General features: G+C 55.9%; 78 protein-coding genes (1 of these 78 running past the window's edge). 75 read left to right on the forward strand and 3 right to left on the reverse strand.

The genetic code is table 11. The features are described from left to right. The 16 genes from AC5JQH_RS22565 to AC5JQH_RS22640 form a co-directional block, all read left to right on the forward strand. Positions 1 to 187, forward strand: partial view of a phosphoadenosine phosphosulfate reductase domain-containing protein gene (locus AC5JQH_RS22565; RefSeq protein ID WP_493806101.1) — the 3' end only. 1,400 nt of this gene lie to the left of the window's left edge; only the last 187 of its 1,587 coding nucleotides appear in the window; its start codon lies off the left edge, out of view; it ends in the stop codon at positions 185 to 187. A 179-nt stretch (positions 188 to 366) separates the two neighbouring features. Then, positions 367 to 774 (forward strand): hypothetical protein, encoded by a 408-nt coding sequence (locus tag AC5JQH_RS22570; RefSeq protein WP_493806102.1) that lies wholly within the window; start codon positions 367 to 369, stop codon positions 772 to 774. A 49-nt stretch (positions 775 to 823) separates the two neighbouring features. Next, a complete protein-coding gene (locus AC5JQH_RS22575) occupies positions 824 to 1,306 on the forward strand; it encodes a hypothetical protein (RefSeq protein ID WP_493806103.1) in 483 nt (160 codons plus the stop codon). A 213-nt stretch (positions 1,307 to 1,519) separates the two neighbouring features. After that, a complete protein-coding gene (locus AC5JQH_RS22580; RefSeq protein WP_372997644.1) occupies positions 1,520 to 1,759 on the forward strand; it encodes a hypothetical protein in 240 nt (79 codons plus the stop codon). A 68-nt stretch (positions 1,760 to 1,827) separates the two neighbouring features. Continuing rightward, positions 1,828 to 2,661, forward strand: coding sequence for a hypothetical protein (locus tag AC5JQH_RS22585; RefSeq protein WP_493806104.1), 834 nt, complete (start codon positions 1,828 to 1,830; stop codon positions 2,659 to 2,661). Further along, on the forward strand, positions 2,661 to 2,960 hold the full coding sequence (locus tag AC5JQH_RS22590) for a hypothetical protein (protein WP_493806105.1): 300 nt from the start codon (positions 2,661 to 2,663) through the stop codon (positions 2,958 to 2,960). The genes AC5JQH_RS22585 and AC5JQH_RS22590 overlap by 1 nt, the downstream gene beginning before the upstream one ends. A 2-nt stretch (positions 2,961 to 2,962) precedes the next feature. After that, positions 2,963 to 3,388, forward strand: a complete 426-nt coding sequence (locus AC5JQH_RS22595) for a hypothetical protein (RefSeq protein ID WP_493806106.1) — start codon at positions 2,963 to 2,965, stop codon at positions 3,386 to 3,388. Positions 3,389 to 3,599: 211 nt separating this feature from the next. Then, positions 3,600 to 3,911, forward strand: coding sequence for a hypothetical protein (locus tag AC5JQH_RS22600; RefSeq protein WP_493806107.1), 312 nt, complete (start codon positions 3,600 to 3,602; stop codon positions 3,909 to 3,911). Positions 3,912 to 3,965: 54 nt separating this feature from the next. Then, on the forward strand, positions 3,966 to 4,556 hold the full coding sequence (locus tag AC5JQH_RS22605; protein ID WP_493806108.1) for a hypothetical protein: 591 nt from the start codon (positions 3,966 to 3,968) through the stop codon (positions 4,554 to 4,556). A 4-nt stretch (positions 4,557 to 4,560) separates the two neighbouring features. Then, positions 4,561 to 5,022, forward strand: a complete 462-nt coding sequence (locus AC5JQH_RS22610; RefSeq protein ID WP_493806109.1) for a hypothetical protein — start codon at positions 4,561 to 4,563, stop codon at positions 5,020 to 5,022. A 23-nt stretch (positions 5,023 to 5,045) separates the two neighbouring features. Next, on the forward strand, positions 5,046 to 5,651 hold the full coding sequence (locus tag AC5JQH_RS22615) for a hypothetical protein (protein ID WP_493806110.1): 606 nt from the start codon (positions 5,046 to 5,048) through the stop codon (positions 5,649 to 5,651). 37 nt (positions 5,652 to 5,688) lie between these two features. Next, complete coding sequence (locus AC5JQH_RS22620) at positions 5,689 to 5,895, forward strand: hypothetical protein (protein ID WP_493806111.1); 207 nt, start codon at positions 5,689 to 5,691, stop codon at positions 5,893 to 5,895. 216 nt (positions 5,896 to 6,111) lie between these two features. Then, positions 6,112 to 6,309 carry a hypothetical protein gene (locus tag AC5JQH_RS22625; RefSeq protein ID WP_493806112.1) on the forward strand — a complete coding sequence of 66 codons (198 nt, stop codon included), beginning with the start codon at positions 6,112 to 6,114 and terminating at the stop codon, positions 6,307 to 6,309. A gap of 29 nt (positions 6,310 to 6,338) precedes the next feature. Then, positions 6,339 to 6,728, forward strand: a complete 390-nt coding sequence (locus tag AC5JQH_RS22630) for a hypothetical protein (RefSeq protein WP_493806113.1) — start codon at positions 6,339 to 6,341, stop codon at positions 6,726 to 6,728. Next, positions 6,718 to 7,386 carry a hypothetical protein gene (locus AC5JQH_RS22635; protein WP_493806114.1) on the forward strand — a complete coding sequence of 223 codons (669 nt, stop codon included), beginning with the start codon at positions 6,718 to 6,720 and terminating at the stop codon, positions 7,384 to 7,386. Before AC5JQH_RS22630 ends, AC5JQH_RS22635 begins: the two co-directional genes overlap by 11 nt. After that, positions 7,383 to 7,796, forward strand: coding sequence for a hypothetical protein (locus tag AC5JQH_RS22640; protein WP_493806115.1), 414 nt, complete (start codon positions 7,383 to 7,385; stop codon positions 7,794 to 7,796). The genes AC5JQH_RS22635 and AC5JQH_RS22640 overlap by 4 nt, the downstream gene beginning before the upstream one ends. A 260-nt stretch (positions 7,797 to 8,056) precedes the next feature. Here the strand turns inward: AC5JQH_RS22640 and AC5JQH_RS22645 are convergent, their stop codons facing one another. Next, a complete protein-coding gene (locus AC5JQH_RS22645) occupies positions 8,057 to 9,094 on the reverse strand; it encodes an IS110 family RNA-guided transposase (RefSeq protein WP_200205258.1) in 1,038 nt (345 codons plus the stop codon). 312 nt (positions 9,095 to 9,406) lie between these two features. Between AC5JQH_RS22645 and AC5JQH_RS22650 the strand changes: the two genes are divergently transcribed. The 3 genes from AC5JQH_RS22650 to AC5JQH_RS22660 are packed head-to-tail and all read left to right on the forward strand — an operon-like array spanning position 9,407 to position 10,601. Continuing rightward, the gene (locus tag AC5JQH_RS22650; protein WP_493806116.1) at positions 9,407 to 9,685 is read left to right on the forward strand and encodes a hypothetical protein; all 279 of its coding nucleotides are present in this window, start codon (positions 9,407 to 9,409) and stop codon (positions 9,683 to 9,685) included. A gap of 1 nt (position 9,686) precedes the next feature. Next, entirely contained in the window at positions 9,687 to 10,169 is a 483-nt protein-coding gene (locus AC5JQH_RS22655; protein ID WP_493806117.1) for a hypothetical protein, read from the forward strand. A gap of 12 nt (positions 10,170 to 10,181) precedes the next feature. Then, positions 10,182 to 10,601, forward strand: coding sequence for a hypothetical protein (locus tag AC5JQH_RS22660; RefSeq protein WP_493806118.1), 420 nt, complete (start codon positions 10,182 to 10,184; stop codon positions 10,599 to 10,601). A gap of 39 nt (positions 10,602 to 10,640) precedes the next feature. On the opposite strand, the gene AC5JQH_RS22665 is transcribed toward AC5JQH_RS22660, so the two are convergent. Continuing rightward, the gene (locus AC5JQH_RS22665) at positions 10,641 to 11,882 is read right to left on the reverse strand and encodes an RNA-guided endonuclease InsQ/TnpB family protein (protein WP_136631102.1); all 1,242 of its coding nucleotides are present in this window, start codon (positions 11,880 to 11,882) and stop codon (positions 10,641 to 10,643) included. A gap of 160 nt (positions 11,883 to 12,042) precedes the next feature. Here AC5JQH_RS22665 and AC5JQH_RS22670 point away from each other — a divergent pair, with 160 nt between their 5' ends. The 39 genes from AC5JQH_RS22670 (at position 12,043) to AC5JQH_RS22860 (ending at position 39,913) form a co-directional block, all read left to right on the forward strand. Further along, entirely contained in the window at positions 12,043 to 12,273 is a 231-nt protein-coding gene (locus AC5JQH_RS22670) for a hypothetical protein (RefSeq protein ID WP_136631103.1), read from the forward strand. A gap of 212 nt (positions 12,274 to 12,485) precedes the next feature. Continuing rightward, positions 12,486 to 14,048, forward strand: coding sequence for a DNA cytosine methyltransferase (locus tag AC5JQH_RS22675; protein WP_136631104.1), 1,563 nt, complete (start codon positions 12,486 to 12,488; stop codon positions 14,046 to 14,048). Positions 14,049 to 14,301: 253 nt separating this feature from the next. Then, positions 14,302 to 14,625, forward strand: a complete 324-nt coding sequence (locus tag AC5JQH_RS22680; protein ID WP_136631105.1) for a hypothetical protein — start codon at positions 14,302 to 14,304, stop codon at positions 14,623 to 14,625. Continuing rightward, positions 14,622 to 14,813, forward strand: coding sequence for a hypothetical protein (locus tag AC5JQH_RS22685; protein ID WP_136631106.1), 192 nt, complete (start codon positions 14,622 to 14,624; stop codon positions 14,811 to 14,813). The genes AC5JQH_RS22680 and AC5JQH_RS22685 overlap by 4 nt, the downstream gene beginning before the upstream one ends. An 83-nt stretch (positions 14,814 to 14,896) precedes the next feature. Continuing rightward, entirely contained in the window at positions 14,897 to 15,298 is a 402-nt protein-coding gene (locus AC5JQH_RS22690; RefSeq protein ID WP_136631107.1) for an MbcA/ParS/Xre antitoxin family protein, read from the forward strand. After that, entirely contained in the window at positions 15,299 to 15,979 is a 681-nt protein-coding gene (locus AC5JQH_RS22695; RefSeq protein WP_493806119.1) for an RES family NAD+ phosphorylase, read from the forward strand. Between the two features lie 264 nt (positions 15,980 to 16,243). Next, complete coding sequence (locus AC5JQH_RS22700) at positions 16,244 to 16,534, forward strand: hypothetical protein (RefSeq protein ID WP_136631109.1); 291 nt, start codon at positions 16,244 to 16,246, stop codon at positions 16,532 to 16,534. Positions 16,535 to 16,548: 14 nt separating this feature from the next. After that, the gene (locus AC5JQH_RS22705; RefSeq protein WP_493806120.1) at positions 16,549 to 17,097 is read left to right on the forward strand and encodes a hypothetical protein; all 549 of its coding nucleotides are present in this window, start codon (positions 16,549 to 16,551) and stop codon (positions 17,095 to 17,097) included. 214 nt (positions 17,098 to 17,311) lie between these two features. Then, positions 17,312 to 17,797: a hypothetical protein gene (locus AC5JQH_RS22710; RefSeq protein WP_493806121.1), complete on the forward strand. Its 486-nt coding sequence runs from the start codon at positions 17,312 to 17,314 to the stop codon at positions 17,795 to 17,797. A 128-nt stretch (positions 17,798 to 17,925) separates the two neighbouring features. Then, positions 17,926 to 18,588, forward strand: coding sequence for a hypothetical protein (locus AC5JQH_RS22715; RefSeq protein ID WP_493806122.1), 663 nt, complete (start codon positions 17,926 to 17,928; stop codon positions 18,586 to 18,588). Between the two features lie 217 nt (positions 18,589 to 18,805). Further along, positions 18,806 to 19,744, forward strand: a complete 939-nt coding sequence (locus AC5JQH_RS22720) for a hypothetical protein (protein WP_493806123.1) — start codon at positions 18,806 to 18,808, stop codon at positions 19,742 to 19,744. Positions 19,745 to 19,812: 68 nt separating this feature from the next. Continuing rightward, on the forward strand, positions 19,813 to 20,214 hold the full coding sequence (locus AC5JQH_RS22725) for a hypothetical protein (protein WP_493806124.1): 402 nt from the start codon (positions 19,813 to 19,815) through the stop codon (positions 20,212 to 20,214). 858 nt (positions 20,215 to 21,072) lie between these two features. Then, positions 21,073 to 21,588: a hypothetical protein gene (locus AC5JQH_RS22730; RefSeq protein ID WP_493806125.1), complete on the forward strand. Its 516-nt coding sequence runs from the start codon at positions 21,073 to 21,075 to the stop codon at positions 21,586 to 21,588. A gap of 50 nt (positions 21,589 to 21,638) precedes the next feature. After that, a complete protein-coding gene (locus tag AC5JQH_RS22735; RefSeq protein ID WP_493806126.1) occupies positions 21,639 to 21,995 on the forward strand; it encodes a hypothetical protein in 357 nt (118 codons plus the stop codon). A gap of 93 nt (positions 21,996 to 22,088) precedes the next feature. Beyond that, entirely contained in the window at positions 22,089 to 22,292 is a 204-nt protein-coding gene (locus AC5JQH_RS22740) for a DUF1289 domain-containing protein (RefSeq protein ID WP_493806127.1), read from the forward strand. Next, the gene (locus tag AC5JQH_RS22745; protein WP_493806128.1) at positions 22,279 to 22,602 is read left to right on the forward strand and encodes a hypothetical protein; all 324 of its coding nucleotides are present in this window, start codon (positions 22,279 to 22,281) and stop codon (positions 22,600 to 22,602) included. The genes AC5JQH_RS22740 and AC5JQH_RS22745 overlap by 14 nt, the downstream gene beginning before the upstream one ends. Further along, the gene (locus AC5JQH_RS22750; protein ID WP_493806129.1) at positions 22,603 to 23,454 is read left to right on the forward strand and encodes a thymidylate synthase; all 852 of its coding nucleotides are present in this window, start codon (positions 22,603 to 22,605) and stop codon (positions 23,452 to 23,454) included. It begins immediately after the preceding gene. A 23-nt stretch (positions 23,455 to 23,477) separates the two neighbouring features. Further along, the gene (locus AC5JQH_RS22755; protein WP_493806130.1) at positions 23,478 to 24,062 is read left to right on the forward strand and encodes a hypothetical protein; all 585 of its coding nucleotides are present in this window, start codon (positions 23,478 to 23,480) and stop codon (positions 24,060 to 24,062) included. Between the two features lie 259 nt (positions 24,063 to 24,321). After that, entirely contained in the window at positions 24,322 to 24,945 is a 624-nt protein-coding gene (locus AC5JQH_RS22760; protein ID WP_136631118.1) for a hypothetical protein, read from the forward strand. Between the two features lie 9 nt (positions 24,946 to 24,954). Next, a complete protein-coding gene (locus AC5JQH_RS22765) occupies positions 24,955 to 25,350 on the forward strand; it encodes a hypothetical protein (protein ID WP_493806131.1) in 396 nt (131 codons plus the stop codon). Further along, entirely contained in the window at positions 25,351 to 25,890 is a 540-nt protein-coding gene (locus AC5JQH_RS22770; RefSeq protein ID WP_493806132.1) for a DUF4262 domain-containing protein, read from the forward strand. A gap of 35 nt (positions 25,891 to 25,925) precedes the next feature. Continuing rightward, positions 25,926 to 26,168, forward strand: coding sequence for a hypothetical protein (locus AC5JQH_RS22775; RefSeq protein ID WP_493806133.1), 243 nt, complete (start codon positions 25,926 to 25,928; stop codon positions 26,166 to 26,168). A 235-nt stretch (positions 26,169 to 26,403) separates the two neighbouring features. Further along, positions 26,404 to 26,628 (forward strand): hypothetical protein, encoded by a 225-nt coding sequence (locus AC5JQH_RS22780; RefSeq protein ID WP_493806134.1) that lies wholly within the window; start codon positions 26,404 to 26,406, stop codon positions 26,626 to 26,628. Continuing rightward, the gene (locus AC5JQH_RS22785; RefSeq protein WP_493806135.1) at positions 26,618 to 27,463 is read left to right on the forward strand and encodes a hypothetical protein; all 846 of its coding nucleotides are present in this window, start codon (positions 26,618 to 26,620) and stop codon (positions 27,461 to 27,463) included. Before AC5JQH_RS22780 ends, AC5JQH_RS22785 begins: the two co-directional genes overlap by 11 nt. Then, complete coding sequence (locus AC5JQH_RS22790; protein ID WP_493806136.1) at positions 27,456 to 28,346, forward strand: hypothetical protein; 891 nt, start codon at positions 27,456 to 27,458, stop codon at positions 28,344 to 28,346. The genes AC5JQH_RS22785 and AC5JQH_RS22790 overlap by 8 nt, the downstream gene beginning before the upstream one ends. Positions 28,347 to 28,388: 42 nt before the next feature. Beyond that, entirely contained in the window at positions 28,389 to 28,697 is a 309-nt protein-coding gene (locus AC5JQH_RS22795; RefSeq protein WP_493806137.1) for a hypothetical protein, read from the forward strand. 186 nt (positions 28,698 to 28,883) lie between these two features. Further along, a complete protein-coding gene (locus AC5JQH_RS22800) occupies positions 28,884 to 29,468 on the forward strand; it encodes a hypothetical protein (RefSeq protein WP_493806138.1) in 585 nt (194 codons plus the stop codon). A gap of 192 nt (positions 29,469 to 29,660) precedes the next feature. Next, a complete protein-coding gene (locus AC5JQH_RS22805; RefSeq protein ID WP_493806139.1) occupies positions 29,661 to 31,790 on the forward strand; it encodes an adenosylcobalamin-dependent ribonucleoside-diphosphate reductase in 2,130 nt (709 codons plus the stop codon). Between the two features lie 120 nt (positions 31,791 to 31,910). Next, the gene (locus AC5JQH_RS22810; protein ID WP_493806140.1) at positions 31,911 to 32,609 is read left to right on the forward strand and encodes a TSCPD domain-containing protein; all 699 of its coding nucleotides are present in this window, start codon (positions 31,911 to 31,913) and stop codon (positions 32,607 to 32,609) included. Positions 32,610 to 32,677: 68 nt separating this feature from the next. Then, positions 32,678 to 33,133 carry a hypothetical protein gene (locus AC5JQH_RS22815; protein ID WP_493806141.1) on the forward strand — a complete coding sequence of 152 codons (456 nt, stop codon included), beginning with the start codon at positions 32,678 to 32,680 and terminating at the stop codon, positions 33,131 to 33,133. After that, positions 33,130 to 33,702 carry a hypothetical protein gene (locus AC5JQH_RS22820; protein WP_493806142.1) on the forward strand — a complete coding sequence of 191 codons (573 nt, stop codon included), beginning with the start codon at positions 33,130 to 33,132 and terminating at the stop codon, positions 33,700 to 33,702. Before AC5JQH_RS22815 ends, AC5JQH_RS22820 begins: the two co-directional genes overlap by 4 nt. Before the next feature lie 218 nt (positions 33,703 to 33,920). Next, positions 33,921 to 34,241 (forward strand): hypothetical protein, encoded by a 321-nt coding sequence (locus tag AC5JQH_RS22825; protein WP_493806143.1) that lies wholly within the window; start codon positions 33,921 to 33,923, stop codon positions 34,239 to 34,241. A gap of 2 nt (positions 34,242 to 34,243) precedes the next feature. Beyond that, the gene (locus AC5JQH_RS22830; RefSeq protein WP_493806144.1) at positions 34,244 to 34,768 is read left to right on the forward strand and encodes a hypothetical protein; all 525 of its coding nucleotides are present in this window, start codon (positions 34,244 to 34,246) and stop codon (positions 34,766 to 34,768) included. A gap of 218 nt (positions 34,769 to 34,986) precedes the next feature. Beyond that, entirely contained in the window at positions 34,987 to 36,195 is a 1,209-nt protein-coding gene (locus AC5JQH_RS22835; protein ID WP_493806145.1) for a S8 family serine peptidase, read from the forward strand. Between the two features lie 291 nt (positions 36,196 to 36,486). Beyond that, positions 36,487 to 37,218 (forward strand): LPD29 domain-containing protein, encoded by a 732-nt coding sequence (locus tag AC5JQH_RS22840; RefSeq protein WP_493806146.1) that lies wholly within the window; start codon positions 36,487 to 36,489, stop codon positions 37,216 to 37,218. A gap of 214 nt (positions 37,219 to 37,432) precedes the next feature. After that, positions 37,433 to 37,666 carry a hypothetical protein gene (locus tag AC5JQH_RS22845; RefSeq protein WP_493806147.1) on the forward strand — a complete coding sequence of 78 codons (234 nt, stop codon included), beginning with the start codon at positions 37,433 to 37,435 and terminating at the stop codon, positions 37,664 to 37,666. Between the two features lie 24 nt (positions 37,667 to 37,690). Then, the gene (locus AC5JQH_RS22850; protein WP_493806148.1) at positions 37,691 to 37,870 is read left to right on the forward strand and encodes a hypothetical protein; all 180 of its coding nucleotides are present in this window, start codon (positions 37,691 to 37,693) and stop codon (positions 37,868 to 37,870) included. A 53-nt stretch (positions 37,871 to 37,923) separates the two neighbouring features. Next, positions 37,924 to 38,934, forward strand: coding sequence for a hypothetical protein (locus AC5JQH_RS22855; RefSeq protein WP_493806149.1), 1,011 nt, complete (start codon positions 37,924 to 37,926; stop codon positions 38,932 to 38,934). A gap of 13 nt (positions 38,935 to 38,947) precedes the next feature. Further along, a complete protein-coding gene (locus AC5JQH_RS22860; RefSeq protein WP_493806150.1) occupies positions 38,948 to 39,913 on the forward strand; it encodes a hypothetical protein in 966 nt (321 codons plus the stop codon). 26 nt (positions 39,914 to 39,939) lie between these two features. Here AC5JQH_RS22860 and AC5JQH_RS22865 read toward each other — a convergent pair whose 3' ends face one another. Next, positions 39,940 to 40,305: an antitoxin Xre/MbcA/ParS toxin-binding domain-containing protein gene (locus AC5JQH_RS22865; RefSeq protein WP_493806151.1), complete on the reverse strand. Its 366-nt coding sequence runs from the start codon at positions 40,303 to 40,305 to the stop codon at positions 39,940 to 39,942. A gap of 149 nt (positions 40,306 to 40,454) precedes the next feature. Between AC5JQH_RS22865 and AC5JQH_RS22870 the strand changes: the two genes are divergently transcribed. The 17 genes from AC5JQH_RS22870 to AC5JQH_RS22950 all read left to right on the forward strand — a co-directional run bounded on the left by AC5JQH_RS22870 (position 40,455) and on the right by AC5JQH_RS22950 (position 50,267). Beyond that, complete coding sequence (locus AC5JQH_RS22870) at positions 40,455 to 40,703, forward strand: hypothetical protein (protein WP_153637325.1); 249 nt, start codon at positions 40,455 to 40,457, stop codon at positions 40,701 to 40,703. Positions 40,704 to 40,740: 37 nt separating this feature from the next. Continuing rightward, positions 40,741 to 41,175 (forward strand): hypothetical protein, encoded by a 435-nt coding sequence (locus tag AC5JQH_RS22875; protein ID WP_493806152.1) that lies wholly within the window; start codon positions 40,741 to 40,743, stop codon positions 41,173 to 41,175. Further along, positions 41,168 to 41,794: a hypothetical protein gene (locus AC5JQH_RS22880; protein ID WP_493806153.1), complete on the forward strand. Its 627-nt coding sequence runs from the start codon at positions 41,168 to 41,170 to the stop codon at positions 41,792 to 41,794. Before AC5JQH_RS22875 ends, AC5JQH_RS22880 begins: the two co-directional genes overlap by 8 nt. A gap of 110 nt (positions 41,795 to 41,904) precedes the next feature. After that, positions 41,905 to 42,318: a hypothetical protein gene (locus tag AC5JQH_RS22885; RefSeq protein ID WP_475164296.1), complete on the forward strand. Its 414-nt coding sequence runs from the start codon at positions 41,905 to 41,907 to the stop codon at positions 42,316 to 42,318. Between the two features lie 474 nt (positions 42,319 to 42,792). Then, positions 42,793 to 43,137, forward strand: a complete 345-nt coding sequence (locus AC5JQH_RS22890) for a hypothetical protein (protein WP_475164298.1) — start codon at positions 42,793 to 42,795, stop codon at positions 43,135 to 43,137. Positions 43,138 to 43,191: 54 nt separating this feature from the next. Next, entirely contained in the window at positions 43,192 to 43,446 is a 255-nt protein-coding gene (locus AC5JQH_RS22895; RefSeq protein ID WP_493806154.1) for a hypothetical protein, read from the forward strand. Positions 43,447 to 43,558: 112 nt separating this feature from the next. Further along, positions 43,559 to 43,999, forward strand: coding sequence for a hypothetical protein (locus AC5JQH_RS22900; RefSeq protein WP_493806155.1), 441 nt, complete (start codon positions 43,559 to 43,561; stop codon positions 43,997 to 43,999). 204 nt (positions 44,000 to 44,203) lie between these two features. Continuing rightward, on the forward strand, positions 44,204 to 46,108 hold the full coding sequence (locus AC5JQH_RS22905; RefSeq protein ID WP_493806156.1) for a phosphoadenosine phosphosulfate reductase domain-containing protein: 1,905 nt from the start codon (positions 44,204 to 44,206) through the stop codon (positions 46,106 to 46,108). Positions 46,109 to 46,388: 280 nt separating this feature from the next. Next, positions 46,389 to 46,586 carry a hypothetical protein gene (locus tag AC5JQH_RS22910; RefSeq protein ID WP_493806157.1) on the forward strand — a complete coding sequence of 66 codons (198 nt, stop codon included), beginning with the start codon at positions 46,389 to 46,391 and terminating at the stop codon, positions 46,584 to 46,586. Positions 46,587 to 46,605: 19 nt separating this feature from the next. Beyond that, on the forward strand, positions 46,606 to 46,872 hold the full coding sequence (locus AC5JQH_RS22915) for a hypothetical protein (RefSeq protein WP_493806158.1): 267 nt from the start codon (positions 46,606 to 46,608) through the stop codon (positions 46,870 to 46,872). 11 nt (positions 46,873 to 46,883) lie between these two features. Beyond that, complete coding sequence (locus tag AC5JQH_RS22920; protein ID WP_493806159.1) at positions 46,884 to 47,156, forward strand: hypothetical protein; 273 nt, start codon at positions 46,884 to 46,886, stop codon at positions 47,154 to 47,156. Between the two features lie 61 nt (positions 47,157 to 47,217). After that, positions 47,218 to 47,523: a hypothetical protein gene (locus AC5JQH_RS22925; protein ID WP_493806160.1), complete on the forward strand. Its 306-nt coding sequence runs from the start codon at positions 47,218 to 47,220 to the stop codon at positions 47,521 to 47,523. 251 nt (positions 47,524 to 47,774) lie between these two features. After that, positions 47,775 to 48,125: a hypothetical protein gene (locus tag AC5JQH_RS22930; RefSeq protein ID WP_493806161.1), complete on the forward strand. Its 351-nt coding sequence runs from the start codon at positions 47,775 to 47,777 to the stop codon at positions 48,123 to 48,125. Positions 48,126 to 48,217: 92 nt separating this feature from the next. Next, positions 48,218 to 48,454, forward strand: a complete 237-nt coding sequence (locus AC5JQH_RS22935) for a hypothetical protein (protein ID WP_372997466.1) — start codon at positions 48,218 to 48,220, stop codon at positions 48,452 to 48,454. A gap of 3 nt (positions 48,455 to 48,457) precedes the next feature. Beyond that, positions 48,458 to 48,760, forward strand: a complete 303-nt coding sequence (locus tag AC5JQH_RS22940; protein WP_493806162.1) for a hypothetical protein — start codon at positions 48,458 to 48,460, stop codon at positions 48,758 to 48,760. A gap of 58 nt (positions 48,761 to 48,818) precedes the next feature. Continuing rightward, positions 48,819 to 49,154: a hypothetical protein gene (locus AC5JQH_RS22945; RefSeq protein WP_493806163.1), complete on the forward strand. Its 336-nt coding sequence runs from the start codon at positions 48,819 to 48,821 to the stop codon at positions 49,152 to 49,154. A 216-nt stretch (positions 49,155 to 49,370) separates the two neighbouring features. Further along, positions 49,371 to 50,267 (forward strand): ArdC family protein, encoded by an 897-nt coding sequence (locus AC5JQH_RS22950; protein ID WP_493806164.1) that lies wholly within the window; start codon positions 49,371 to 49,373, stop codon positions 50,265 to 50,267. Positions 50,268 to 50,403 lie beyond the last annotated feature (136 nt).

The raw sequence follows: 50,403 nt of genomic DNA on the forward strand, positions 1-50,403 counted from the left end.
GATCGCCCGACTGCCCAAGGTAACCGGGGAGCTGGCATGGGAAGGCCTCTACACGCCGAGCAAGGACGTCTCTGAGCAGGTCCAAATGCAATTGGACGGGGTTAGCGTCCAGACCGAGCGCACGGCCGCCAGAGAGGGCCTGGAGCACGACGAAGTGCCCATGGCCTGCCTCGCCTGCTCAATCTGAGCGGGCGCAGCCCGGCAGGCTTCGGCCTGCCCCTCCGCTTCGCGGATTTCTTGTGCACTGAGGCCGGTTGGCTACGCCACGGCTGGCGCCGCTGGAATTAAGATTTATACACCTTGCGTGGTGTTTAATGCCTGGTAAAATAGGTTTCAGGTTAGGCAAACAACAGAGGCAGAGGCATCATGAGCACCCCAGAACGTACCGCTATTTTCATCGATCCCGTTAACCGTACTGTCACCGAAGTTCCGTACGACGGCACCCTTGAACGATTCACTGAATTGACTGGCGCTGACAGGATTGAGGCGACCCCAGTTATAAACGCTGGGCCAGGGGGGCGACTCGATGAAGAGGGCTTTTACATCGAAGGAGAAAATCTGTTTGAAGGTTATCGATATGACGATTCGATTCTTTTCGATGGTGATGCCTTGTTTACGCACTTCTGTTTCTTTCGTTTTCCCCTATATCCGGGGCTGGTTGCAGGACCAGTTCTGATCGCAGGCGTAGACGAGAATGGCAAGAGTTGTGCTCCAGGAATCACTGCAGAACAAATTCAGAAACACATCAAATGGCTCGGGATGAGCCTGACTTGAGGCCAGCGATAGCTGGCGCTGTATCAACATAAGACCACAAGGACCGATGATGAGGACACTGAGAGATCTTTTCCGACACTACCAGATCGCCAACGAGCGGGTTGATCAGGAGGTTTTGCGACTGCGCTTTGAAGGCGTGGATGAAGGATTTGAAGAACATTTGGCCAAGTGCCTGCCAGAATCCGGGTATCCGTGCGACTGGGTTACGATGCTGGCGAAGCCGATCGGGGAGCAAATAAAACAGGCTGGCGGGTTCCAGCGGGTGGAAGTGCTGGGCCCCATGGGCATAGGAGCTCGGGTCAGTTTTCATTGCTACAAGAACGCGGACGATTCGATTGAAGACATCCAGGTGATGACTGTGGAGCCATGCCTGACTGATCTCTCGGACTCTCCGCTTCGTGTTGTAGACTACTCGACTAACACAGGTCGTTATGCGCCCGGGACTACCGGTGAGGTTAACGGACTGAACCACCCGTGCCGGCCGATCGATCCCCGAACGGCCGGTGACGGCTGGCTGCAATATCTCAGCTGACATAAGCCGTTGCATCAGAGCCCGCCTAGCGGGCTTTTTTTGTGTCTGGCGTTCCGCCAGCCGGGGCGCGGGCGCCCTTTTGTGTGCACTGAGGCCGGTTGGCTACGCCACGGCTGCCGCCGTGAAATCCTGACTAAATACACCTTGCAAGGTGTCTTAGATTTGCTATAATTCTCTACAGGTTAGGCAAACAAACACAGGCAGGAGAACACCATGATTAACTCAACCCCGATCCCTTTCTTCACTGATGACATCGCCATCGTTGCTCACACCACTTCCAGCGACATGAGCGACGCCATTGGCAAGCCGATGACCATCCGCGAGTTTGGCGAGCGCGTTAACGGCCCGGTTTATCTGGGCACCACCGATAACGGCGAGCTGTACGCAGCTGCCGGCCGTTACCCGAACATCCAGTTCCTCCACGGCCCGGAAAACATTCAGGCCGCCGCTTAATTCCAGTTTTGGCTGGCAGTCTTTCCGCTAACGGGCTGCCAGCCCTTTTCGAATTCCGAGGTATCGATATGAGTGCCCAACTTAAACTGACAGACATCTTCTCTGCAGACGACAAGTGCGAGTTCCATGGCGCAGCCGCCCTCCCCTTGCCGAGCAGCTTCAATCCGGGATCAATCTATGTGCGCGTTCACATCCGGATCCACACCCCCAGCTATCGCATTGTCAGCAACAGCCACCCCCAGTTCCCGGACGCCGAAAGCAACGATGCCTTTTACGAACAGATGGGCGCCCTGCTGAGCGACGAGCACATGATTGTCGACGGCACCTACGCCAGGACTTTCGGAGAAGTTCCGGAGCGTCTGCACATTCATCCGGATGATCTTAACGGGCTGGTTTCCCTCGATCGCCTGGTGCGCATCGTTGAGGCAATCAAGTCCGGGAAAAGCAAAGAGAGCAGCCTGCGCTGGATCGACATTTATGCCATTTGTGAGGAGCTGGATGATGACGAGAAACTGAACCGGCTGACCTACTACCGTGAGGAGCTGGCTGAGACCCTTCTCGACTCTGCTTACACAGGAAAACGAAAGGTCTACCGAGACATAACAGGCCATGGACTGTTTTACGAGTATGGTGCAATCAACTCGGGCTTTCCTGGTCTGCAGTTTGTGGAGCATTTTTCGACTGGCATGGGCGCTTGTCCGATCGCCCGCCAGTTCGAGAAAGAGCTGATTGACGACCTGATCAATCAAGGGCTGCTTCACGAGCGAAGCAAAGACGGCCGCCTTTGGCACCGCGCCAGCCTGAAGACCGAGCTCAACCAGATTCGCAAGGGAGACAGAACCTCCCTATGGGCAGCAGCCATGCGGGTCGCGACACCTAAGAAGAATCCATGGGAGAGATAATGCCTCATATCGTTAGCCAGCAAGGACGCTGGGTAAATGTCTTTATCAAAGTCGATGACGCCACAACGCACCATTTTCTGGTGCGTGAGGCCCATTTTGACGATGACATGATCACGCTGAAATTCAGCCAGGATGAATCAGACGACGATCCGGTTTTTCGAAGCTACTTCCGGGAAAGCTACATCGGATATGGATACCGGATCATTCCGGAAGAGTCCGATGAGCTGGTAGAGGCGACGAAAATTTCGATTATGGACGCCGAATCAGCGCCGGCCCTTCCCAGTGTCAGGAGAAACTGAAAATGCCGTTATTGATACGCGAAGATCTTGAATGGTCCGATGATGGGGATGAGAGCCGGGAATACCGGCGGATAGCCCGCAACTGGAATGCTATTCACCGTGCAATCCTGAGCCAGCCTTATCCATGCTTCACCACGGATATCGACAAGGGATTTTTCTTCATTTTTGAAGATGAGCTGCTGTTTTGCTCCGGCTACGCCTTCGACGATCCAAGTAAGGAGCCACATTGGGACCTGTCTTGCCCGCTTTATAACTTTGATGGCCAGGGCGCCGAAGATCTGGCAGACCTTTCGGGGAAAATGGAGAGCTGGCTGAAAAAGCCCTCTTTTGTTCTGCTGCCGGATGGTTTCGATCTAGCCTCTATTCCAGACATTCCCAGTCGCAAGGGTTTTGAAACGCAATCGATGTTCTACCTGGTTGAGGTATAGGCCCTCAAAACTCTTGCTGAGAAGCCCGCATTGCGGGCTTTTTTTGTGTCTGGCGTTCCGCCAACCAAGGGGCCTACGGCCCTTTCTTGTGCACTGAGGCCGGTTGGCTACGCCACGGCTGCCGCCGTGTTATTCTCTCTATATACACCTTGCAAGGTGTACGCTCGATGGTAAAATGGTTCTCAGGTTAGGACATATAGAGGCATAGCAAATGACCGGCACTTCCAAGCGGATACAGCACTTCGACAGAGCACTGAAAACAGTGGCAGCCCATTTCTCACGTTATGGCCGTAAGGGGGCCGTGGCACCGGTCACCCGGACTCTGGAATGTGCGTTTGAGACGGATTCCCAGTTTTCAGACGCACTGTCTGCCTCACTAATGCTTAAGGCCCAGAAATCGCCCGCCCTTAAAGCAGGGCTTGAGGGCTGGAATGTTTGGGGATCCAAATCATGGCTCGATAGCGCCCAGGCGCATGAGGGGCGCACCCTCGCTGAGATACGCGCCACCTTGGCACCGCAGTAGCCATGATCGACCAAGATAATTTTTCTCCTTTACGTTAATTCTTGAGGTATATCCATGAGCGCACCCAAAGTAACCATCGAAACCTCCACCATGACCGTGGAAAAAGCCCTGATGAATCAGGTTCGGGATATGCTGGCGGCGGTAGCCTCCGGAAACATCCCGTTCTCCACTGAAATCAGCGCCCTTCGGAAATCGGTGAACGATGCTCTGGACAAGGTAAACGCACAGCACCTGATGCAGGGCCGGTACCGCTGTACCCACTGTTTCCATGAGTGGACCGTCGAAGACGAACTCAACGACGCCAAGGACTGCCCAGAGTGCAACACCCCGGCGATTGAGCCCTACTTCAGCGGGAACCCCTACGACTTCAACGCGGTACCAACGTACGCGCTGGCGGAACATGAACGCCGGCACCCGGACCCGGCTGCCTATGGCACCTACACCGTCGAGGTTCACCGGACTGCCGTTCGCTGCCGTGAGATTCAGGTTGAGAACGAAATTGGCCCGGCCTCCGCGGAAATCCATGCCATGGCCCTGGCCCCGGATCAGGTATTCAGCAGTGATATTGATGCTGAATACCACGTTGAAGGCCACGAATTTGAGCCGGCGGATCTGCCGGACACTCAAACTGACAACGCGGGTTAACACCATGTCGCCGGCGTCCATGCAAACCACCATGTTCTACCACGGCGCATCCCAGCCCGGCTTTACCGTCTGGCGGGATGACCGGGGGCGCAGCGACGAGGCCGACATGCTGTTTCTGTCCCGATCGCCCAACGTGGCCCGGCGCTATGGTGAGGTTTTCCGCCTTGAACTTCAGGTGGACACCCTGCCGGTGATCACACTGGATGACTGGTTCAACGGCGATTGCCCTGGTACCAGCTTCATCATCCGCGGCGATGGCGGGTACGACTTCCCGGTGGACACCCTGGTTCTTCGAGAAGATCCCCGGACTACGTTTGTTCCGGTGGTGGACGTTGAGAGCCTTGATGACGGCCTGGCCATTACCCACGACCCAGTGTCACCCGACGATCGCCAGTTTCAGGCATACCTGACTGAACACTACGGCGGGGACTTCCAGCAATTTTCCGCGGACGTCGCTCGCCTTTAACCGTTTTTCGCCCAGGAGGCACCATGAAATCTATCAAAGTCGTTATCACTACAAGTTCCGGGGCCCTGATTCACAGCCCTACTCTCGCAGTTTTCCCCATCACCCAGACCGATCTTGATCGCATCGGCCAGATCAGGGAACTGATTTCCAGTTACGACCTGTCAGAGGCTCGGTACACCAAACCGGAGGTTGCATACCACGGAGGGGACTTCACTCTGGGTGTTCCAGAGATTGTCGTCACTGGGAACCAGTTTTACGTCAGCGCCCTATTCCATGAGTACGAAAACGAGACGCCCTGCAACACCGTGTCTTTCGACTTCAAGGATCTGGTCGAGGCCTTCGAGCAGTCCGCCGATGGCGATATCTGGTTCGCCGGCCAGTCAGAGGAAGATCTGCTCGAGCAGGTTTGCGAAAACGCCGAGGATTTCGATCTCGACAAGAACCCGATCGGATATCAGGTGGCCAACACCGCGACCGGGGAGCACTGGGACGACCGTCCGTCCTATGAAGTTATCCCGTACGCCTTAGCCTCAGAGGAATTTGAAAAAGCCAAAGGGTTTGGCGATAAGTGGGAACTCTGGACGATCTATCCCGACACGATCGAAGAACCAACACTTGCCCTCGTGTAGAGGGCAACAATCAATCAAACGCATCCAAGGAGCCAGCATGTCTCAGAACGCGAATCCCCTGCCCCTTACCGTTGGTGACTCGGTGATTGTGCCCGGCTTGAACAAGGCGGGAAAGATCTTGATGCCTGACCCGGATCCGGCTTCACATCCCAACGGCTCCAACGAGCCCCTCTGGTACCTGAAGTTTTCCGATGGCACCGAGGGTGGCGGCTGGCGAGAATCGGAGCTGATGCGCCAGCCCTGAAACATTCATTGATCTCAGATGACAAGAACAGGCCTTTCGAGGCCTGTTTTTTTGTGCCTGGCGTTCCGCCAGCCAGGGGCGCAAGCGCCCTTTCGTGTGCACTGAGGCCGGTTGGCTACGCCACGGCTGCGCCGTGAAAAAACGCCGAATACACCTTGTACGGTGTACGCTCTCTGGTAAAATGGTCCTCAGGTTAGGAAAACACGAGGTGGCAGCATGACCAAACGACACAACAAAGAGGCCCTGATGAGCAGGGCCTGCAGACTAGAGAACAAAGCTGAGCGGCTGATCAAAGAAGATCCGGACGGCAATCATTGGGATATTCAGGACTGCTATCAGGAGGCCGATCGCCTCCGCCAGTGGGCCGAGTTCGGCTGCCTGTCTGGCAATCCGACCAGTACATGGAGGCCCTAACGATGCCATCATTGCTGAGAGGGTGCGCTATGCAATCTGGCACTCCGGAATCCGCCGAGGAAGCCATTCGCGAAGCTTTCCGCTCCATAAAACGTTACCAGCTGAAAACGTGGGTACCGCTGACCGTCACCTATTGCGGCAACACAGCCCACTTCCTTGCCTGCCAGAAACGACTCAAAGCGTTTACTGAGCCGGCGCCGGCTATCCACCTTGTCACCATTACTGCCGGCAGTTTGTTACCCGGACGCCCGGTGACCTACAACAGCCAGACGTTTCGTCTGACTGGGAAGAACGAGCTGAAAGAAACGGGGCTGGTCAGTGAAGCCTCTGAAGAGTTGCTTTCACTGTGGGGCCAGTCCGGTTTGCCGCTACGCCAAATCAACAAATCCGGTCAGGGGGACCAGCAACATGCCCAATAGCTCTCAATTCAAGGTTACCAAGACCATCACTATCAACATCCGTTGGAGCACGACCGAAGAAACCCCTGAGCGCCACCTTGAAGCACTTGAGGAGACCGGTTTGGACCGGGCCCATGAAATGATGCTTCAGGGATACAGTGAAGGCGAGCTCTACGACAATATCACCATGCCCGGAGACCCTGAGGAAGGCGTTGATTACCGGGGCTGGTGGACCAGTGAAGCATCCATTGATCGCGAGATCCCCGTGTTTGATGGTTTTGCGGCGGAAGTGGCTGCCAAAATCCGAGCCCTGGATCTTTCAGCGGACGTTAACCCGGAGTTTATTGACCAAGCTGCCGAGGACGGGCTTTCAGTTATTCAGGCGGTTCAGAGCTGGTTTGCAGATCGCGAGTTCGACTGCAGCAATCTACACCCCCTTTCCGGGTCGGTAAGTGAATACGGAATCGGCGTCGTGCATCTTGAGCGCCCCTACATCCCCATCAGCGAGGAGTCTTTCAACGACTATCTGAAAGACGGTGAAAGCGATCTGTACCTGACGCTCAGTGGCGTTGTTGTGACCTATGGCACTGCGGATATGGGCCTGGCACTGATGCCACTGAATAAGGAAATGGTCAAATTCGTATTGGATAAGCACCAGGAGTCGGGAGCAGACGCATGAGGTACACGATCAATCTCAACTCAGTTGAGCAACGGGCCGATACGCTGGATGCTGTCTTGACGATTCTGGCGGACTTTACGGACTTTGACCGGGCCGCCATTACCCAGGATATTCTTTACAATGGCGCGGCCAGCGTCCTTTCCGGCCCTGATACGGCTCTTGTTGTGGATACCATGTACAAGGAAGCGAAGCAGGCCCGGGAGTGCGCCCGGGAAATGTACGCCCGGGACGGTGAAGTAGAATTCGCCGATGACCTTCCCGTGGCCTTTGCCGATGATGGGTACCGGGTGATGTGCTGGGTCTGGGTCGATGCCGCCGACGCCGGGTGCGACGATCTGGACGAGGATGCCGACGAGGACAACATAGAACTCGTGTATGGACTCCTCCTCTATTGCAAGCACTTTGTCTGATCGCGACTAAGGTACGACTGCCTACGTGTATTCGGTCTCTTTAATGATGCCGTCCCTGTAGGCATCGGACCCTGATGGGCTATCCGCGCACTGGTTCCCAATCGCTTACACGAGCTCAAGGCTCCACGTTCATTAGGGGTTTCCCAGCGCCGGTTCGACCTGTTCGCCATCAATCAAAATGCCATGCAATCGTGGTGTTGGACGTCTCCTGAAAAGTTGCCGGTTGTTACCCTGGCACACTCAGCCTTGCAGCTACCCACTCAAACTCCTGCCGCTGAGAGCCCTTCGTTATAGGCTTCCTCGTTGTGTACCAGCGCCCAGGCAATACGGGCTGTTTTGTTGGCCAATGCCACCGTTGCCACATTGACATGCTTCCGGGCGGCAAGGGCTTTGAGCCAATGACTCAGTCCGTCGTCTTTGCTCTCAACATGACGCAACACGGCCCGTGCTCCGTGAACGAGCAGCTTGCGCAGGTAACTGTCGCCGCGCTTGCTGATCCCTAACAGACGATCCCGTCCCCCGGTGCTGTGCTGTCGAGGTGTCAATCCAAGAGAAGCGGCAAAGTCTCGTCCTTTGCGGAAGGCCTTCCCGTCGCCCAGGGCACCTGCCAAGGCACTGGCTGTGAGCGGCCCCACGCCGCGTAATGTCATTAAGCGCTTTGCTACAGGATCCTGCCTGACACTCTCAGTGATCCGGTCATCAAGGGCTGTGATGCGATCATCAAGATGCCGGAGGTCCTCGGCCAACCCATTGAGCAGAATGCGGAAACTATCGGTAAGCTCGCTCTCAGCATCTTCAAGCCAGCCTGGTAAGGCCCGGCGCAGCTGCTGGATGCCCACTGGCGCTACAATACCGTACTCGCCCACTAAACCCCGGATCTGGTTGGCCTTGGCCGTGCGCTGCCCCACAAGCTCTTCCCGGATCCGATGTGCAGCCTGAATATCCTGCTGAGCGACCGTCTTTGGAGCGACAAATCGCATGTTCGGGCGACTCATGGCTTCGCAGATTGCCTCCGCGTCTACTCGGTCGTTCTTGTTGCTCTTGACGTAAGGTTTGACAAATTGGGCGGCAATCAACCGAACATGATACCCCCGCTTCTGGAGTTCCCGAGCCCAGTGGTGTGATGACGCGCAGGCTTCCATACCAATCTCGGCGCCGGCCGGTACTTTTCGGCTGAGGGCATCAAGCCACTTGCTGCGAGAATACTTGCCTTGCCATCGAGTTTGGCCGTGACGGTCTACGCCGTGCACGTGGAAAACTGATTTGGCAATATCAACACCGACACGGATAATGTTCACTTGGGCTTCTCCTCATCTTCATGATGGTTGGCTAATCACTCACCATTTTGCCACGTAGATGCCGGTGAGGTGAGGAGGAGTCCATCCCATTGCTTATATCTCAGCCGCCAGTCACATAGATGTCGAATTCGACGAGCACTCTGTGGCCTCTCTCGGTGATGACCCCGGCGCATACGTGTCTGGCTGGGTTGAAGTAAGCTTTGGCGCCGTTGAAGATCAGGCTTCTATTGCTTGATATACACCTTGCAAGGTGTTCATTCTGTGGTACAATGGTCGTCAGGTTAGGCAAACATACACAGGCAGGAGAACACTATGCAAAAAGCAGATTTACTCAAGGCACAGCGCCTATCACGGGCTATCCTTCTGGATATCCTCTCGAACGATACGCTCAAGAAGATCGACAACTTCAGTGAGCTTCACGATCATGTCGATGCCAATTGCTTGGGCGGCGTCGGCCAGTCCTGGCACTGGTTGCACGATGAGGAGAACAAACTGGACATCCTCAATGAGGCCCAGAACATGGTTAACCGGGCGCTGGGGGTGATTAACGCCAAGATCCCAGCCGACAGCAACAACGCAGAAGGACACTGAGATGAGCACCGACGACATTACAGCAATCGGCAAACGCCACGGCCTTGAGTTCGATTCGGTGGCCTCCGGTGGCCGCTACCAGCTGCTGATGCTCGCCCCAAGTGGCGATGAGAAGCCGGTGTTCGTTCTGGAGAATCCGGAAAACGGCGAAGGGCCCTCAGATCCGAATGCCCGGATCGGGATTATCTGTTACCCGAATATGGACCGGTGGACTGACTGTGTTGAGGCTGTATTCCCCAACGCCGAGGCCGCGCTGAAGCAGCTCGCCAGCGCTGACTTCCGGACAGCCCTTATCTGGGAAGTTGCCGGCCTGCTCAACCCGGGGCCTACTATGGAAGCCGCCCATGAGGCTATTGCGTGGACAGAAGAGGCTCAGCGGGTGATCAAAAAGCAGAATTTCACCTTTGCCGAAATGGCCAATGAGATTCTGGAAACCTCCGGGGCTGAGATTGCTCTTATCCCCCACCCCGGCATCCAGGATTAATCAGGAGGCAACATGAACGTACATTTCGAGCGCAACGTGATGGAGAAGAGCGACGTTATCGCGCTCTTCCAATCCTTCACTCTGGAGGATCTGCGCAAACGCTTTGTTTGGGCGAATGCGTTTTTTGAGCGCAATGACCAGCCAGAGTATTACTTGAGCGGTCTGGTCGAGAAAATGTACAAGCTTGGGTACCGAGTCTATGCCGGAGACCTTGAGATTATGCCACTTGGCCGGGAGACAATTCACGATAAGGCGTACCTTTGGACCCGGATGGACGACATTAAAACCGGCCGCCATGGCGACTCCCTGATGCCCACTCTTGGTGATGCACTGGTTTCCCAGGATAACCCGGGCGCCTTGATTGAGCAGGCCGTCTGCATCCTCCGCGCCTATCGGAATGGCTTTGATGCTCGCAGCTCAGAGGTTCATTGACATCCTCCCCGGCATGAATGCCGAGGATTCCTGCGGCGCTCAGGCAGGGCATAGAGCCTTGCCTGAGTCGCTTCGGTGGGTTCCTGCTGCTGGCGACCTTGCTGCATCGCTCACTTCACAGGCGAACCGGGCGTGTCCCGCCCTTAAAACATTGATCGCGCCAACCGTGTCGGCATTTTCTTTGAAATCGCACTCGACACAGTGGAACAGCGATTGCGTTCGGCGGTTCTCTGCCGACACATGGCGGCAAGCCGGACAGGTTCGACTGGTGTTGTGTGGCGGTACCGCCACCAACCACCCGCCACTCCATTGGAGCTTGTAGTCCAGCTGGCGGCGGAACTCGAACCAACCTTGATCCAGAATGCTCCGGTTCAGACCGGATTTGGCCCGGACGTTGCGTCCGGGTTGATCGGCGGTGCCTGCCGCTGACTTCGACATATTTCGCACCTTTAAGTCCTCGATACACACCATCGCGTGGTTTTGGCTGATGGTCGTCGTGGCTTTGTGCAAATAGTCGCGGCGGGCGTTACCGATCTGGGCATGGATGCGCTGAACTTTGGCTTTCGCTTTCTTCCAGTTGTTGCTGAATTTGGTTTTGCGACTGAGCGCCCGCTGCGCTTTGCGCAGTCGGGCCTGATGTTTTTTGAAGCTGTTGAGGGGCTTCAGATGGTCGTCACCCTCGAAGGCCGGCAGCGGCCGGTCGAAGGCGGCGAAGCGAGCCACGCCCAGGTCGATGCCGATGGCATCGCCCTTGGGGATCGGCGTTTCCACCTCACGTTCGGTCTGGATACTGACAAACCATCTACCGCCCGACTGGCTGACGGTGACGTTTTTCACCGTGCCCAGAACTTCACGACTGTTGCGATACCGGACCCAGCCCAGCTTAGGAAGGAATAGGCGATTATTCGCTTGGTCGAGCTTGATTTGTTTGGGGTCAGGGTAGCGAAAGCTGTCGGAGATGCCTTTCTTTTTGAACCGAGGGAAATCAGCCCGCTTGGCGAAAAAGTTGGTGTAGGCCCGCTCCAAGTCTTTCAGTGTTTGTTGCAGTGGGTGAACCGGAGCCTCCGCAAGCCAGACGGTTTCCGGAGCGTTTCGCCATTCGGTGATCTGCTTGCAGAGCCCGGCGTAGTTCAGCTTCTTCTCGCCCTGATCGTAACGGGCCTTTTGCAGCCCCAGCGCCTTATTGAACACAAACCGGCAGGAGCCCGCGAAACGGCGCATGAGGCGCTGTTGCTGACCATCGGGCCGGAGTTCGTACTTAAAGGCTTGCAGGCGTTTCATTCAGCTCATCCACCACTGTTCGTACATACAGTATTATAGGCCACGTTCCGTGGCCACGCTATCCTTCCCCGGCCTGAAGTGCCGAGGCTTGTCGCGTTTCTTGGTCAACACTGGCCGGACTGCTGGGCGTGGATCCCTCAATGTTTAAGGACGACGAGTGATGAATCAGAGCCGATTGCCCGATCCCAAGGCAAACCCTCACCCGACCGAGGTTGAGGCGCAACCCAGCGATAACGTCATTGTCCGCGTGGAATCCCGCGAAGGCTACGCAATGGACATTGGCCGGTACCTGCACGGCATAGAAAGCTGGCGGGTCGACGGGATTTCCGGAGATGCACCCGTTGTGGAGTGGTGGCCCATGCCGGAGCCCGGCACCGGTACCATGATCTAAACCACAGCCATGATAAAAACCCGCCTTTGAGCGGGTTTTTTTGTGCCTGGCGTTCCGCCAGCCGGGGCGCAAGCGCCCTTTCGTGTGCACTAAGGCCGGTTGGCTACGCCACGGCTGTCGCCGTGAAAAAAAACACTAAATACACCTTGCAAGGTGTCTCTGTTTTGCTATAATTCTCTACAGGTTAGGCAGAAAAACAGGCAGGACAGAACATGAGCGTTATCATCTACTCCCGAGTTGGCGAAAACAACGGCACCCGCCGGATCTGGATGGAAGGCTTCCATCTCCGTCACGGTGGCATTGAGCCGGGCGTCACTCTGCACATCCGCAAGCACGAAAAGAGCAACGTGTTCCAGTTGCACCCGAAGCCGGGTAGCGACTCCCTCGGCACCGTGCGCGTTTCCCGCCGTACCCTGAAGGACGGCCGCACCAAGCCGCTGATCGAAATCAAAGACCCGACCGTTCTCGACGCCCTCCCGGGCCAGATGAAGCTACGCATCGGCGTCTTCAAGGGCAAGATCACCATCCGGGCGCACGTTGACGAAGAGCGCATCAAGGCCCGCGAGAAGGACTTTCTCGAAACCCTGATGAAGGGCGAGCCCCTGCAGCTGGGCTCCCTGTTCCACGGCGGCGGGATGCTCGACTACGCCCTTCACAGTGGCCTTGAGCGCGTCGGCATCTCCAGCTATACCAAGCTGGCGGTTGAGTGGGATCCGCGCTACATCGGAAGCAGCTACGCCAACAATCCCCAGTTTTTCCGGGAAGATTCCATCATCATCAACGGCCCGATTCAGGACTCTGTGCTTCCTGCAGACCTGAGCCTGCACATTCTGACCGGCGGCGTCCCCTGCGTCGGCGCTTCCAAGAGTGGGATTTCCAAGAATGGCCTTACCCACCCGGAAGAACACGATCAGGCCGGCTCGATGTTCTATTACTTCCTCCGGTACATCGAAGCGATGAATCCGGCAGTTATCACGCTTGAGAACGTGGTCGAGTACGCTTCCAGCGCCAGCATGGCTATTATCCGGTCTGTGCTGAACCAGTGGGGCTACACCCTGCGTGAGACCGTCCTGAACGGCAACCAGTTGGGCGCGTTCGAGAATCGCGATCGTCTGGCTATGATCGCAACATCGAAGGGTCTGGATGCTATGAACCTGTTCCCGGAAGTTCGCAGCGTTGCGAAGAAGCCGGACACGCTGGCTGACATTGTGGAGCAGTTCAGCGCTGAGGACGAAATCTGGAAAGACTACGATTACCTCCGCGTTAAGGCTGACCGCGACAAGGCCGCTGGCAAAGGTTTTGCCATGCAGGAGCTTGACCTCACAGCTCAGAAGGTTGGCACTATCGGCCGGGGTTACGCGAAAGTCCGCAGCACCGAGCCGCGTATCAAGCACCCAACTGACGAGAAGCTGACTCGCCTGCTCACCCTGACCGAGCACTGCGCGGTTAAAGGTGCCCCGGCATCTATCATCGCGGGCAACTCCAACACTGTCGGCCATGAGATCCTTGGTCAGGGCGTGATCATCCCAGCTTTCGAAGCGGTCTTTGTTGAGCTTGGCATTGAGATGCTGACCCAGATCGGCCTGACCGTTGGCACCATGGCCGCCAACGATGAATGGTTCGACAGCGACATCCTGTACCTGACTGCCGAGCAGCAGGAAATGCCGCAGGCAGCCGCGATTGATCTGGACCGGTACCCGCACATTGTTCACTTCGCCGATGACAGCATTGCACTGATCGGAGGCCATCGCCCGGCACTGGCCCAAGCCGCCTGACTCCCGTCACAGGGAATACCTGGGATTCCCTGTGACACCCCGAATGCCTGCCAACCTTTGCCCGCTTTGCGGGCTTTTTTTTGTGTCTGGCGTCCCGCCAGCCCGGGCGCGGGGCGCCCTTTTGTGTGCACTGAGGCCGGTTGGCTACGCCACGGCTGCGCCGCGGAGAAATGAACCAATATACACCTTGCATGGTGTGCGCCCTCTGGTAAAATGGTTTACAGGTTAGGTAATCACAGCGCAGGAGAATCCCATGAGAGATGTCACCGAAACTCTTCACTCGATCGGTTACAAAGGCCCCTCACCTGTCTTGGTGAAAGATGGCTATGTTGTTTCGCCAGTGCGTCAGTTCTGGCCGAGCTTTTACCAGCAAGTACGAACCGACTACCTGATGGAGAACATCGAGCCAGGACGTTTTGTTCGGTACAACGATATCTCGCTCAGAAGTTCCGGTTCTGCCGAAGTACTGAGTGTTGACGGCAAGTTCGCAAAGGTTCGCTGGCTGCAGTCCGGCATCAAATCAACTGAACACATCCCCAGTCTGGAACTGCTCGAGTCACAGGAGAACGCGGCATGAGTTCCTTGAAGCTTCGGCTGCAGGAAGAAGGCATCGAATCCACCATGCTGGACGATCTGGTTCACGATGCGGCATCCCGGCGAGCCAGCGCCATCAACAACGATGGCATGAGCTCTCAACTTGAATATCTGGAGCAGTGCGGCGTTTCCGACCAGGAAATTGCAGACGAACTTGGAGTCAGTCTGTGATCACTGATTTAGTCCATATATAGACTTTAGGGCTTTATTTGTCTATACTTGGACTAAATAGGGATTTGAACCGGAGTTTCGCCATGAATACCGCCAGCGCACAGAAAAGCTTCAGCAACAAGGAACTCAGTGTTGCCGGCCTGAAGGCCGCGTTCAACATCCTCGATAAATGGGGATGCAGTGCTGAGCAGGCTCAAGCCATCTTGCGCTTGAAGCGGGCGACGTACTTCAAGCTGAAAGGCGATCCGGACAGCGCCAACCTTGATGCCGACCAGCTCGCCCGGATCAGTATGCTGCTGAACATTCACCAGGCACTGCGGATCGTGTTTGAGAACCCAGAGAACCAGTACGGATTTATGAAGATGAAGAACCACAACCCGTACTTCTCTGGCCGCAGCCCAATGGAAGTTATTGAGGGCGGTGAGTTCACCAAGCTCTACGAAACATTCAAGCGCGTTGATGCGCTACGCGGAGGACTGGTTTAGATGGGCGCTTCCCTACCCACAAAAATGCTAGAGCGAGTGAAAGGCTACCGCCTTATCAACTCGAAGCTGCCGACCATCCATCTATTTGAGGATGTTTCGAGCCTTGAGGATTTCGAGACTCTGTATGCCCTCCAGGAGCTGACCAACCCTCGCCTTAACAACGAGGTTGGGAGTCTCGATTACCTCTCTCTGGATGAAGTGCCGTGGGAGATCCAGGGAACCAGTTATGCCGTGGCACCGTTTACTCACGTTGCACCGGACGGAAGCCGATTCAGCAATGGCGATTATGGTGTTTTCTACATTGCTGACACCAAGGAAACTGCTCTGTCTGAGGTTTCTTATCACTGGGGCCGCTACGTTGCCGGGGTTGAAGACCTGAAGTTCGATCGAATCGTTCTGCGCACTCTGGCAGTTCAGTTCTCCGGTGAGCTGGCGGACGCCACAGCTCTGGAGCTGTCAGATCCGATCTATGACAAGGAAGACTATGCTGACGCCCAGGCACTCGGTGCAAAGCTTCGGAAAAACGATTCCGAAGGGATCCAGTACTGGTCTGTTCGCAATCCCGGTGCCACTTGCTGGGGCCTGTTTACCCCGCGTCGTGTAGAAAGCGTGGTTCAGGCCGGTCATTATGAGCTGATCATCTCTAACCGGCAGATCGTGGACACTGCCGAGCTGGTCTAACGCCGGCACAACGTTCAACGGCCGGGCGGACTCCTGCCGCCTACCTACCTTCCGCCCGGCCACCCTATCCCACTCGCCTGCTTAGCGGGTTTTTTTGTGCCTGGCGTTCCGCCAGCCGGGGCCTTCGGCCCTTTGTTGTGCACTGAGGCCGGTTGGCTACGCCACGGCTGCGCCGCGGGAAATTAACCCTATATACATCTTGCGAGGTGTACGTTGTCTGGTAAAATGGAGTTCGGTTAGGCAAACAGGCAAGAGGCAGGAAACATGAACATCGCATCCGTACCCGAGGCGCTTCTTGAAGAAGCATATCTTCTGAGCGATCAGTTTGACGAGATTTATTCCGAAGCCTACTCCAGCGCTCGCCATGCTGGTCTGGACGATGGCAACGCTCGCCAGTGGGCAAACGGCAAGGCACGCGCAGCTTTCCCGGATATCGGAGAGGCGGAAGCTCTCATTCGTCAGGAGCAGGATTATCAGGCTCTGGCGAACAAGCTGGCTTATGACGCGACCAACCCGGACTTTGACCCGGTGTTCGACAACGATATTCCCTACTGAGGAGGAGTGATGATATGAAATACGCAGCAGGTAATATCGAGCTGGCTACTGCGGCGATGTGTGTCTGGGAGACTCTGAACATCCCGGACCACATTAATGGCCCATACGGCGAATACCTCGAGGGCGCCCTGAACGATCAGGGCGTTTCGGAGACCCGGGAGCGGGCTGCAAACCTTGCGATTGAGATCAACCATCTCTATGGCCGGGTCGAGGAGTTCTATGATGAGCCTTTCGACATGGAGTTTGTTCCTGGGATCATCGACGCGCTGTTCCAGTTGTTCGGTCATTTCGGTGTGGCCAGCTACGACCGCCGCCTCTCCGAGGGGCACTTTCTCGCAGCGTGGGCCCTGCTCAGCAGTGTGGATGTGGACGTGGATCAGCTGAAAGCTCCGGGCACCCGGTTCAGCGCTATCCGGCACAGGCAGGGCTTCAGCCTGTCAGCAGAGCCTTCCGACGCAGAGCCCTTCAGCTTTGGTTGCTTCCGCACCATGAGGGACGCCCGCGTTGCTGCACGCACCTTCGAGACCTTGGCGGGCAGTCGCCCAGACGCTCAAGCCGCGTAATCGAGTCATTTACCAGCGCCCGCCAGAGCGGGCTTACCTAACCCGGGGGGCATCTCCCCGGGGCGCAAGCGCCCTTTGATGTGCACTAAAGCCGGTTGGCTACGCCACGGCTGCGCCGTTACCCCCCCCTCCCCTGAGATACACCTTGCAAGGTGTCTGCATTCTGGTAAAATGGTTACCAGGTTAGGACATCAATGGCAGGAGTAATCATACGATGAGCATTAAGAATCTTCCCGATCTGGACCAGCGGGTTATCAAGTCCCTCAAAGAACACCTGAGCACCGGCTATGAAAAGTCGAGCGAGGCGGTTCAAAGCGTCATCGAAGCCATTCAACTGGGTAAGATTCGTCTTACACGCCAGGCTGACACCCATGGTGGCTTCGAAGAATTAGCCGGTGACTGCTTTAATCCGGATGCAAACCCCAGCGTCCCCGCCGAACAACTAAAGCGCGAAGCAGAAAATTTCCGCCGCAAAATCCGACGTACCGGTGTTTGGGTGATGATTTCCGAGTACTGGACCGGCCGTGAATGGAAAAGGTTCGACAACATTACGGACAACATCATTGGGGGCTTCGTTGGCCATGACTTCTTTGGTTCAGGTTATGAGCTTCAGGTTATGGAAGCAGCTCTTGATGCCTATAACCAACAGGATCTCGATGCAGACGGCTTCGTGATCGACCCCTATCGCAAAGCAGCCTGAGAGGAGATCAGATTATGCACGCACTTCGATTTCGCTAGAAGCTGCCCGTAATCTGAATCGCGAAATTCTTCGCCCACTGTAACCATTCGCCCGGGGTTTCCCGGGCTGCAGAATTAAAGGACAAGTGCATGAACCGCCCTACCCACAAAATTTCGACCACCATGATTTTCGAAGCGCTGGAAATGCTGGCCGACCAGAACGAGCTTGAGGATCGAGATCCAGCACTACAGACGGTGAAAACGCCGGTTTGGGCCGCGAAAATCCGCGACGCCGTGAATGAGGCCCTGACTACCGACCGCGAACCTTCCGTGACAGTGACGCCGGAGCTGGCGGACTACGCGAATGAATCCCTCAGTGATGCAGCTGCATCAGCTCAGGAAGGTGGAAGGTTTTTGCCGACAGATTGGCACAACCTGATATCGGGCGCCTACTCGCAGTATTTGAAAGCCGCTGGCGAAGATGAGGCTAATACCGATTTCAGTGCGGAGGCCCTGGCAACTATAAGCACGAACGAACTCGACTCCAGCAACGTCATCTCATTCCTGAGATTTCAGCAGGGTCGTGAGTTTGACCACGTTTCCACTTTGCCATCGGAATACGAGCATCTGGTGGAAGGCATCAACGTCACGGACTACTGTGTCACTTACCCTGGCCCGAGCCTTCTCGGGTATGACCCCAACACTGGTGAAGCTTGGTTCCAGGACTACAAAGAGGAGTTCCGGGGACCGCTGGAAGAGATTGAGCGGAAATTCTACTTGTGGGCGATCGTAGAGGGCGATCTCGCTTCCTAGAAGCGCCCTACTTCCTTCCTGCTGGCCCGCAAATGCGGGCTTTTTTGTGCCTGGCGTTCCGCCAGCCCAGGGCCTACGGCCCTTCTTGTGTGCACTAAGGCCGATTGGCTACGCCACGGCTGGCGCCGCGGGATTTTGGATCATATACACTTTGAAAGGTGTCTGTTTATTGGTAAAATTGTTCTCAGGTTAGGCAAACAAAGAAGGCAGGAAAACGATGATTACTCCCTATGATGCAAGTCGTGTCGCTCACGCAATGGCTACGATTGCCACCAGCCTCCTGGGGGCGGCATACCGTGATGAGTTCAAGGTAAAGAACGCCTACGTCACCGCCAGGGCAGGTAAAGGTAATAGCACCTACCACAGGGCCCAGAACGGAAACCACAAACTCACCTTCGGCCCCGGCATGGTCGCAGAGAAGGCCAACGGCAATGGTGCAGCGTGGCTTTCAGCCCGAGAAATTAAACGCTACCGGTTCTACAACGGTGATCAGTCGGTGTCTTCGCTTTTGGCCCATACGATCCTTCACGAGTTCGCCCATGCGATTCAGACCCTTCGCGGTGAACGCCTCAGAGGATCCGTCCATAATCCTGCGTTCTACCGGATTCTGACGGATTTGCACGCCAAGCACGGCGAGGACGTAAGGACTTCGCTCCGTGGCACGTTGGAGCGATTGGGCATTGACGTAGACAGCGTACGCACTCAAAAACCCACTACTCAGGCAGCGGTCAAACCTGCCAGCCATGGCCGTGATTTCCAGATTGGCAATGCGGTTCGTTTTGAAATTAGCGGTACGATCGCGCTCGGTCGAATTGTCCGTATCAACCCCAAAAGCCTCACAGTGCATGGCACTGAAAATGGCATACCCATGAAGTACCGCGTTTCCCCGAGTTTGGCGACCAAACTCAACGAAGGCGAGTACCTGAAAGCGCTGCAGGACCGAGCTATTGCCAGAGATCGGGCTCCGACACCCACGCTAATCGAAACACCACCACCAAAGGGCCCCGGCTTCGCTGTTGGCGACAAGGTTAAGTTTCACTTCAAGGGGCAGCAGGTGGTGGGGCGAGTTGTTCGAATCAACAGGAAGAGCATCAGCGTTGATTCCGACAATGGTGGCGGTTACCGGGTACCCCCTCGCCTTCTGCGAGTCGCCTGATGAAGCGGTCCCCGTCAATGGCGGGGACAACAACGCCTTCACACATCAAACATGATTGAGGACACCACATGGAACGCATTAATCCCGCCATGGGCCTAGTTGTGGATGAAGGCCTGATTTTCATCCTCAAATTCACCTCTGCTAACCGGATCGAAGCCACCGAATTTTGCGATCAGGCCCAGGACATTCTCTATGACGAAATCGGCTCCACCGGTCATTTCCGCATAGCGCCAGCTAAAAGATCGGATTTGCATGAGAATTTCATTCTTCTGGCCAGATCCAAGCACCAAGACCCAGAGTTTATGACTCGATCAGAGAATGAGATTTTTGTGGCCTTCATTGTTCGGGAAAACAGTCCGGATACGCCGCTAAGTGAAGAGCTTTCCATCATTCCGGAAGAACTTGAAGATTTCTGCCACCAGACCGGCCTAACGGTTGCTCAGATGGATGTAAGAGAACTGTATCGATAGCTTCAGGCCAGCGTTGAGACCCACCATCTGGTGGGTTTTTTTGGTGCGCCAGGCATGGCGCGTAGCGCCTTGACGGGCGCTGTTCCGGTACAGGTGGTGCTGGCCGGATGACTTGGGGGTGCAAGTCCCCTGTGGGCCCGGCAAGGGTGTTCACCGCGAGGTGGAATCTGAAGGAAGCCGCAGGCAAAGCACTGGCCCGACGAACAGGAATCGCATCAGGCGGTCACACCGGGTAAGGCGGCCAATATCGTCAAAGCCCAGTACTTGCACGGAAGGTGTGGACGTACATGCGGCGGGCATAAGTGTGAAGGTCACGCGTCTTACCCTGGGAACTCTGGTGGTCTGCCGTTGTGCTACTCACCTCGTGAGGGGTGGGGATGGGCTGCCAGAACTCAGCAGAGGCCGTAGTAGGTGCGTTACCGCGTACTGAAGGGCTGAACCCACTATGAGTGGATAGTCGGATCTTATCTCTGATTAGAGCTTGCAGATGCCTCAAGCGAGGGCTCGCAACATACGTGGACGAGGCGGAACCTCGGACACAGTTGCAGCGCAATGCACTCTGACAGGCGGAAGATCAACGGAACGCAGCTCGCCCAGTATTGGGAAGTGGGAACCGCCGTGGTACGGAACCGTATGCCCGGTGGTGTGAGAGGACGGGGGAGGTAACTCCCCCTCCTACTCGATGCCCTGCGTTCGGCCAGCCCGGGGCGCGAGCGCCCTTTTGTGTGCACTGAGGCCGGTTGGCTACGCCACGGGTGGCGCCGTGAGACTTAGAACTATATGCACCTTGCATGGTGTACGATGTCTGGTAAAATGGTTCTCAGGTTAGGCAAACGACTTCAGGCAGGAGAAATATCCATGAGTACCGACACTTACATTCCAAAAGAGAACACCTATCCCAACGGTGCAATCACTATCTGCCGGTTTACAGAACAGGAAGCTGGTTACGTGAAGTTCGCCCCGATGGGAGGTGGTCCGGTTTATCGCATGCCGGAGGAGAAATTCGAAGAAACCTTCCGAAAGGTAAGCGAGAACGAAATCAACAACGTTCAGTATCGCGCCGCTTATTTCAACATCGACGGTGCCTATGACGATCCGATTCCCGGTTACACCACCGGCCGTTTGTGGAATGGCTTTGCCATGCCGGTGTTCGAGGAAGAAGGCGCCCTGATGCTGGCCGAGCAAGGCCCTGACATGACTTACGACAAGGAGCGGGACACGTTCGTCGTTGATATGGGCGAAGAAGTTGATGATGAGTGCCGCTACGAGGAATACAAAGGCTTCGACATCACCTTTGAAGGTGAAGTGAAGCACGTATACGCGATCGGTGACGGTTGGGTCTGGGACGGGATTCCACCTGAGGAAATCCAGTAAAACCCACTGGCGGGCCGAAAGGCCCTGCCCTTACCCACGAGGACTCAGTGATGAATTCCAAGCAGGCCCGCTTCCTGGCGCGAAATCCCCGAGCAATGATGCAGTACAAGGCCACTGGGCGACTGCCACAGACTTACCGGCCCAGAAGCCCGTTGATTGATCTGCTGGAGACAATGAGCCCGCGGGAGCGTGTGGAGCTTCGAGGTATTCGCCTGTCTCCGGCTCTTGGGTACCAGACCGGTCAAACCTTTGCGAATGCCGAGCAGCTCTACCGTTTCGTCAAACCGGAGCCAGAGATGATCGAGGGTGAGTCGTTTCCGGCTGAAAGCATGAGAATCAAGCGTTTTACCAAGCGAATCACGTTGGATGACCTGAAAAGGCATCAGATCAACACAGGCCATGATTAAATATATCAATTAATAAATTCAGGCAAACAGTTTCCGTGATGTTTGAAAATTGATAAAATAAACATTGGTCAAAGGCAAGCAAAAGGCATTCAAATGAACATCCAGTCGCCCTGCAAAAAACAGTGCAAGCTGAATGAGAACCGCGAGTGCGTTTCATGCGGTCGAGATATCGACAGCATCGCGAACTGGAGCCGTACGTCCGACGAGCAAAAGGATCGGGCCAATACAGCGGCCAGTGTCCGACTAGCCACGATCCAGACAGCCAGAAACGAGGCAGACAGCTATGAGATCCGCTGAAGAAGAGCACGATTTGGTGGTTGCCGCAGCAAATGCCACCGAAGAGGCCCGAATGAAGCTGACGCTTTATCGCTCCGAGGATGAGGACTTTGCCCTGTTCCGCCGGTCAGCCATGCGCCAGTGTGGTGAGCTTACGGTTGCCCTGGCCCTCGGGAACAAGATTCCTGACGAGACTCTGAAGTACTTCGAGGGTTGGGTCTCGGATCGCTCTGGAGGTGTTGGAGACCATTTTCGAGCATTCGTGCGCTCCGTTGAGCGTGCCACAGGAAAAACAACCGGCCTGCATTGGCCCGAAGCTTTGGAGGCTTAAATGACGCAGTATCTGGAATTGTGCCGGCGTATTGTTGAAGAAGGTGTATGGGTTGAAAACAAGCGCACCGGCAAGCCCTGCAAGGCGGTTATTAACGCGACGATGACCTATGACGTAGGCGCCGGCGAATGCCCTTTGGACACCACCCGAAAAAGCTATTGGAAGCAGGCTATTGCCGAGTTTATTGGCTATCTCAGGGGGTACAACAGTGCGGCTCAGTTTCGGGCGCTTGGTTGTCGGACATGGGATGCCAACGCCAACGCTAACGAAAGCTGGCTGAACAACCCTGCCCGAAAGGGTGAGGATGACATGGGCAGAGTCTATGGAGTTCAGGCTCGGGATTGGCGCACGCCGGAAGGCAATTCCATTGATCAACTACGCAAGGTTGTAAATGACCTATCGAATGGCATTGATGACCGCGGCGAGATCATTACGTTCTACAACCCTGGTGAATTCCATCTTGGCTGTTTGCGTCCGTGCATGCATACGCACCAGTTCTCCCTGCTGGGTGATCAATTGTTCCTGACGTCATACCAGAGGTCGATGGACGTCCCCCTTGGCGGCAACTTCAATCAGATGCAAGTCTTTTTCCTGCTGGCCATCATGGCACAGATCACCGGAACTAAGCCGGCGGTGGCCACCCACCACATTGTTAATGCGCACATTTACGAAGATCAGTACGAGCTGATGAGGGACGTTCAGTTGAAGCGTGAGCCCTTCTCGGCACCGCAGTTCGAGATCAACCCGGACATCAAAACTCTGGAAGATCTGGAGACCTGGGTAACGACCGATGACTTCAAAGTTATTGGGTATCAGCACCATGAGCCGATCGCATACCCATTTTCTGTATAGCCTGATTGGCTGGAGGCATTGCCATGAAAGAGCTTCGCGAAAAATTTGAACAGGTCTTCCCGCTTCCGGAAGGCATGGCGTGGAGTGAGGCCGATCAGCGATATGTCATCGAATCTGATGACGATTTCTGGTGGGACCGCGACAGTGATGGGCCTCAGATTTCAGATCAGTACATCGGCCGATGGGAAGGCTGGCTAGCCTGCAACAGTCAGAAATCGGCTGAGCAAGCCGAGCGGGAATCCTTCCAGGACCGTGTAGCGCCTTGGATGCAGGAGTGCTTTGGTCCCGAGATCTCAGCGGATATGGTCGAGCGTTGCGATCGCTATCTCGAGGAGTCGCTTGAGCTGGTGCAGTCGGTTGGCTACACCCGGGAGCGGGCGGACATGCTGTCCAACTATGTGTTCTCTCGACCGCTCGGCGAGCCGACTCAAGAAGTAGGCGGCGTCAGAGTGACTCTGGCAGCCCTTTGCCTGGCCGCCGGCATCGACCAAGACGAATGTGCGGACGCAGAACTTGCACGCATCTGGACCAAAATTCCGCAGATTCGGGAAAAGCAGCGAACCAAACCAAAGGCATCGCCTCGGTCTCAAGCTATGCCAGAGAGTTAAATCACCGTTTCGGCCGGGCGGACTCCTGCCGCCTACCTACCTTCCGCCCGGCCACCCTACTTTGATCAGCCCGCCATGCGGGCTTTTTTTGTGCCTGGCGTTCCGCCAGCCCGGGGCGCAAGCGCCCTTTTATGTGCACTGAGGCCAGTGGCGTAGCACCGGCTGTCGCCGGGGAATTTGCCAGCAATACACCTTCAACGGTGTATTAATAGTGGTACAATGGTTTCCAGGTTAGGACATCAACGCAGGAGAGATCATCATGACAATCAGCTCGAACGGCCCGCGCTTCAACGCATCCACCCTTTTCACTTTGGTCTTTTTCGATCGTTCCAGGGATTCAGACGCTGAAGCGGCCATGAACGGGCCTTACCTCTTCCAGACCCGGGCGGAAGCGCTGGAGTCGCTCTGGAATTATGTGTCTGGGCGGATCCCCGCCTGTTGTGCCGATCCGTTCTTTGACGAAGCAGAGTCGCTGGGCCTAGAGGTTGAGGACGAGACCGGTGACATCACCCCCATTCTGGAGTCCGCAAACGCTGAACAGCGTGAGGCCATCATCGACTGGTATTTCGAGTACTCCGATGACGATGAAACCGAGGCCTTCTACGAGATCACGGAGCACACCCCCAGCGCCCCTGAATCCGAGGAGCCTCTTGAGAACTACTCGGTGTTCGGCTTCTACGAAGAAACCGGCCAGAGCTTTCTGGACCACGTACAGGCGAGCAACGAGTATGACGCCATGCGAGTTTCTGCGGAGTCCCGGCCCGATGCCACCTATCTGTGTGCCATGGCGGGCCTGCTGCGCGAGAGCGCCGGTGTCGCCTTCGCGGGTGAAGGGGTTGTGGACGCTCAGACCATCCTTGAGCAATCAGACGTGTTCTGCTGAGGGGGATCGATGAGTCATATCACCATTATTCGCAATCATGCTCGAGTCGGAAACTGGAAGGCGAAGATACCCAGGGCAGCGATTGCCCGGGAAACCACCGAGCAAGGCGTCAAGATTATCGCTACCCACCGCGATTACTTCATCAATCCGAATCGCGGTAACGAGCTCTGCTATCAGACGATGATCACTGGCAAAAAGCCGACTGATGAGTATTACGTGGACCTCTATGCCGAGGTTCGCCCTGGTGTGTTCGCCGGCGGCATGGTAGCAAGTAACACTAACGAGCAGTGGCAACGCGACCGGCTGGTCAAGATGGTTGGCCGAATGAGTGAGGAAGCTGCCATTGAATACGTGAGAGGTGCGATCGAAGTGCCTCCAGACGCCATAAGCATTCAGGAGTGTTGAATGGAAGAGTATATGGAGGAGATCCGTAAGAGGGTCGCCGAGAACGGGTTTGCGATCATTCCAGTTGGGCGCGACATCCAATCGGGTGAGCAACCTTTCAGTTATACCGTTGGGCTGGAGAAGTTTATTGGTAGGGAGGTCATCCTTCTGGGGGTTCCACCGAAGTTGAGTCAGGCATTTCTTAGCGATGTTGCAAAGGCTGCGAAACAAATCCGCAGTCTCGAGCCGGGTGTTTACACGGGCCTCTTAGAGGAAAGCTTCCCTGTTCTGATGATTGAAGCCGAATTAGAACAGGTTAGAGAGAAATTAGTATTTGCTTATGCGCTTTCGACTGAACAACACGATATTCGCGCTCTGCAGTTGGTGTTACCTGATCCTGGTCGGAGAATGCCCTGGGAACCCGGATACAACATGTTTGGACAAAGATTACTGCTAAATGATCCTGACAGCCCAGAGACAATGAAAACTCTCTCTGAACTACCTACTCATAACATTGAAGCGATCGTCCGGGGCCCAGCTCCTGACCAGCCAATTCACTGATTAAAGACGCTGAGGAGCAGCACATGAGTAACATCTTGAGCATCAAAGAAGCGAAAACTCTGAATATCCAGGTTGCCAGCCGGGAGACGGTTGAAAACATCGTGGCGAATTTCGATGTTTGCCAACGAAGCGAGAATCCGGAGGAGGCAATTCTCGAAACCCAGTATCTTGATGAGCTGAGTGGTGATCATGACCAGTTGATTGGCCTGCTCGGCGTTGAGGATCCCAAACAAATCCAAACGATTTTGGATGCCGATTTCCTCTGCCTATATGCATAGGGCTGGATAAACGCCCGCAAAACGCTGAATCGATTGACAGAACCCCGCTACGGCGGGGTTTTTTTGTGCCTGGCGTTCCGCCAGCCCGGGGCGCGGGGCGCCCTTTGTTGTGCACTGAGGCCGGTTGGCTACGCCACGGCTGCGCCGTGAAATCGGGCTTTGTTAGTACACCTTGATAGGTGTTTATGGTATGGTTGATGGCAGGTTAGGCATGCAGAAAAGAGGAGAAACCAACATGGCAGGCAACGACCATCCAACACCCAGAATGCCCACGCCCGCGGGCTACCAGAAACACCCGAGCACAGAAGTAGCTCACTACTTCCCCGAAGGCTCCGTTATGTCGATCTGCAATCGCGAGCACCGCACGAACAGCGGGCACGTCTATGCTGAGCCTGGCATTTTCCCGTGCGGGCACTGCAAGAAAAAGCTCGACAAACTGGGAGCCGACCATGCTGGCTAAGATTCAATCCGGAACACTGTTCCATCGGGTGATCAACAACGCTCAGGCCTTCGTGATGGGGGTGGTAGAGCTTTCCGAGCGGGCCCCTGACGCAGAGGGCAGCCTTTTCCCGTTCAGTCTGGGTGAGAATCTGGTTTATCTTGGCGGTCAGCGGGCGCCTGAAGAGCACCGCAACAGCGAGCCGCTGGAAGTCTATTCAATGCAGGGCAACCTTGAGCGCCCGATCTGGCCAGCTGATAAGCAGGCGCTGACGGAGGCCTATGGCCGCTGGTTCTACGCCATGGCATTGCCGCTTGAGGGCTTCCCGAAGCACCTGTTCATCTATGCTGCCCTGCCCGGGGCGCTGTTCGATGCTGGCCGTGACAGTTGGCATGAGCTGGCATCCAGCCATGGCAAGTGGACCCCGATTGATCCGCTGTGCCAATCCAAAGGCCACAACGCCACATCGCTCTGTCAGCAAACGCTCTGGCCGATTCAGGGTTCGCTTTACCAGATCGACAGCAATCCGATGCCGATGCAGAAGCTTCTTCAGTTTTTCCGGGTCTTTTATCTCGAGCAATATCGAAGCGGCAAGAATACGGCCGACTGCCAGGCAGCGGCTGAAAGGGCTGCTCTGGCGGAGGGGTTCCGCCGAGAGCTGGTCAACTCCATGCTTCGTTCTTCGCACATGATGTATGCGCAACCCGACTACATGGCTGTGCTGGACCTTGCTGACCAGATCCATCCGATTACCGAGCGCGGGCGGGCACTGCCGGCGGCAGACTACCAAGCGCGGGCCCGGTCAATGCACCAGGCGGTCTATCAACTGAATCGCTCCGGAGGTAACAATGCCTAAGGTGAAATCCGAGCAAATCGAGCTGTTTGAAGCTGGCGGTCCTGTGGAGCACACGGTGAGCTATACCGTCAATAACGAAGGCCTGTTCTTCGCTCAGGTGCCCGATGAGCTTGAGCCCGTCCTGAGAGCTCTTCTGCGTGGCGATGACAATGCCAACGGCCACGAAGTTCTGCGCCGTGAGCGTGCCTGGGGCGATATCGAAATCAACCGGCCCCGGGTACATCTGCGGGTTGAAGGTACCCAGCTGCGCGGCATCGAAGATCTCATTGCCAAAGCGGTTGCCGGCTACAACGAACCGGAAGTGACCAAAGAGCTGGTAATCCTTTACGCATATAGCGGGGAGTCTGCCATCTGGCGAACGCCAACTGGAGAGTTCGTTCCTAACGGTAACTCGGCACGGGATGCGGCCGTGCGTGACGGTATTGAATCACCAGGTGAGCGATATGGGGAATGGGTCGAAACTGGGGAGGTGCACGCTACGAAGCCCGCCCATGGTGGATATTCGGTGAGGTTTGGCGCCGTTGGCTGTATGAAGGTCACCACTCGCCGTGGCCCTCATGTCACACATAAATACCATCGGCATGGACCCGAAATGACTCTCGACGATGATCATCCGCTGTCCAGGCTGAACGAGTTCTGTTCTTTCTGGCTTCCGGATCCGGGAAGTTTCGAGGGGAGCAAACTGAAGGTCCAGGAGATGCCGTATAACCCACAAGCGGCCCGGTTCTTTTATGACCTGATGCTCCAGATTTCGGTTATGAACGCCCAGATGTACGAGTTCTTCAATAACCAGGCTCCGGCTGAGATGCTGGAGAAGATCTCCAAAGGCATCGCGTTCAAGCCCGCTCTGGAAACCAGCAACGCTGGTCCCGATCAGGACTGACCCGTGTACCGGCAACCCAACACTCCTGTCCCTGGAGGCGAGATGCACGACATCAAATGGCAGTGTCCGGACTGCAAGGCGAAAAATGCCAACCACCCTGATAAAACGGCTTTCCCGGAATGCCGGAAGTGCGACAAGAAGTTCGACTGGCTGGACATCGCGCACACTTCCGACAACATGGACATTTACCTGGCTGCGGTGGATGCTCTGGCCATGAAAACCTGCGGCAAGTGCGCTCTGGACCTCATCGATGACCAGGATGCCGGCGTTGACGCCCTCAAGGATGCGTTCCTCAACGGTGAACGTCCGGTAAAGGCCTTGATCCGGGTTCGCAAGCTGGCTGCCGCCTGAACCCAATAGCTCAATAACCGCGGGCTGTGTGATCGACCATCGGTTGCACAGCTCCTCAGAGATGGAGGAATTGATGTACTTCGCGCCCTTGCGTTTTTGAAACCCGTGAGACGATTTCCATAACCACGGCAAACACAGCGTGTGCGCAGTACATCAACACTTCGACTCTGAGAGGATATTTGAGCTATGCCCATCACCCAACAATTGAATCGGATTAAAAAACGCGGATTTTTCATTTTTGCTGGGGGTGCCCTGACCGGTGCTGCCTTGCTGTTCGGCGTCCTTCTGGCAATATCGCTTGTCGAAGAACGGAACGCTGAGCACTTCCTAGCCGATTTTATTGCCAACCAAGCTGAAAACTTCGAAAGGCAAAGGTTTATCAACGGTATCAATGCGCTTTCTTGGGCCTTGGTCCCGTTAACCCAGGGCAACCCTACGCAGAACGAGGTAAATGGGGTCCTGAGCGTAATGACGAGCGACTATCCGGAATGGACGTTTGCCGGTGACGCCATCGAGCACATGTACAACGGCACCATCAGCGCTGAGCCTTCTTCTGCGCATCCAGGTTGGATTGACCTGCGCGTAACAAATCTTCCGGAAACTCTTTGCGTCTATCTTCAGCGGAACCTGCGACCGGCAGCCAACGAAATTGGTACCGGTGACAGCTTCACCAACTTCAAGCCCGAAGGTTCCGGAAATGAGATCTTGTCATCCATTGTTGGTTGCCAGCAGGAACGGAATACCGTCAACTTCCGGATTGGCCTCAACTGATCCCGGCCGGCGAACGCCGGCAAGATCGGTGGTTACGAGAGGAAGGCTCTTGCCTTCCTCGAACACCTCCCCTGATGTTTCGGGCCGATACTTCCCCGGGGATCTTTCCCATTAATACACCTTGCGTGGTGTATTCGTTCTGGTATAATTGGTTACAGGTTAGGCAAGTAGACATAGCAGGAGACTGACACCATGAATGCCAAAGTAAAAACCTCCGTAACCTTCCAGGATGCCAGCGTTGATATCTGGCAGAGCAAGTACCAGCTGAAGACCAAAGACGGTGAAGCCGTTGATCAGAGCATCGAGGACTCCTACACCCGCGTTGCCCGTGCGCTGGCGGACGTTGAGTCCCCGGAGAAGCGTGAGGCCGTGTTCCAGGAATTCCTGTGGGCCCTGCGCCATGGCGCCATTCCGGCCGGACGTATCATGTCCAACGCCGGTGCCGAGGCCTTCAAGCCGGAGACATCCACCATCAACTGCACCGTATCGGGCACCATCGAAGACTCCATGGACGACATCCTCGCCAAGGTCCATGAGGCGGGTCTGACCCTTAAAGCCGGGTGTGGTATTGGCTACGAGTTCTCAACCCTTCGCCCCAAAGGCGCCTATGTGGCCGGTGCCGGCGCAACCACGTCCGGTCCCCTGTCCTTCATGGATATCTTCGATCGCATGTGCTTCACCGTCTCCAGTGCTGGCGGACGCCGCGGTGCCCAGATGGCAACCTTCGACATCAACCACCCGGATATCTTCGATTTCATCCACGCCAAGCGCGAAGATGGCCGCCTGCGCCAGTTCAACTTGTCGCTGTTGATCACTGAATCCTTCATGGAAGCGGTCAAGAACGACGATGAGTGGCCCTTGTCCTTCCCGGTCACACAGAAAGAAGTGGATAGCGAAAACCTCGATCTGACTGATACCGAGAACTTCCTTTGGCGCGAGTTCCCGACCCATAAGGGCTATGTGGTCAATGAGGAGGGCCTGGTGGCCTGCCGAATCTACCGCCAGGTACCGGCAAAGCACATCTGGGATACCATCATGACCAGCACCTACGATTACGCTGAGCCGGGCTTCATCCTGATCGATAAGGTCAACGAGATGAACAACAACTGGTTCTGCGAAGACATTCGCGCTACCAACCCCTGCGGCGAGCAGCCGCTGCCACCGTACGGCTCCTGCCTGCTGGGCAGTGTGAATCTGACCATGTTCGTGAAGAAGCCCTTCACTGATGAAGCGTCGTTCGACTATGACAGCTACCAGAAGGTTGTGCGAATCTTTACCCGCATGCTGGATAACGTGGTCGAGATCAATGGCCTGCCCCTGGGCCCCCAGCGGGACGAGATTCTCGGTAAGCGCCGCCACGGCATGGGTATCCTTGGTCTTGGCTCAGCGTTGTCCATGTTGGGCATGAAGTACGGCTCTGAAGGTTCCCTCGAGTTCACCGAGAACGTTACCCGGACTTTGGCGGTGACCGGTTGGGAAGCCGGCCTCGAGCTGGCGAAAGAAAAAGGCCCTGCCCCGGCCCTCGCCAAAGAGTACACGGTTACCGGTGAAATGCTACGCAAGCGTCCGGAGATGGCCCGCGACGGGTACCAGATCGGTGATACCGTCAAAGGCAGCGTGCTCCACGCCAAATACAGTCGTTACATGCAAAAGATTGCTGAGGTCGATCCTGACCTGGTGTCCAAGCTGGCGGAAGTCGGCTCACGGTTCACGCATCACAGCTCTATTGCGCCGACTGGCACCATCAGCCTGTCTCTGGCCAATAACGCCTCCAACGGTATCGAGCCTTCGTTCGCCCTGCACTATGCACGGAACATCATCAAGCCGGGCCGCAAGACCAAGGAAAAGGTCGACGTGTTCAGCTATGAGCTTCTGCGGTACCGCCATGAGGTGAACGCCAATGCTATGCCCTACTCTGAGGATCCGGATAAGGCGGTTCCTGAGTACTTCAGCACCACGGAGGACGTAACCCCGGAACAGCACGTTATGGTCCAGGCGGCCGCTCAGAAGTGGATTGACAGCTCTATCTCCAAGACAGCGAATGTCCCAACCGACTTCGATTATCAGCAGTTCAAGGACATCTACATGGTGGCCTATGAGCAGGGCCTGAAGGGCTGCACCACCTTCCGGTTCAATCCTGAAGTCTTCCAGGGCGTGTTGGTACGGGAAGATGACCTCAAGAACACCCTGTACGAGTTTACCCTCGAAGATGGCTCCAAGGTCACCCTGCGCGGTGATGAGCAAGTCGAGTATGACGGTGAGATCCACAATGCCGCCAACCTGTTTGATGCCTTGAAGGAAGGCACCTACTCGAAGATGTGAAACCCAGACTGGGGGGGGTGAACTCCACCCCCACTTTTCCACGTTATACACCTTGCATGGTGTCTTTATTCTGGTAAAATGGTTTACAGGTTAGGCAAACACAGTGCAGGAGTAGATCCAATGAGTGCAGCAGCAAAGATTGATAAGCCCATTGTCGGCTACCGGGTTAAAGGTAAGGCCGAGGACGAGGCGCAGAACACAGCCCCGGTTGAGCAAGCCGCTCCCGAGGTGATGCAGATGAACGAGACGCTTGAGCGTCCAGAGATTCTGATGGGGACCACGTACAAGCTTAAGCCGCCCGTGGCTGATCATGCGATGTACATCACCATCAACGATATGATCCTCAACGAAGGCACTGCCAACGAGCAGCGGCGCCCGTATGAGGTCTTTATTAACTCCAAAGCGATGGAACACTACCAGTGGATCACAGCCCTGACACGCCTGCTGTCAGCGTGTTTCCGTAAAGGTGGTGATATCACTTTCCTGACCGAGGAGTTGCGCTCCGTGTACGATCCCAATGGCGGTTACTTCAAAAAAGGCGGTGTATTCATGCCTTCCCTGGTAGCCGATCTGGGTGCGGTCATTGAGAAGCACCTGAAGGCCATTGGCATGATCCAGGAAGAGGAGATGAGCGAGCACACCCGCCAGATCCTCAATGAGAAGCGCATTGCGTTCGAGGCCCAGCAAAAAACGGAGACTGCGGCCTCAAACTATCCCGCCCACGCGACCACCTGCACCAAGTGTCACACGAAGGCTGTGATCAAGATGGATGGTTGCGATACGTGCTTATCTTGCGGGGCGTCTCGCTGTGGTCATTGATTTAGTGTAATCAGCTTTCTCCCCGCCCCGGCGGGGACCCTTCATACAGCAGAGATAGAGCTACTTTCATGAGCACAGTTACCACCGATCCAACAGAAATCATCAGGCGCCTGGTCAAAGGCGGCCGGTGTCAGTTCGATTCACTGAACCCTTGCTTCGACAATCGTCCTCACGACGTCCCGGGACAGCACGCGGATGGAAGCGAGGCCTGCGGCCACTGCACGGCCAAAGCATACCTCGCCACCAACCCGGGCCGGGATAAAGGTATGTCCCAGGAGGATGCCGAAGCGAGCATTCGCAAAGGACTCCAGTGGTTCAAGGACCGGGACATGGAATTGGAGCTGCCGGCTGAGTTTCTGGACATTGCTGTGGGCGACATGGTGAGTGTCGATGTCTCAACCTGTGACGAAGATGCCGATCACCGGGTTTTCGGTACCATTATCGAATGGCAGACTCCGGGCCCGGATGGTGGCCGGGTCTGGCTGTGCGAACTGGATCAATTTAACTACGACCCAAAGGGATGAGCAAATTGCCTATTAACTTGGATGAATACGATAATGCCCGCAAAGAATTCATTCACGCTACGGAAAAGCGCTCACTCCATCAGCGTTTCGTGGGCTTAAAGATCATACTTCCACTCTTTGCGGTGGCGCTAGCCGTTATCTTCCTGGCTGTTCTCTTTGTCAGCGGTAAAGCATCGTTTAATGTGGGTAAGGCAGCGGTGTTCTTTGCGATTGGTTCAACATTGTCAGCGGCCGGCATCTTATTGATCGGGTGGCGCGACATTGAATTTCCCAAGATTCGGGATGAACTGGTCATCTGTAAAAACCTTGTGATGGTTGCTGATCGGTTTATTTCTCACTACGACAGCAAGCTTGAAAACCAAAAGCCTTGGCTGGATCGAAGACGTGAAGTCCTGGATACACGAAAAAAGGCCTTAAGACGAAAGAAAGCGCTGAGGAATACTGAGTTTGTCACTCGCCATACGGGTCGAATCGGGTCTGCAATATCTGTCTCCGGGATATTTGTCATGGCTTTTGCCAATGCTGAATCCTCCACCCCTCTCCAAGTGATGCTTGGCTGTCCACTCTGAACGAGCGAACCAAATCTCAACGCCCGCCTCGAGCGGGTTTTTTGTGCCTGGCCGTTGGCCAGCCGGGGCGCGGGGCGCCCTTTGTTGTGCACTGAGGCCGGTTGGCTACGCCACGGCTGCGCCGCGGATAATAAAACCTATATACACCTTGCAAGGTGCCCCCGCTTTGCTAAAATGATTCTCAGGTTAGGCAAACAAAGACAGGCAGGAGAATCATCATGGAACAGCAATTCGTATCAGCTGCAAAGTCTCTCAGCTTCATGGCTGAGGAAATGGGCAAGCGCACCCGCGAGATCGAGATTACCCGGATGTACGCCCAGTATGTTGCTGGCAGCAACGTCGAAGTAAACGTCGACCGGGCTTTTTCTACCGTTCATATCGCCGATCTGGCCGAGCTGAGTCTTGATGTGCTGCTGGAAGGCCACGACGCGGACGAATTTATCGAAGCTGCTGATGAGCTGTACGAGCGCCTTGGTGAGATCACCATGGAAGAGGCTTATCAGGCCACCGCCCACCCCTATCTCGATCTGATGGTGTAATCATGACTGCGACCAATACTGAATTCCAACTTCCGTTCGTGATCAACGTCCGTGGCATGACCATTCTTCAGGTTGTCGCACTGGTGGACAAGCTGCGCAACTATTACAGCGCCCAGTTCAACCATACGGCTGATGAGTTCTACGGCGCCCTGAGCGATGATTTCGACTCGGCCCAGGATAAAGCCCACGAGCGCGGCCCGTATATCGGTGTCGACAATAACCGCAGCTCAATGCCGGGACTGTTCAGCTCCCGGGCAGTGCCGGAGCCCTGCATGGTGCTGACCGAGGCCGAGATTGACGAATTCGAGGCCCTTGGCATCAAGCCCAAGATGGGCAAGTGGGTCACCACCCCGAACCTGCTCAACCCCGGCACCAGCGAGTATATCGTGGTCAAGAAACTGGGCCAGATCTACGGCTATGCTGAGAAGGAGTACCGGGTTATGGCAAACAGCCCGGCAGATGCCGACCGGCGCTGCAATGCACTTGGCTGGACTCTCTCCGTTAAGCCGGTGAATCAGCCTTGCTGATCCCTACCTACCAACACATTCCCATTTCGCCCGCGATCAGCGGGCTTTCCTATGGCTGGAAAGGTTCCAGCCATGCGGGCCTCTGGCCCTTTTGTGTGCACTGAGGCCGGTTGGCTACGCCACGGCTGTCGCCGTGATAAATACACCTTGCAGGGTGTCCTATGTCTGGTAAAATTGTATTTAGGTTAGGCAAACATACATAGGCAGGAGACACCCCCATGAACAAGTTCATCATTCCAACACTGGCTTTCACTCTTACCGCTTGCGGTGGCGGCGGCTCTGGCTCAGCACCAGCCCCGAGCACTGACAACGGCGGAAACGTTGAAACCGTTGCACCAGCATTCAACGCTGACCACCTGAAGGTCATCAACGCGGATTACGCTCACAATCGCAGCATCGAAGGTGCAGGCGTTACCCTGGCAATCTTCGATTCCGGCGTAAACGTGAATCACGACGAGTTCGCGGGCAAGACCCTGAACGCGAACAGCGGCTCCTACGTGTCCGCGATCAATGCTTACACGCTCGATGAAATCGAAGCGATGGGCCTGACTGGTCTGGATCTGTACCAGCCGGTCGCTACGGGCGAGCAGGAAGACGTTTTCGGCCACGGCACTCATGTCACTTCCATGTCATGGGGTGAGAATGTGGGTGTGGCACCTGAAGCCGATGTCATCATGCTGGACGTTTACCCGACCACCAGCCCGGACTCACTGGCTGTAAAAGGTCTGATCGGTGAGCTGGCGAGCATGAGCGTTGATTTCATCAATGCGTCTCTGACTGGTGTGGACTACTACGAGAACAGTGACTTCACCAATGAGCGCCCGCTTTATGAAGCGCTCGAGACTGCTGGTATGGGCTTTATTGTCGCATCTGGCAACTTCGGTCTGGATATGACGAAGACGTTCATCACCAACCCGATCAATTGCGGTGAGCTGTCCGATGCCGAGCGTCAGGACAATCTGACTTGCACCTTCACATTCGATGCCACCAGCGTAGACCTGCTGGTTAAGGATGTGGAACTGGCAGACAACTTCCTGTGGGTTGGTGCCGTGGACAATAACGGACAGCCTGCGGAGTTTCTGCTGGCGGACGGTACTGAAGTCGGTACGAATGTCCCAGGATCGGACGCTGACATTCAGGCGCGTTGGATCAGCGCACCGGGTTCTGCGGTTGACGGTGCCTTTTTCGACAACAACACCGAATACCTGCGGGTCTCTGGCACTTCTCAGGCTGCTCCGCTGGTTACAGGTGCTGCGGCTCTGGTCAAAGGCCAGTTCCCGACCCTGAGCAACGTGGCGGTCATGCAGGTTCTGCTGGATACCGCCGATAGCAGCTTCAGCGCCTACGATCCGGCGATTCACGGTCAGGGTATCCTCGACATCGAAGCGGCCCTGAACATCGACCCGGCCAACTACGAAGCCCTCTGAGGAGGGCACTCACTTTCGAATTGCTGGGCAGGCCAATCCTGTCGCCAACCTCCCCGGCCTGCTCAGCACCCTTTTCCTACTGCCGACCTTGCCCGCATTGCGGGCTTTTTTTTTGTGCCTGGCGTTCCGCCAGCCGGGGCCTTCGGCCCTTTGTTGTGCACTGAGGCCGGTTGGCTACGCCACGGCTGCGCCGCGGAAAATTAACCCGATATACACCTTGCATGGTGTATTTATTCCGCTATAATGATTCTCAGGTTAGGCAAACAAATAACGACAGGCAGGAGAAACACCATGGGCATTGCAGCTAACATCCAAGACACCACCACCGACCTTCGCGTAGGCCGTCGCATTCATTGCATCCTGTACGGTGGCCGTGATGGCGTCATCAGCGCCGTTGACGGCAAGCCTGGCGTCAGCAAGTCCCTTTCAGCGCTGGGCGGTGCTGTTGTGATCTCCAGCGGCTCAGACGTTCATATTGATGTGGTCTGGGATGACGGCTCTGTCAGCCTTCGTATTCCCGAGTGCATTGCTACCGGCGTGCAGTGGCGCTTCCTCGATGAGGACGACTACACCCAAGCCCAGATTGACGCGGCGAAAGCTTTCGCCAAGGAAACCGCCGAAAAGGCCGAGGCCGAGAAGAAAGCCGCAGCAGAGGCCTTCGATCGGGCTGTAAAGGCCATGCGTGAAAACGAAGAATTCAAGCACCTCGAGCAAGCCCCAGAGGGCGCCGGCATGTACTCCCGCCAGCGTGACAACATGACCGCGAAGAACGTTCGCAAGACCCTGAAAAAAGCTTTCCCGGGTGTGAAGTTCTCCGTTCGCAAGCGCTCCTGCGATGCTCTGTATGTTTCATGGAGCCGCGAGGACGACGGCGAGACCGTCAACCAGCGCACCGTTTCCGATGCCGTCGCCATGTTCAAGACCGGCACCTATAACGCCTATGAGGACTACCACGGTTCGAACAGCTCCGCGTTTAACGTGGTTTATGGCGGCTTCGACTTCATTTTCTGCCAGAGAGCATAAATTCCGCAGCGTTGACGACCTGCTCCCTCGCCCGCTTATGCGGGCTTTTTTTTGTGTCTGGCGTTCCGCCAGCCCCAGGGCCGGAGGCCCTTTTTGTGTGCACTAAGGCCGGTTGGCTACGCCACGGCTGTCGCCGTGATAAATACACCTCTGGGTGTCCTATGTCTGGTAAAATTGTATTCAGGTTAGGCAATCACAGACAGGCAGGAACATCATGACGACGCACGATATCGACAGCACCACTGATCTTTTCCAGGCACAGGACACTCTCCCTGAGAACGTCCGGGCCATCATCGATTATCACACCAACCTGATCGAGAACGACGACGGCAACGCTTACCTGCTGTGCCGGGACTTCCTGGCCGACATTGAGCCGCACGGTTACACCTTCGATTACGGCCTTGATGGCGTCCCGTACGATCTGCAGCGCATCGAACTACCGGCTTAAAACCACAGGCAGGAGATAGTCACCATGGGAAAACTACGCGAAATGCTTGGAAGATGCCCGGAAGACAGCCCCTTTTCAAAGGGACGAAAAGCGGCTGAAGAAGGCCGGGCGGCACCACCGTACCCCAACCCAGATTCGGATTGGGCCACCCGGCTCTACTTCAGAGGCTACCAGTCCTACGGCAGGCAGTCTGAAAAGAACTGATCAAAGCCCTTCGGGGCTTTGAGTACAGGCCAGAACTAAAAGGCAGGTTCACGATGATCACGACCACTCTAACCGTTGACGCCTTCTCAAGCGACCTGTTCGGGTTCTCCGGACAGACTCTGGAAGATCGGGTAAAGCGTTATGCCTCCGGCGTGCTCTCCCCTGCCATCTGGTCCGGATACGAGAGAGCAGGTCGAGCTATGTGCATTGCCGCCAGCGAAGCCGGCCAGAATGCAATTGACCGCGCCATTGCGTATGTCGAGGCTAGCGGTGAGCTGTTCGTGGATTCCGGGGCCTTCGTTTACCGGGATCGCCCCGAGGATATGCCCTGGCAATCGATTATCCGGATCTACCGAGAGATTGCCTCGGCCGCCAGCAACCCGGTCACATTTGTTCTGCCGGACGTTGTGGGCAGCCAGGAGGCCACTCTGGATGTTCTGCAGCACTGGGGCGCTGCCGTACTTGAGGCCATCGGCCCGAAGCACATCGCCCTGCTGCCTGTTCAGCGTGGTGAAGCCCGCCCTTCTCAGTTCATCAAGCAAGCTCTGCTCTGCCTTCCCGGCCCGATCGGTGGCCTGGCAATCCCGAGCAACGCCGCCGCGTTCCCGCCGGAAATGCTCAGCGACCTTGCTTTCGTACCCACATCAGTACCGCGCCGCGTTCACTTTCTGGGAATTAGCCGGCGATCGAAGGCCCTCCAGGAGCGCCTTTTTCGTCTGGAAGAGGTCTGGCCCGGCGCCGAAACATCCTGCGATGCCTGCGAGCACCGCGCACTTGTCGGCAAGGGTAATGCGATTACCGGTACGCGGGCTGCCGTCCTTTCTGAAATGTGGGAGCACGAGCTGGACGAGTGGGACGACACCGAAGAAGATCCCGAAGAGACTATCGCTGCCCTGAGAGCTCGCTTTCCCGGGCTGGAGGATGATGCGCTTGAGCAGTTGATGATGAGTCAGGCGGGCAGCTTTGCTGAGTTGCAGGTGGCCCATACCCGCCACTCACGAACTGCCGGCCCCAGGGCGACTGAAGAATCCATCTACCAGTTTGCTACCGGGCGTTTCGGTTAATAGGCACCAGGTGGTGGCTGGAAACAAACCCGGTGGTAGAATCCCCTACCCTTCTGAAAAATCTGTAAAAATCACAAGGAGCGAAATGAAGTCCATAGCAGCATCAGTGATTCTTTTGCTCTTCTCTACCGGCGTGCTGGCAACCACGCCGGAAACACTCGAACCCTCCATCAAGTCCGAAATTGCCGCTTGGAGTAATGAGTATTTTACGTTCGCTGTCACCACAAGATGCCGGCAAGATTTTGATAACGGCTTCATACAAACCTCGTGTCACGAGGATTTCCTTTTTGAATCGACTGTCATGGTCAACGACCAGCGAACCAATTCGTTCTTTAAGGGTGAACGCGAGATCAAAACCACTGATGTAGAGTTCATCGTCAATGGTGAAGTGATCTGGAGAAGCGGAGACAGGTATGTTCATAGGCGTGACTGGGAGTTGGTCGGCGCAATTGAAGAGGCTGAGGATCATGTGCTTACCATCCGTTATCCGGACGGTCACATCAAAGATGACTGGTCTTCAGCACTTGGAGCTTTCGCCAACAATCGTTCCGGCAACAAGAAACCAGTGAACAAATATCAGAGTCGATCGTTTGCGTTGGCTGATTTTGGTGAAGTAGTACCCACGGTGTATTTCTACAACAAGCGACTCGCTGAGCAGGGGAGCATGCTTATCAATATCCTGTTGCTCATTGGCTACGGCTTGATCCTGGCGCTTTTTTTCTATCTCTTCAAATACATCAAAAACAAAGCGGTACCGGCTTCCCGGGCCCGGGCATCAGAGGCCGTTGACCGTTATCGAAAGCATTCGCATGAAAGAAAAGTTCGCAGTGAAACTGAAGCTCTGAAGATCAAGGAAGAGGCGCAACGTCGGTATGAGGCCGAGAAAATCAAACAGATGATTCAGGATGCCCTTGATCAGGATGACCACGAGCGGGCCCAGGAGTTGATGGCCGAACTTCGGGACAGCAAGAGCGAATAGCAATCTTCCTTAATGAGAACAAGAATTCAGGGCTTTGCCCGCAAAGCTTCAAGGTAGATGCTGACGCGGGCAAGACCCTCGGGAGTTTTCATCATTTCCCCGGGTGCGAGATTGAAGCTTTTATTTGGTGAGACCAACCAATGCCTCATATTTTCTGAATCACCGCTGACCATGGCGTAAAGATCCCGATAAACGCGCACAAGAAGTAGAGCTAACACTCCAGCATTTGATTTAGGATCGATCCCGGTGCTGGTCAGCTCTGAGCACTGAATACCGATGATACCTGCAGCGTCACTTTCGTCCATACCCATGGAAATGGCGGCGTTGAGGAAGGCTTTACCAAGAATCTGATCATCGTTGACCTGCTTTTTACTGTTCTCTTTTGAAGTCACTCACCCCTCCCCTTTTTTCAAGAAAATTACAGTGAAAGGTTCAAGCAAGCAACTTAAGCTAAAAATACGTCAATACACCTTGCATGGTGTACTATCTCTGGTACAATGGTTCTCAGGTTAGGCAAACAAGCAAAGGCAGGAGAGACACCATGACTACCGCTACCCGTGAAAGAGTCGCTTTCGTTATCCAGGTTCGCGAGCTGAACACAAACAAGGTGGTTGCCACTCAACAGATGAGTGCTGACGCCGGGCGCCTGCTGCGCCACCAGAAGGCCGAGGATCTGGCCAAGCGCTACTCCGACCCCCGGGACTGCTACGCCGTCGAGCTGGAGAAGCTGGCGGGCGAGCCCAAAGGTCATCCGGGCTCTGTCATCGACAAGTACGAGCTGGGTATTTAACTCAGCCGACACCCCCACTGACAGAGAGAGGCGCACCATGATCAGCATTGAATCCAAGCACGGTGAGTTACTGAACCCTCTGCGGAGTATCCTTGAAACGTTCCCCGGGGATGTTTTCGAGGGAGACCTGACAGGACACGGTTACGAGTGGCGGGCTGAGTACGCCGTCGACTATGCGCCATCCAACCAGGATGAAACCGAAGAAGACGAGTTCGTGCTGTCCCTATCGATCTACCCGAAGTCCGGTACCGGTTCGTTTCGCGCTGAATTGTCCCTTGAACACCATGTTCCGGAAGTTGGCGTTGAGGATAAGGAGTCTATTCCCCTCGGTGATCTCGAATCCATGGCCACTGTGCTGGCTAAGCATGCCTGCGAGTGGGATCTGCGAAAGGACACTGTGGAGATCGCAGGGCCCTATTTAACCAAGGTGGCCGAAGTCGCCAGGCAGATATCTGGGGGTGAGCATGCTTAAGCCAGAGTTCATCACCTTCACCGGCATTGATGATCGCACGGACCTTACCCGTGCAGACAAGCTGGCCAGTCAGTATCCCATCGAATGGGGCGTGCTGATGTCAGTGCACGCCCGGGATGCCCGGTTCCCGAGCAATCAGATGATTTCAGAGCTGACAGATGTTGCCGGCCAGAAATCTGCGCACTTGTGCGGTGATTACGCCTCCATCCTGACGATCTGCGGAACATTTCCGGAGCCGTTCAAACTTGGACGGTTCGATCGGGTTCAGGTCAACGGGCGCCGGGCGCAGACTCCGAACCTGACAAAGATCGCCAGTGATTCGAATTACGACGTGATCCTCCAGACCAGGAGCAAGGCGTTCAATACTGGCCAGCCGTTTTTCGAGCTGTTCGATTGCTCCGGAGGCCAAGGCCGTTTCCCAGAGGATATCCCTGCCCTACCCGGCACTGACCAGTTGGTCGGCTACTCCGGCGGCATCGGCCCGGCAACGGTCATCGACTACCTGAAGATGATCGAGGGCGAAGGCCGGTTCTGGATTGATATGGAAGGGCGAGTACGTTCCAACGGTTGGTTTGATCTCGATCTTGTCGAGAAGGTCTGCCAACAGGTTTACGACTAAGTTCAACAGTTTTGACCGGCTGGCACGCCTGCCTGCCAACCTGAATACCGCCAGCCGGTCACCCTATTCGTCCCGGATGAGCCCGGGAAACAGATAGACGGAGAATTACCATGCAGCGTTTTTTGAAAGAAGACATCAGATTCCGTGGAGACGAGCGCGAAAACGCGGCGTTCCAGGCGATCGCCAAAGCGTGGAATCAGATTCATCGACTGATACTTGCCCAGGGCAAGCCCTGCACTACCAACGTCATTGGTCACGGGATCTTTTTCATCTTTGATGGTGAGCTGCTGACCCACGAGTGGAATCGCGGCCACGACCAGCCCGACTTCAATGCTACTCATGCGCTGTATGAGTTCGAATCCGACGCGCACTCTCTGGAAGAGTTGCTTAAGGACATGGAGCAATGGCTGGCGGATCCGACGTTTATTTTCCCTGAGAGCGGAGAAGTGACCGTCGATCCCAGCCTGAACGAGCGCCTTGGCTTCAGCCCCGACAATCGCTTCCTTACCAACATCTCTGAGTGAGAGCCCGATATGGACGAAGAACTGAAAGAGCAGATCATCTAATTCCTGAAGGAAAATCTGACGCTGGATCTCGATACCAAGACAAACTACAGCGGCGGCATGGACGGTGGGTCGTTGTACGAGGACAGCAAAACTCTGAAGTTGCTGATTGATGGAGAAGTCATTTCTGAAATTGGGCTTTAACCCGCTATAGATTTACCGAATTGCTGGGCAGGCCCACGCCTGCCGCCTACCTGCCTACCGGGCCTGCCCAGCACCCTTTGCCATTGTCCTGCCCTTGCCCGCTCTGCGGGCTTTTTTGTGCCTGGCCCCCGGCCAGCCGGGGCGCAAGCGCCCTTTGGTGTGCATTGAGGCCGGTTGGCTACGCCACGGCTGCGCCGCGGATAATAAAACCTATATACACCTTGCAAGGTGTCTGTACTCTGCTAAAATTATTTACAGGTTAGGCAAACAAAGACAGGCAGGAGTAAGACCATGTTCTCAATCGAAGACATCGCAAACATCGACAAGACCACCCTCAAGACCCTGATCGAGCGTGAGGCTGACATCTTCGGCGTCATGAGCCTTGAGAGCGTTGAGCGGGACTTTCTGGAATACGCCAACGGGGAAGGCGCTTATGAAGATTTCCGTTCATGGCGTCAGGCATGGCGCGGCTACGTAGAGGCCCGCCGTGAAGAGCTGGAAGAGTTCGCTGCTGAAATGGAAGCACTGGAAGCGGCCAAGAGCCAGCCGGCCACCGAGGAAAAGGTTATCGGCACTGTAATGGCCCACGTACCGGCCAAGGTTTTCTCCGCAGAACATCAGATGGCCCTGTTTTAATCCATCCAGCGGGGCCCAGAAGGGCCCCAAAGCCTCTTTTCGGAGTTTTCGACCATGACCACACATCAGACACAAACACCCCAGGCGCCGGCACTAGAGAGCTATATCGTCCTAAACGAGCACACTCTCGGTTTCGTTGTCTCACCAAACATCATGGAAGTTCTTTCCGGTCCTGTCCTCAAAGGCGGTCACGATCCGTTTAAGGGCCCCGTCTTCGTCAATCCGGAGACAGATCAACTTCGTCCGGCAACGCTGGCGGATTTTGCAGAATACCGTGTATGCCCTCGGGGGCATCTGCTCCCGATCTAACACTTTTCGGACAATGGCGGGCTAATTGCCCGCTTTCCCAAATTACAGCGCACCGTAAGCAGTCTGATTAGGGAACCATACCGGTTCAGCTATCAATCAGAGGACTATCAGTATGAGCAAAACCTTCACCACCAGCGTCTCTGCAGTCATTTTCACAGCGGCGAGCCTACTGGTGCTTTCGATTCAGTACACAGTGGGCCTTGTCGGAACGAGCCACTATTTTCTCGGGCACTTCTTCTTTGGCCTGGCATTCCCGTATCTGGGCTATGGCGTGTTCGCATTGCTTAGAGAACCTGCCAAGAAGCCAGCCAACTGGGTCATAGCCAGACCGGCCTTAGACCGCTTTCTGTCGAAGGTCATGGCGATAGTCACTGACTTCTATTGCTGGCTGGGGGTGATGACCTTCTGGCACTTCGGAAACGAGCTGTGGGAGGACCAGAAGGGCCGCCCCGTGTTCACCCTTGATGTAGACCACCTGATAGCCGGAATCATCGGCCTGGTGCTATCAGCGGTCATCTACGAGGCGATCCGGAAGCAATGGCCCCAGTTCTGAACCATCCCACCGTCGAACTTTCCGCAGGCTCTTATGGTCGGGCGATTGCCCGCCATGCGGGCCTGTGGCCCTTTTGTGTGCACTGAGGCCGGTTGGCTACGCCACGGCTGCGCCGTGAATATTTCCTGCTAAATACACCTTGCACGGTGTCCTTATTCTGGTAAAATTATTATCAGGTTAGGGCAATAAAGACAGGCAGGAATCATGTTCGATACAACCGTTTCCACATTCGATCCGAGCAGCATCATCGCTACCTCTTCTGACGTTCAGAAGCGGGATTTTGCCGACGTGTGCCAGGGCGCGATCGAGGCCATCAAGACCACCATGCGCAAGTTTGACCTGGTGACTGTTGCATCCAGCTGGGGCAAAGACAGTTCAGCCGTGGTCGCCCTGACGATCGAAGCGGCTACACAGCTGCGAGCTGAGGGCATCAAGGTTCGCGTTCGCGTGATGACCTCCGACACCCTGGTTGATTCTGCCCCGATGATCCGCCTGGCCAAGCACATGGCTTCTCAGATGAGTGAGCTGGCGGAACAGCGGGATCTGGACATCGAGCAGGTGTTCGTGACTCCGGACCCGATCGATCATTACCTGGTGACCATGATCGGTGGCCGTGGTACCGCCTCTGTTGCCGGATCCGATGCCACCTGCAGCGTGGACCTGAAGGTTCGCCCGATGGCCAAGTACAGCCGCGAGCTGGCCAAGCAGTATGGCAAAGAGAACATCTGCAACTTCATTGGCACCCGCCATGAAGAAAGCGCCGTCCGCAGCGCCCGCATGACCGCCCGTGGTGAGTCTGCGATCGCACCGGTGCAGCAGGACGACGGGATGTACCAGATGTCCCCGATCGCCGACTGGACCGTTGGCGAAGTCTGGCAGTTGCTCAACGGCACTGCCCGGAGCCTCGGCTTTGAGACCCTGGACTTCAGCCGCACCGTGAGCGTGTACGAGGCCATGGGTGAGTTCACCTGTGACACCCTGTCGGTGAACACCAGCACCAAGGCCAAGAGCCCCTGCTCCGGCGGCCGTGGTGGCTGCGTGATCTGCCAGAAGGTGACCGTAGACAATTCCATGGAGCAGATGCTGTCTTCATACCCTTATCTGGAGCCGCTGGCGCGGTTCTCCAAAGTGATCCAGGCCGGCCACTTCCTGCCTGAGAATCGAAGCTATCTGGCCAAGTCCGTTGACCAGAACGGATTGGTCCGCGTATTTGCCAATGCCTACTCTGCGGATTGGCAGGCGAGCCTGCTCAAATGGGCTTTAACTATCGACCGCCGGGAAGATGAGTACGTCGAGGAAAAGTCCCGGAAGCTGGGTCGCCCCGCAGAGCGTCGCTTCGGCCGTCTGCTGGAAGAGGAGCACCTGTGGCTGATCGCTTTCTCCTGGGCCCGCTACGGCCACCAGAAGCCGGGTGAGTTCGCTCGCATCCTGGAAGCTGTGGACGCTGGTGCTCGCTTTGAGATGCCTTCGGATGCCGAAATCGAAGACATGAAAACCCGTGCCGAGCGCAAAGGCTCTGGCAAGACCATGGGCTATCTGGCCCCGAAAACCGTGATCACCGGTACCGCCTTCCGTGACAACTGGCGCGACCAGATTGGTGCTGACAGTGCCTGCGCTCCGGATGTCATGGTTCGTGATGGTGGCCGAGCGATGTACGTTGCCTCCAGCGGCGTTGCCCACGACACGATCGGCAGCGCCCCTGTGGTCAGTGCTGACCTGAGTGAGCTGCGTGAGGCCGATGGCAGCTTTGGCCTCACGTACGAGGAGTTCAAGTTCTGGCACGCGATCGAGTTCGCTGATGGCCGGAAGACTCACAACGATGAGATGGCGTTCCTGATCCGCCAGGGGCTGATCAAGGCCCGCAACGGTTACCAGAGCCAAATCGGCGTGTACCAGGGTCTAAACCTTATGCTGGACGACCTGCGGGAAGACGGCCCGATCGGCTCACTGGCACAGATCCAGTCCCATCCTCGGTTCATGACCGAAGAACAGGCTGCCGCTCTGAAGTCAGAGCTGGCGGCTGAGTCTGACGACCAAGCTGAGACACAGGTCGAAGCACCGACCACTGACATTCACGAGGAGCAGCTGGCGCTCGACTTCGCCGCCTGATCCTCAACCGAATTGCTGGGCAGGCCGACGCCTGCCGCCTACCTGCCTACCAGGTCTGCCCAGCACCCTTTGCCATTGCCCTGCCCTTGCCCGCTCTGCGGGCTTTTTTTGGCCTGGCGTTCCGCCAGCCCGGGGCGCGGGGCGCCCTTTGATGTGCACTGAGGCCGGTTGGCTACGCCACGGCTGCGCCGAGGGGAAATTACACTATATACACCTTGCATGGTGTACGCTGTCTGGTAAAATGGTTTTCAGGTTAGGCAAACGCAGGCAGGAGAATCAGATGGCACAGTCCAACATTCAGTACGGCTTGAAAGTTACTCGCTGTCCGGACGCTATGCGCTGGTATTCCTCTCATATCGGAGAAACGTTCCCGTTGCTGGCGGAGTTCAGCGACGAGTTCAAAACCCGTGAGCCAGAAGGCTATACCAATTTCATTCTGAAAACCGACTGCGAAGTGGTCGAACTCACCAGCGAATAATACAGGCAGGAGAAACCTCATGACTCAGGTAATCGATGAGCGCGTACTGAAGATCTACCGTGACCGCATTGCGTTCGTTCAGAACAGCAATGTCACCGTGAGCGTTGACCGCTCCCTCCCGACCGTTTCCATTGATCCGGAAGACGGCGAAGGCTTTTTCATGCAGGAGAGCGAGGCTGAGACCTTCCTCAATGAGGCCGATCGCGTGTACGAGGAGCTTCAGGAGATTTCCTTCGATGAGGCCTGCATGGCAGTCGCCTCCCCTTACGTTGACCTCATGGCATAAGGAGCGCCCCGATGAACTCTCTCAACCCCAGAATGGTCAAAACCAACGTGAAGGACTTCAAGATCCTGACCAAGAACCGGGTACCGCTCGGACACCAGATGGACGCCATGCGGGCCCTGAAGGTCTGGAAGGAAGACGAGAAGACCAGGAAGGCATGGATCAGTCAGAAGCGCAAATCCTTCACTGCAGCGCTCCGTGAGTTCCGTGACCTCTACGACGCCAAAGAGTACTACATGGCCTTTGGCAAGCATGACGACAGCATCGAAGTCTTCTACCGCACCTGATCCCCTTTACCCACACCGCCGGGCCCGGCCCGGCTTAACTTCAACCAGCTCAGGACTTTCAATGCGAGACTTTCTCATTGTTGGACATATCGACGGTTGCCAGACCGTCACCCGTAAGATTTCAGGCCTGACACTGGCCCACGCCAAAACGGCCCTGAAGAACGCCCTTCTGGAGCCCATCATTGACGAGATCGAGGGATCTGCAGAAGACGTGGAACTCCCGGAGTTCTATTGCGACTTTGCCGCACCGATGGACTCGATACCAACGCTGGACGCCAGTCAGGTCGGTTCTCTCGGTTTTGACGAGGAAGACGATGACCCGGTTGGATGTCCCATGCCGTGGCTGGACACTCCCGAGCCGGCCTAAACTCCCGAGCCGGCCTAAACTCCCGAGCCGGCCTAAACTCCCGATCAGCCAGACGCCCGCGAATGCGGGCTTTTTTGTGTCTGGCGTTCCGCCAGCCCAGGGCCTACGGCCCTTCTTGTGTGCACTGAGGCCGGTTGGCTACGCCACGGCTGGCGCCGCGGAATAACTCATAAATACACCTTGCTCGGTGTACTTCGTCTGGTAAAATGGTTTTCAGGTTAGGCAAACAAGCACAGGCAGGAGAACACCTCATGATGACATTGACCCTCAAGAACACGAATAGCCCGCTCTCTAACATGATGGTTCGCATCGTTGAGAAAGGCGACGGCTATGGCCAGTACAACCGCAAGACCGAGACATTTGCCCTCACCCACAAGAAGGATGATCCCCTTGTCGAGTTCTATGACCTCGACAACGATTGGCCTCCGTTTGGTGGCCAGTTCGTGAGCCGCTATTACATGAGCACTCTTCTTGAGCGTGAAGAAGGTGGCCTCTGCCTCGATGGTGGCGAGCGCAAGTGGAACGTCAACCACAGCGAGATGATCCAGGTGACCCAGTTCCTCAGGGCCGCTCAGAAACAGATCAACGCCGAGTTCGCATAAGGGCTCGCGATACATCGGCCCTGATGTGCAGGGCCGGTGCCAGCCCCCAAGCTGAACAATCCGCACAGTGTATTGAGTCAGGAGAAAAGTGTATGGCAACCATCAAAGCAACCGCTCACGCCATTCAGTGGGATGTAGACGAGCCCAGCGAACTTGATCAGTTGCCCGAGCGGATGCACCTGACCATTCCCATCGAAGGTACCGAGAGTACTTTGGATGCCCAGGATATCGATGACGCCATCAGTGACGCCATCACCAACGAAACCGGCTTTTGCCATAAGGGCTTTGCCGTCAGCCATTGCGACCTTATCGAAGATCAGGAGAAGTAACCCATGAAAGAATTTGTATCTCCCCAGGGTAATGAGATTACAGGCGTACTCGAAAAAATCCCCGGCATTGCCTCTATCAATATCGAGAGCGCAAGCCTTGAAGACGGGTGCCTGCAGTTCGATTACGCAGGTGACACGGAACTTCAGTGGGAAAAGCATGAGATCGTTCGCCAGGATGGACAGCGTGTGTTTGTCGATGACGATGACAACGAGTTTACCGAGGATCAGCTCCACTACATTGACCCAGAGAACGGCATCACGGAGCCAACCCCAGTATTTCCGGATCGGGTTAAGCCCGCCGAGTAATCCATCAATGGGGGTGGCCTAACGACTCAGGCCTCCCCCGCAACCGAGGATCCCAGGCATGAAACTCAAACGTCGCGACGAATCCCTGAGGCTTTCACAGACCATCGCCGGTACCCGGTTCCCGATGAATCTCGGCACCCGGTGCAAAACCCTCCGTTGGCACAATCCGATGCTCTACAGAAAACGGGATCCAAGAACGTTTAAAACCTATGTCCCATTCTCAATTCGGGGCAGCTTTGAATACATCTTTGTGTGCTCAATTCTTAACTCTGACCCGGGAGACGTTCCCAAGCGCATCTACCGCGGCTGCCTGTCTACCCGGCGCCTGCGCATCAAACCGAACCCGATCAACAACCTGAACCGGATCCGGAATATCTCAGCGCCGACCCGGTAATCACCACCTGCCTGCCCCGAGCCCGCCATGCGGGCTTTTTTTGTGCCTGGCGTTCCGCCAGCCGGGGCGCGGGGCGCCCTTTTATGTGCACAGAGGCCGATTGGCTACGCCACGGCTGCGCCGCGGAAAATAATCTTGTGATACACCTTGCAGAGTGTACGGTATTTGATAGAATTATTAACAAGTTAGGCAAACAAAGCAGGCAGGAGAAGCATCATGACCAAGCGAGCAATTGATTCGATTCGCGATCAGATTCTGGAAGCTCTCACTCAGGGCCGCGCACCCTGGCAAAAAGGATGGAAGCCGGGCCGGGGCGTACTGCAGCCCCTGAACGGCAAGACCGGTCGCCAGTACACCGGTTGGGCCAACATCGTTTCACTGTTCTTCAGCGCCGAGTTCAACGCCTACAGTAGCCCCCGCTGGGTAACCTTCAAGCAGGCGAAAGAAGCGGGTGTATGCGTCAAGAAGGGCGAGAAAGGCACACACGTTGAGTTCTGGAAGACCTACATCCCGAAGAAGGCCAAAGAGCAGATCGAAGCGGACGAGGACGAGAAGGGCTACAAGCGCCTCGCCTGTAAGGTTTACACCGTGTTCAACGAGGATCAGCTTGATGGGCCGCTGGCGGACGCACCTGAAGCGGAAGCCGTATCCCGCAATATCCAGTTTGTGCTTGATATGGCCAAGGCTGCAGGCGTAAAGCTCGCCTTCGGTGGGGGTGATCAGGCTTACTACCGTCCCGGTCTGGACATGGTACGCAGCCCCAACCTTGACCAGTACGTGAGCGAAGAAGAAGCCATAGCCACCCTTTGCCACGAGTTCATCCACTGGACCGGGGGTAAGGGCCGTCTGGATCGTGACACCAGCTGCTACGCCACTGAGGAACTGGTAGCCGAGGCGGGTGCATGGCTGCTGGCGGTGGAACTGGGCCTGCCCTTCACTCCGCAGAACTCCGTCAACTACCTCGCCAGCTGGGCCAGCAAGACCAAAGACCCCGAGAAGGCCCTCGACAAGGCGTTGAGCGACGCTCAGAAAGCGGCCCGCTATCTGGCGGACGCAGCCAAAAAAGCGGGCCTGCTGGACGAAGCGCCCGAAGCTCTGCCGGTGGCGGCTTGATCCACTCAGCAACACGGGGCGTCAGGTGGCGCCCCGATACCCTGACCTTTCCCTCATTGGTCGCTACGCGCCCTTTTTGTGTGCACTGAGGCCGGTTGGCTACGCCACGGCTGTCGCCGTGAGACTTAACACTATA

It is taken from the genome of Marinobacter sp. H13 (assembly GCF_059072335.1).

Bases quoted from the DNA above. Each gene is read 5' to 3' on its own strand.
- AC5JQH_RS22570 (WP_493806102.1), top strand. From the start codon at position 367: ATGAGCACCCCAGAACGTACCGCTATTTTCATCGATCCCGTTAACCGT.
- AC5JQH_RS22575 (WP_493806103.1), top strand. From the start codon at position 824: ATGAGGACACTGAGAGATCTTTTCCGACACTACCAGATCGCCAACGAG.
- AC5JQH_RS22580 (WP_372997644.1), top strand. From the start codon at position 1,520: ATGATTAACTCAACCCCGATCCCTTTCTTCACTGATGACATCGCCATC.
- AC5JQH_RS22585 (WP_493806104.1), top strand. From the start codon at position 1,828: ATGAGTGCCCAACTTAAACTGACAGACATCTTCTCTGCAGACGACAAG.
- AC5JQH_RS22590 (WP_493806105.1), top strand. From the start codon at position 2,661: ATGCCTCATATCGTTAGCCAGCAAGGACGCTGGGTAAATGTCTTTATC.
- AC5JQH_RS22595 (WP_493806106.1), top strand. From the start codon at position 2,963: ATGCCGTTATTGATACGCGAAGATCTTGAATGGTCCGATGATGGGGAT.
- AC5JQH_RS22600 (WP_493806107.1), top strand. From the start codon at position 3,600: ATGACCGGCACTTCCAAGCGGATACAGCACTTCGACAGAGCACTGAAA.
- AC5JQH_RS22605 (WP_493806108.1), top strand. From the start codon at position 3,966: ATGAGCGCACCCAAAGTAACCATCGAAACCTCCACCATGACCGTGGAA.
- AC5JQH_RS22610 (WP_493806109.1), top strand. From the start codon at position 4,561: ATGTCGCCGGCGTCCATGCAAACCACCATGTTCTACCACGGCGCATCC.
- AC5JQH_RS22615 (WP_493806110.1), top strand. From the start codon at position 5,046: ATGAAATCTATCAAAGTCGTTATCACTACAAGTTCCGGGGCCCTGATT.
- AC5JQH_RS22620 (WP_493806111.1), top strand. From the start codon at position 5,689: ATGTCTCAGAACGCGAATCCCCTGCCCCTTACCGTTGGTGACTCGGTG.
- AC5JQH_RS22625 (WP_493806112.1), top strand. From the start codon at position 6,112: ATGACCAAACGACACAACAAAGAGGCCCTGATGAGCAGGGCCTGCAGA.
- AC5JQH_RS22630 (WP_493806113.1), top strand. From the start codon at position 6,339: ATGCAATCTGGCACTCCGGAATCCGCCGAGGAAGCCATTCGCGAAGCT.
- AC5JQH_RS22635 (WP_493806114.1), top strand. From the start codon at position 6,718: ATGCCCAATAGCTCTCAATTCAAGGTTACCAAGACCATCACTATCAAC.
- AC5JQH_RS22640 (WP_493806115.1), top strand. From the start codon at position 7,383: ATGAGGTACACGATCAATCTCAACTCAGTTGAGCAACGGGCCGATACG.
- AC5JQH_RS22650 (WP_493806116.1), top strand. From the start codon at position 9,407: ATGCAAAAAGCAGATTTACTCAAGGCACAGCGCCTATCACGGGCTATC.
- AC5JQH_RS22655 (WP_493806117.1), top strand. From the start codon at position 9,687: ATGAGCACCGACGACATTACAGCAATCGGCAAACGCCACGGCCTTGAG.
- AC5JQH_RS22660 (WP_493806118.1), top strand. From the start codon at position 10,182: ATGAACGTACATTTCGAGCGCAACGTGATGGAGAAGAGCGACGTTATC.
- AC5JQH_RS22665 (WP_136631102.1), bottom strand. From the start codon at position 11,882: ATGAAACGCCTGCAAGCCTTTAAGTACGAACTCCGGCCCGATGGTCAG.
- AC5JQH_RS22670 (WP_136631103.1), top strand. From the start codon at position 12,043: ATGAATCAGAGCCGATTGCCCGATCCCAAGGCAAACCCTCACCCGACC.
- AC5JQH_RS22675 (WP_136631104.1), top strand. From the start codon at position 12,486: ATGAGCGTTATCATCTACTCCCGAGTTGGCGAAAACAACGGCACCCGC.
- AC5JQH_RS22680 (WP_136631105.1), top strand. From the start codon at position 14,302: ATGAGAGATGTCACCGAAACTCTTCACTCGATCGGTTACAAAGGCCCC.
- AC5JQH_RS22685 (WP_136631106.1), top strand. From the start codon at position 14,622: ATGAGTTCCTTGAAGCTTCGGCTGCAGGAAGAAGGCATCGAATCCACC.
- AC5JQH_RS22690 (WP_136631107.1), top strand. From the start codon at position 14,897: ATGAATACCGCCAGCGCACAGAAAAGCTTCAGCAACAAGGAACTCAGT.
- AC5JQH_RS22695 (WP_493806119.1), top strand. From the start codon at position 15,299: ATGGGCGCTTCCCTACCCACAAAAATGCTAGAGCGAGTGAAAGGCTAC.
- AC5JQH_RS22700 (WP_136631109.1), top strand. From the start codon at position 16,244: ATGAACATCGCATCCGTACCCGAGGCGCTTCTTGAAGAAGCATATCTT.
- AC5JQH_RS22705 (WP_493806120.1), top strand. From the start codon at position 16,549: ATGAAATACGCAGCAGGTAATATCGAGCTGGCTACTGCGGCGATGTGT.
- AC5JQH_RS22710 (WP_493806121.1), top strand. From the start codon at position 17,312: ATGAGCATTAAGAATCTTCCCGATCTGGACCAGCGGGTTATCAAGTCC.
- AC5JQH_RS22715 (WP_493806122.1), top strand. From the start codon at position 17,926: ATGAACCGCCCTACCCACAAAATTTCGACCACCATGATTTTCGAAGCG.
- AC5JQH_RS22720 (WP_493806123.1), top strand. From the start codon at position 18,806: ATGATTACTCCCTATGATGCAAGTCGTGTCGCTCACGCAATGGCTACG.
- AC5JQH_RS22725 (WP_493806124.1), top strand. From the start codon at position 19,813: ATGGAACGCATTAATCCCGCCATGGGCCTAGTTGTGGATGAAGGCCTG.
- AC5JQH_RS22730 (WP_493806125.1), top strand. From the start codon at position 21,073: ATGAGTACCGACACTTACATTCCAAAAGAGAACACCTATCCCAACGGT.
- AC5JQH_RS22735 (WP_493806126.1), top strand. From the start codon at position 21,639: ATGAATTCCAAGCAGGCCCGCTTCCTGGCGCGAAATCCCCGAGCAATG.
- AC5JQH_RS22740 (WP_493806127.1), top strand. From the start codon at position 22,089: ATGAACATCCAGTCGCCCTGCAAAAAACAGTGCAAGCTGAATGAGAAC.
- AC5JQH_RS22745 (WP_493806128.1), top strand. From the start codon at position 22,279: ATGAGATCCGCTGAAGAAGAGCACGATTTGGTGGTTGCCGCAGCAAAT.
- AC5JQH_RS22750 (WP_493806129.1), top strand. From the start codon at position 22,603: ATGACGCAGTATCTGGAATTGTGCCGGCGTATTGTTGAAGAAGGTGTA.
- AC5JQH_RS22755 (WP_493806130.1), top strand. From the start codon at position 23,478: ATGAAAGAGCTTCGCGAAAAATTTGAACAGGTCTTCCCGCTTCCGGAA.
- AC5JQH_RS22760 (WP_136631118.1), top strand. From the start codon at position 24,322: ATGACAATCAGCTCGAACGGCCCGCGCTTCAACGCATCCACCCTTTTC.
- AC5JQH_RS22765 (WP_493806131.1), top strand. From the start codon at position 24,955: ATGAGTCATATCACCATTATTCGCAATCATGCTCGAGTCGGAAACTGG.
- AC5JQH_RS22770 (WP_493806132.1), top strand. From the start codon at position 25,351: ATGGAAGAGTATATGGAGGAGATCCGTAAGAGGGTCGCCGAGAACGGG.
- AC5JQH_RS22780 (WP_493806134.1), top strand. From the start codon at position 26,404: ATGGCAGGCAACGACCATCCAACACCCAGAATGCCCACGCCCGCGGGC.
- AC5JQH_RS22785 (WP_493806135.1), top strand. From the start codon at position 26,618: ATGCTGGCTAAGATTCAATCCGGAACACTGTTCCATCGGGTGATCAAC.
- AC5JQH_RS22790 (WP_493806136.1), top strand. From the start codon at position 27,456: ATGCCTAAGGTGAAATCCGAGCAAATCGAGCTGTTTGAAGCTGGCGGT.
- AC5JQH_RS22795 (WP_493806137.1), top strand. From the start codon at position 28,389: ATGCACGACATCAAATGGCAGTGTCCGGACTGCAAGGCGAAAAATGCC.
- AC5JQH_RS22800 (WP_493806138.1), top strand. From the start codon at position 28,884: ATGCCCATCACCCAACAATTGAATCGGATTAAAAAACGCGGATTTTTC.
- AC5JQH_RS22805 (WP_493806139.1), top strand. From the start codon at position 29,661: ATGAATGCCAAAGTAAAAACCTCCGTAACCTTCCAGGATGCCAGCGTT.
- AC5JQH_RS22810 (WP_493806140.1), top strand. From the start codon at position 31,911: ATGAGTGCAGCAGCAAAGATTGATAAGCCCATTGTCGGCTACCGGGTT.
- AC5JQH_RS22815 (WP_493806141.1), top strand. From the start codon at position 32,678: ATGAGCACAGTTACCACCGATCCAACAGAAATCATCAGGCGCCTGGTC.
- AC5JQH_RS22820 (WP_493806142.1), top strand. From the start codon at position 33,130: ATGAGCAAATTGCCTATTAACTTGGATGAATACGATAATGCCCGCAAA.
- AC5JQH_RS22825 (WP_493806143.1), top strand. From the start codon at position 33,921: ATGGAACAGCAATTCGTATCAGCTGCAAAGTCTCTCAGCTTCATGGCT.
- AC5JQH_RS22830 (WP_493806144.1), top strand. From the start codon at position 34,244: ATGACTGCGACCAATACTGAATTCCAACTTCCGTTCGTGATCAACGTC.
- AC5JQH_RS22835 (WP_493806145.1), top strand. From the start codon at position 34,987: ATGAACAAGTTCATCATTCCAACACTGGCTTTCACTCTTACCGCTTGC.
- AC5JQH_RS22840 (WP_493806146.1), top strand. From the start codon at position 36,487: ATGGGCATTGCAGCTAACATCCAAGACACCACCACCGACCTTCGCGTA.
- AC5JQH_RS22845 (WP_493806147.1), top strand. From the start codon at position 37,433: ATGACGACGCACGATATCGACAGCACCACTGATCTTTTCCAGGCACAG.
- AC5JQH_RS22850 (WP_493806148.1), top strand. From the start codon at position 37,691: ATGGGAAAACTACGCGAAATGCTTGGAAGATGCCCGGAAGACAGCCCC.
- AC5JQH_RS22855 (WP_493806149.1), top strand. From the start codon at position 37,924: ATGATCACGACCACTCTAACCGTTGACGCCTTCTCAAGCGACCTGTTC.
- AC5JQH_RS22870 (WP_153637325.1), top strand. From the start codon at position 40,455: ATGACTACCGCTACCCGTGAAAGAGTCGCTTTCGTTATCCAGGTTCGC.
- AC5JQH_RS22875 (WP_493806152.1), top strand. From the start codon at position 40,741: ATGATCAGCATTGAATCCAAGCACGGTGAGTTACTGAACCCTCTGCGG.
- AC5JQH_RS22880 (WP_493806153.1), top strand. From the start codon at position 41,168: ATGCTTAAGCCAGAGTTCATCACCTTCACCGGCATTGATGATCGCACG.
- AC5JQH_RS22885 (WP_475164296.1), top strand. From the start codon at position 41,905: ATGCAGCGTTTTTTGAAAGAAGACATCAGATTCCGTGGAGACGAGCGC.
- AC5JQH_RS22890 (WP_475164298.1), top strand. From the start codon at position 42,793: ATGTTCTCAATCGAAGACATCGCAAACATCGACAAGACCACCCTCAAG.
- AC5JQH_RS22895 (WP_493806154.1), top strand. From the start codon at position 43,192: ATGACCACACATCAGACACAAACACCCCAGGCGCCGGCACTAGAGAGC.
- AC5JQH_RS22900 (WP_493806155.1), top strand. From the start codon at position 43,559: ATGAGCAAAACCTTCACCACCAGCGTCTCTGCAGTCATTTTCACAGCG.
- AC5JQH_RS22905 (WP_493806156.1), top strand. From the start codon at position 44,204: ATGTTCGATACAACCGTTTCCACATTCGATCCGAGCAGCATCATCGCT.
- AC5JQH_RS22910 (WP_493806157.1), top strand. From the start codon at position 46,389: ATGGCACAGTCCAACATTCAGTACGGCTTGAAAGTTACTCGCTGTCCG.
- AC5JQH_RS22915 (WP_493806158.1), top strand. From the start codon at position 46,606: ATGACTCAGGTAATCGATGAGCGCGTACTGAAGATCTACCGTGACCGC.
- AC5JQH_RS22920 (WP_493806159.1), top strand. From the start codon at position 46,884: ATGAACTCTCTCAACCCCAGAATGGTCAAAACCAACGTGAAGGACTTC.
- AC5JQH_RS22925 (WP_493806160.1), top strand. From the start codon at position 47,218: ATGCGAGACTTTCTCATTGTTGGACATATCGACGGTTGCCAGACCGTC.
- AC5JQH_RS22930 (WP_493806161.1), top strand. From the start codon at position 47,775: ATGATGACATTGACCCTCAAGAACACGAATAGCCCGCTCTCTAACATG.
- AC5JQH_RS22935 (WP_372997466.1), top strand. From the start codon at position 48,218: ATGGCAACCATCAAAGCAACCGCTCACGCCATTCAGTGGGATGTAGAC.
- AC5JQH_RS22940 (WP_493806162.1), top strand. From the start codon at position 48,458: ATGAAAGAATTTGTATCTCCCCAGGGTAATGAGATTACAGGCGTACTC.
- AC5JQH_RS22945 (WP_493806163.1), top strand. From the start codon at position 48,819: ATGAAACTCAAACGTCGCGACGAATCCCTGAGGCTTTCACAGACCATC.
- AC5JQH_RS22950 (WP_493806164.1), top strand. From the start codon at position 49,371: ATGACCAAGCGAGCAATTGATTCGATTCGCGATCAGATTCTGGAAGCT.